Annotated in this window: 42 protein-coding genes and 2 pseudogenes; 20 read left to right on the forward strand and 24 right to left on the reverse strand. The window is 63.2% G+C overall.

Annotated features, from left to right (window positions below; translation table 11 throughout):
* Window positions 1–202 (reverse strand): annotated as a pseudogene (locus Q319_RS27005) (IS4 family transposase); the annotation flags it as partial.
* 879 nt (window positions 203–1,081) lie between these two features.
* On the reverse strand, window positions 1,082–1,750 hold the full coding sequence (locus tag Q319_RS0109895; RefSeq protein WP_029482238.1) for a GntR family transcriptional regulator: 669 nt from the start codon (window positions 1,748–1,750) through the stop codon (window positions 1,082–1,084).
* 96 nt (window positions 1,751–1,846) lie between these two features.
* Between Q319_RS0109895 and Q319_RS0109900 the strand changes: the two genes are divergently transcribed.
* The 6 genes from Q319_RS0109900 (at window position 1,847) to Q319_RS0109925 (ending at window position 7,373) form a co-directional block, all read left to right on the forward strand.
* Window positions 1,847–2,929, forward strand: coding sequence for a M20/M25/M40 family metallo-hydrolase (locus Q319_RS0109900; protein ID WP_245619095.1), 1,083 nt, complete (start codon window positions 1,847–1,849; stop codon window positions 2,927–2,929).
* A gap of 37 nt (window positions 2,930–2,966) precedes the next feature.
* On the forward strand, window positions 2,967–4,112 hold the full coding sequence (locus Q319_RS0109905) for a diaminopropionate ammonia-lyase (RefSeq protein WP_029482242.1): 1,146 nt from the start codon (window positions 2,967–2,969) through the stop codon (window positions 4,110–4,112).
* 158 nt (window positions 4,113–4,270) lie between these two features.
* A complete protein-coding gene (locus tag Q319_RS27015) occupies window positions 4,271–4,486 on the forward strand; it encodes a hypothetical protein (RefSeq protein ID WP_156039267.1) in 216 nt (71 codons plus the stop codon).
* A gap of 244 nt (window positions 4,487–4,730) precedes the next feature.
* Complete coding sequence (locus tag Q319_RS27020; RefSeq protein WP_156039268.1) at window positions 4,731–4,952, forward strand: hypothetical protein; 222 nt, start codon at window positions 4,731–4,733, stop codon at window positions 4,950–4,952.
* Between the two features lie 167 nt (window positions 4,953–5,119).
* On the forward strand, window positions 5,120–6,493 hold the full coding sequence (locus Q319_RS26180; RefSeq protein ID WP_081845976.1) for an FAD-binding domain-containing protein: 1,374 nt from the start codon (window positions 5,120–5,122) through the stop codon (window positions 6,491–6,493).
* Window positions 6,494–6,608: 115 nt separating this feature from the next.
* Window positions 6,609–7,373, forward strand: coding sequence for a peptidylprolyl isomerase (locus Q319_RS0109925; RefSeq protein WP_051655261.1), 765 nt, complete (start codon window positions 6,609–6,611; stop codon window positions 7,371–7,373).
* 144 nt (window positions 7,374–7,517) lie between these two features.
* Here Q319_RS0109925 and nikC read toward each other — a convergent pair whose 3' ends face one another.
* The 5 genes from nikC to Q319_RS28640 form a co-directional block, all read right to left on the reverse strand.
* The gene (gene nikC / locus Q319_RS0109930; RefSeq protein ID WP_051655262.1) at window positions 7,518–8,378 is read right to left on the reverse strand and encodes a nickel transporter permease; all 861 of its coding nucleotides are present in this window, start codon (window positions 8,376–8,378) and stop codon (window positions 7,518–7,520) included.
* Complete coding sequence (locus tag Q319_RS0109935; RefSeq protein WP_245619097.1) at window positions 8,375–9,379, reverse strand: ABC transporter permease; 1,005 nt, start codon at window positions 9,377–9,379, stop codon at window positions 8,375–8,377. The genes nikC and Q319_RS0109935 overlap by 4 nt, the downstream gene beginning before the upstream one ends.
* Before the next feature lie 70 nt (window positions 9,380–9,449).
* On the reverse strand, window positions 9,450–11,054 hold the full coding sequence (locus tag Q319_RS0109940; protein ID WP_051655263.1) for an ABC transporter substrate-binding protein: 1,605 nt from the start codon (window positions 11,052–11,054) through the stop codon (window positions 9,450–9,452).
* Between the two features lie 222 nt (window positions 11,055–11,276).
* A complete protein-coding gene (locus tag Q319_RS28635) occupies window positions 11,277–11,534 on the reverse strand; it encodes a DUF2726 domain-containing protein (protein WP_281173833.1) in 258 nt (85 codons plus the stop codon).
* Between the two features lie 21 nt (window positions 11,535–11,555).
* Window positions 11,556–12,059 (reverse strand): PDDEXK family nuclease, encoded by a 504-nt coding sequence (locus Q319_RS28640; protein WP_245619101.1) that lies wholly within the window; start codon window positions 12,057–12,059, stop codon window positions 11,556–11,558.
* A gap of 90 nt (window positions 12,060–12,149) precedes the next feature.
* On the opposite strand from Q319_RS28640, the gene Q319_RS0109950 reads away from it, so the two are divergent.
* Window positions 12,150–12,452 carry a type II toxin-antitoxin system Phd/YefM family antitoxin gene (locus Q319_RS0109950; RefSeq protein WP_156039269.1) on the forward strand — a complete coding sequence of 101 codons (303 nt, stop codon included), beginning with the start codon at window positions 12,150–12,152 and terminating at the stop codon, window positions 12,450–12,452.
* A 66-nt stretch (window positions 12,453–12,518) separates the two neighbouring features.
* Here the strand turns inward: Q319_RS0109950 and Q319_RS0109955 are convergent, their stop codons facing one another.
* The 12 genes and pseudogenes from Q319_RS0109955 to Q319_RS0110010 all read right to left on the reverse strand — a co-directional run bounded on the left by Q319_RS0109955 (window position 12,519) and on the right by Q319_RS0110010 (window position 26,496).
* Entirely contained in the window at window positions 12,519–12,917 is a 399-nt protein-coding gene (locus tag Q319_RS0109955; RefSeq protein WP_029482257.1) for a type II toxin-antitoxin system VapC family toxin, read from the reverse strand.
* The gene (locus Q319_RS0109960; protein ID WP_029482259.1) at window positions 12,914–13,165 is read right to left on the reverse strand and encodes an AbrB/MazE/SpoVT family DNA-binding domain-containing protein; all 252 of its coding nucleotides are present in this window, start codon (window positions 13,163–13,165) and stop codon (window positions 12,914–12,916) included. Before Q319_RS0109960 ends, Q319_RS0109955 begins: the two co-directional genes overlap by 4 nt.
* A gap of 180 nt (window positions 13,166–13,345) precedes the next feature.
* Window positions 13,346–15,727 (reverse strand): class I SAM-dependent DNA methyltransferase, encoded by a 2,382-nt coding sequence (locus Q319_RS24415; RefSeq protein WP_156039270.1) that lies wholly within the window; start codon window positions 15,725–15,727, stop codon window positions 13,346–13,348.
* A 253-nt stretch (window positions 15,728–15,980) separates the two neighbouring features.
* Window positions 15,981–16,133 (reverse strand): annotated as a pseudogene (locus Q319_RS29040) (type IIL restriction-modification enzyme MmeI); the annotation flags it as partial.
* A 118-nt stretch (window positions 16,134–16,251) separates the two neighbouring features.
* Window positions 16,252–16,962, reverse strand: a complete 711-nt coding sequence (locus tag Q319_RS0109970) for an IS6 family transposase (protein ID WP_029482261.1) — start codon at window positions 16,960–16,962, stop codon at window positions 16,252–16,254.
* A gap of 11 nt (window positions 16,963–16,973) precedes the next feature.
* Window positions 16,974–17,732 carry an alpha/beta fold hydrolase gene (locus Q319_RS0109975; RefSeq protein WP_156039272.1) on the reverse strand — a complete coding sequence of 253 codons (759 nt, stop codon included), beginning with the start codon at window positions 17,730–17,732 and terminating at the stop codon, window positions 16,974–16,976.
* A 137-nt stretch (window positions 17,733–17,869) separates the two neighbouring features.
* Complete coding sequence (locus tag Q319_RS0109980) at window positions 17,870–18,673, reverse strand: polyphosphate kinase 2 family protein (RefSeq protein ID WP_029482265.1); 804 nt, start codon at window positions 18,671–18,673, stop codon at window positions 17,870–17,872.
* Between the two features lie 375 nt (window positions 18,674–19,048).
* Window positions 19,049–21,049 carry a protein phosphatase 2C domain-containing protein gene (locus Q319_RS0109990; RefSeq protein WP_051655267.1) on the reverse strand — a complete coding sequence of 667 codons (2,001 nt, stop codon included), beginning with the start codon at window positions 21,047–21,049 and terminating at the stop codon, window positions 19,049–19,051.
* Window position 21,050: 1 nt separating this feature from the next.
* Window positions 21,051–21,848 (reverse strand): FHA domain-containing protein, encoded by a 798-nt coding sequence (locus tag Q319_RS26190; RefSeq protein ID WP_029482268.1) that lies wholly within the window; start codon window positions 21,846–21,848, stop codon window positions 21,051–21,053.
* An 18-nt stretch (window positions 21,849–21,866) separates the two neighbouring features.
* Complete coding sequence (locus Q319_RS0110000) at window positions 21,867–23,462, reverse strand: serine/threonine-protein kinase (protein ID WP_029482269.1); 1,596 nt, start codon at window positions 23,460–23,462, stop codon at window positions 21,867–21,869.
* 4 nt (window positions 23,463–23,466) lie between these two features.
* The gene (locus Q319_RS0110005; RefSeq protein ID WP_029482270.1) at window positions 23,467–24,855 is read right to left on the reverse strand and encodes a vWA domain-containing protein; all 1,389 of its coding nucleotides are present in this window, start codon (window positions 24,853–24,855) and stop codon (window positions 23,467–23,469) included.
* 357 nt (window positions 24,856–25,212) lie between these two features.
* Window positions 25,213–26,496, reverse strand: a complete 1,284-nt coding sequence (locus Q319_RS0110010; protein WP_029482271.1) for a glycoside hydrolase family 125 protein — start codon at window positions 26,494–26,496, stop codon at window positions 25,213–25,215.
* A 429-nt stretch (window positions 26,497–26,925) separates the two neighbouring features.
* Here Q319_RS0110010 and Q319_RS0110015 point away from each other — a divergent pair, with 429 nt between their 5' ends.
* The 11 genes from Q319_RS0110015 to Q319_RS0110065 all read left to right on the forward strand — a co-directional run bounded on the left by Q319_RS0110015 (window position 26,926) and on the right by Q319_RS0110065 (window position 39,396).
* The gene (locus Q319_RS0110015; protein WP_051655269.1) at window positions 26,926–27,933 is read left to right on the forward strand and encodes a LacI family DNA-binding transcriptional regulator; all 1,008 of its coding nucleotides are present in this window, start codon (window positions 26,926–26,928) and stop codon (window positions 27,931–27,933) included.
* Between the two features lie 113 nt (window positions 27,934–28,046).
* A complete protein-coding gene (locus tag Q319_RS0110020) occupies window positions 28,047–29,693 on the forward strand; it encodes an ABC transporter substrate-binding protein (RefSeq protein WP_029482274.1) in 1,647 nt (548 codons plus the stop codon).
* 131 nt (window positions 29,694–29,824) lie between these two features.
* Window positions 29,825–30,811 (forward strand): ABC transporter permease, encoded by a 987-nt coding sequence (locus Q319_RS0110025; protein WP_029482275.1) that lies wholly within the window; start codon window positions 29,825–29,827, stop codon window positions 30,809–30,811.
* Window positions 30,808–32,754 carry a dipeptide/oligopeptide/nickel ABC transporter permease/ATP-binding protein gene (locus Q319_RS0110030; protein WP_029482276.1) on the forward strand — a complete coding sequence of 649 codons (1,947 nt, stop codon included), beginning with the start codon at window positions 30,808–30,810 and terminating at the stop codon, window positions 32,752–32,754. The genes Q319_RS0110025 and Q319_RS0110030 overlap by 4 nt, the downstream gene beginning before the upstream one ends.
* Window positions 32,723–33,778, forward strand: a complete 1,056-nt coding sequence (locus Q319_RS0110035) for an ABC transporter ATP-binding protein (protein WP_245619103.1) — start codon at window positions 32,723–32,725, stop codon at window positions 33,776–33,778. The genes Q319_RS0110030 and Q319_RS0110035 overlap by 32 nt, the downstream gene beginning before the upstream one ends.
* 54 nt (window positions 33,779–33,832) lie before the next feature.
* Window positions 33,833–35,116 (forward strand): family 4 glycosyl hydrolase, encoded by a 1,284-nt coding sequence (locus Q319_RS0110040; protein WP_029482278.1) that lies wholly within the window; start codon window positions 33,833–33,835, stop codon window positions 35,114–35,116.
* Window positions 35,110–35,805 (forward strand): glucosamine-6-phosphate deaminase, encoded by a 696-nt coding sequence (locus Q319_RS0110045; protein ID WP_029482280.1) that lies wholly within the window; start codon window positions 35,110–35,112, stop codon window positions 35,803–35,805. The genes Q319_RS0110040 and Q319_RS0110045 overlap by 7 nt, the downstream gene beginning before the upstream one ends.
* On the forward strand, window positions 35,802–36,782 hold the full coding sequence (locus Q319_RS0110050; protein ID WP_081845977.1) for an N-acetylglucosamine kinase: 981 nt from the start codon (window positions 35,802–35,804) through the stop codon (window positions 36,780–36,782). Before Q319_RS0110045 ends, Q319_RS0110050 begins: the two co-directional genes overlap by 4 nt.
* A gap of 42 nt (window positions 36,783–36,824) precedes the next feature.
* The gene (locus tag Q319_RS0110055) at window positions 36,825–37,697 is read left to right on the forward strand and encodes an MOSC domain-containing protein (RefSeq protein ID WP_029482283.1); all 873 of its coding nucleotides are present in this window, start codon (window positions 36,825–36,827) and stop codon (window positions 37,695–37,697) included.
* Window positions 37,694–38,974, forward strand: a complete 1,281-nt coding sequence (locus Q319_RS0110060) for a beta-N-acetylglucosaminidase domain-containing protein (protein WP_029482285.1) — start codon at window positions 37,694–37,696, stop codon at window positions 38,972–38,974. The genes Q319_RS0110055 and Q319_RS0110060 overlap by 4 nt, the downstream gene beginning before the upstream one ends.
* Before the next feature lie 167 nt (window positions 38,975–39,141).
* On the forward strand, window positions 39,142–39,396 hold the full coding sequence (locus Q319_RS0110065; protein WP_029482286.1) for a hypothetical protein: 255 nt from the start codon (window positions 39,142–39,144) through the stop codon (window positions 39,394–39,396).
* A gap of 88 nt (window positions 39,397–39,484) precedes the next feature.
* Here the strand turns inward: Q319_RS0110065 and Q319_RS27025 are convergent, their stop codons facing one another.
* The 4 genes from Q319_RS27025 to Q319_RS27030 form a co-directional block, all read right to left on the reverse strand.
* Entirely contained in the window at window positions 39,485–39,664 is a 180-nt protein-coding gene (locus Q319_RS27025) for a PIN domain-containing protein (RefSeq protein WP_156039273.1), read from the reverse strand.
* Window positions 39,665–39,695: 31 nt separating this feature from the next.
* A complete protein-coding gene (mgtE, locus tag Q319_RS0110075; RefSeq protein ID WP_051655270.1) occupies window positions 39,696–41,042 on the reverse strand; it encodes a magnesium transporter in 1,347 nt (448 codons plus the stop codon).
* Window positions 41,043–41,225: 183 nt separating this feature from the next.
* Window positions 41,226–41,627 (reverse strand): MliC family protein, encoded by a 402-nt coding sequence (locus Q319_RS0110080; protein WP_029482290.1) that lies wholly within the window; start codon window positions 41,625–41,627, stop codon window positions 41,226–41,228.
* Between the two features lie 63 nt (window positions 41,628–41,690).
* Entirely contained in the window at window positions 41,691–41,864 is a 174-nt protein-coding gene (locus Q319_RS27030; RefSeq protein ID WP_156039274.1) for an adenine nucleotide alpha hydrolase family protein, read from the reverse strand.
* A gap of 301 nt (window positions 41,865–42,165) precedes the next feature.
* Here Q319_RS27030 and Q319_RS24420 point away from each other — a divergent pair, with 301 nt between their 5' ends.
* The gene (locus Q319_RS24420; RefSeq protein WP_051655271.1) at window positions 42,166–42,798 is read left to right on the forward strand and encodes an L-dopachrome tautomerase-related protein; all 633 of its coding nucleotides are present in this window, start codon (window positions 42,166–42,168) and stop codon (window positions 42,796–42,798) included.
* Between the two features lie 15 nt (window positions 42,799–42,813).
* Here Q319_RS24420 and Q319_RS25510 read toward each other — a convergent pair whose 3' ends face one another.
* On the reverse strand, window positions 42,814–43,302 hold the full coding sequence (locus Q319_RS25510) for a replication initiator protein A (protein ID WP_081845978.1): 489 nt from the start codon (window positions 43,300–43,302) through the stop codon (window positions 42,814–42,816).
* A gap of 396 nt (window positions 43,303–43,698) precedes the next feature.
* Between Q319_RS25510 and Q319_RS28645 the strand changes: the two genes are divergently transcribed.
* On the forward strand, window positions 43,699–43,927 hold a 229-nt coding region (locus Q319_RS28645), incomplete at its 3' end, for a DUF6444 domain-containing protein (RefSeq protein WP_425387986.1).

Below are 43,927 nucleotides of genomic sequence, written 5' to 3' on the forward strand. Positions count from 1 at the left end.
CGCTCCATTGGAGCGTATTCCACGGGAGGGCCTTTTGAAACCATCGGCGGAAGGTACGTTCGTGGAGTCCGCTGTAACGGCTGAGATTCAGGGCATTGATTCGGCCAGGAATGGCCTGCCACACCGGCATCAGGTGGAGGAAAAAACGCTGTTGGGCAGCGGGGAGATTGAGCAGGGTGAGCAGCACAGGTAAAATAGTCATTGGGTCTCCTTGGGTGTGGGCTTGAGAACCTCACCCTACCGGAGACCCGTTTTTTGGGCCACCCCTACTTTTCGTCAAAACTGTCCGAACCATTGATGACTAGGGCTTAGGGCGACGCAAGACTTGGAACCGAGACCTGCGCTAAGGACATGAGCAATCTGGATTCTTGCGGCTGGGAGAGTAGTTCCCGAAAGATTCAACTGAACCTTTCTCCGCGCCGATTGACTCCAGTCGGGCATTCGATGATTGGAGCTGAATCTCTCGGGAAACCTGTCCAGCACGCCTTCAATATAGTTTTGAGTGATTCGCCGGATCATTAATAGACACAAGGTTTTGCCCTTAGCGCAGGTTTCTGGAGGAAGTCTCAGCTCACCCCGTTTGGGGGGAATCTAAGGAGGCTGTCACCAAGCGCAAAGTGAAGCGATTTCACAGGCAGTGGGGAGAAAAGTACCGCTTCTAGACAGTGGCGGCACTTCCGATAGCCTTCCGCTTCCAAAACTGGCGTGGGGAAGGGGTAGAAATCTACCTCCTCCCAAAGTGCGAATGCCGTTTGCGTTATCGGTACTCTCGGAAAAATCTTTTTCACAGAGGAAATATGGCTGAGAGGGCAGAATTTCCACTTTGCGTTTTGTAGCAGCTTCCTTAAACCACCCCTAGTTCGTCTGGGATGTCCATTCCTTCTGCTCTCAACACAGATACCGCCTGCCCCAGATACACCGTGTTCCAGGTGGCGATGATCGCCACCAGCAGAGTGATGTCGCTGTTGCAGTGGTCCTTGGCCCGAGTTCTGCTCAGGCAAACACTTGCCGGATCTCACATTGCCCCTTACACGTACGCTATCGACGAAGCCTTCCTGCCCAAGCTATTCCACCATTCGAATTAGCTCCTCATTTGGACTCCAAGCCGCTGGAGACTCCCTTGCCAGTTTTGCCTCAGCGCCGATTCTGCCGCAGCCATCTGGCCTGCCTGCAACGCCTCAACCAAAGCGGCATGTTCGTGGATTGACGCCTGCGCTGAGGCCTGATGATCGAAATACGCCAGTTCGATCCGTTGCAATTTGCGTTTCAGTGTATGCAGCGTTCCCTGCAGCTCGGTATTGTCAGCCCGGGTGATCCAGACGGCATGGAAGTCGGTATCGGCCTGTACGGCTGAGCGGGCATCGCCCGCCAGGAGCGCCTGCCCCAGCCGCCCATTGATGGCTCCAAGCGTTTCAAATGCTTCTGGGCCAAGGTGGGGCAGTGCCAGATGCAGCGCCAGCGTTTCCAGGACCTCAATGACTGGATACAGCTCGGCGGCACGGGCGGGGTCCAGGGGCGAGATGCGCGTCCAGCGGTTCAGAGCCGTTTCCACCAGACCCTCGTCTTCCAGACGGCGCAGCGCCTCCCGAACTGGCGTGCGGCTCACGCCCATGCGCTCGGCGATGTCCTGATCGCGGAGCGGCTCGGCGGGCTGCAACACCCCCTCGATAATCCAGCGGCTGAGCTGGTCATACACGTCCTCACGGGCGAGTCGCCGGATCGGTCTGAGGGGCGCATCTGGAAGGGGCATACCAGATGCTACCAACTCCGCCGAGTAATATGTAATATATCAGTTATGACGGAATCTGTGGCTGAGCTCCTGGCCCAACTTATTCGGATCGACTCAGTGAATCCCTCCCTGGTGCCGGGCGCGGCAGGCGAGGCTGAACTGGCGCAATTTGTCCTCTCCTGGTTGCACGAGCGTGGGATCGAAGCAAAGCTGGATGAGGCTGCGCCCGGACGCCTCAGCGTGATTGCCCGTGTGCCCGGCAGTGGGGGTGGACGCTCACTGCTCCTCAACGCCCATCTCGACACTGTCGGCACTGACAACATGGCAACCCCCCTGGAACCAGTCATCCGGGAAGGCACAATGTCTGGCCGGGGCAGCTATGACATGAAGGGTGGTCTGGCCGCCTGTCTACTGGCGCTGCTTGATGCCAGCCGGGCCAAGCTGCGGGGCGACGTTATTCTGACCGCTGTGGCCGACGAGGAACATGCCAGCCTGGGTATGCAGTCCGTGCTGAGGCAGGTCCGTGCCGACGCCGCCATCGTCACCGAACCCACCAGCCTGCACCTGTGCGTGGCGCACAAGGGCTTTACCTGGCACGAGGTCACCACCCATGGACGGGCCGCACACGGGTCACGGCCAGACCTCGGCAACGACGCCATCGTGCAGATGGGCCGGGTGCTGGGCGGTCTGGAAGCCCTGCAACGCAACCTGGAATCCAGACCGGGCCACCCGCTGCTGGGCCAGGCCTCAGTGCATGCCTCGCTGATCCAGGGTGGTCAGGAACTGTCGAGCTACCCGGAGCGCTGCACCCTGCACGTCGAGCGCCGCACCCTGCCGGGCGAAACCCTGGCAGACATCGAGGCCGAGTGGCAGGCGCTGTTCTCACCCCTGCGCCACGACAGCAATTTTCAAGCTGAGCAGCGCGTTCTGATGGTGCGTGATGCGTTTGGAGTGTCCGCTGACGCCCCCATCGTGCAGACCATTTTGCAGCAGGCAAAGCAGGTTCTGGGACAGCCCCCCGCGCAGATTGGCCTGAGCTTCTGGATGGACTCGGCGCTGCTGGCCGGGGCAGGTATTCCCACCGTGGTCTTCGGGCCGCACGGCGCGGGCGCACACGCCGCCGAAGAATGGGTGGATCTCGCGTCTGTGCAGCAGTGCCGTGAGGTTCTGACGGCCACCCTGACCGCTTTCTGCGCCTGATCCGCCTTTCGCCCCTGCTGTTACCTCCGGAGCCATCATGACCCAGCAGTTTGAAATCAGCCCCCTGTACCTGAATCCTTCTGTGGAAACCTTTGCACCAAAGGACATGCCCGGACTGCTGGCATTCCACCGCTCCCTGCCTAGCTACGCGCCAACCCCACTGGTGCGCGCTCCCGCCCTGGCCGCCACACTGGGGGTCCAGATCGCCTGGGTCAAGGACGAATCCTCCCGCCTGGGCCTGCCCGCCTACAAGATTCTGGGGGCTTCCTGGGCCACCTTTCGTGAGTTGGAGACCCGTTACGGCCCATTTGCGCCGTGGAGGACGCTGGATGAACTGGCCGCGCAGCTCGCGGGCCACGGACCGATCACGCTGGTGGCCGCCACCGACGGCAACCACGGACGGGCCGTTGCGCGCATGGCCCGCTGGCTGAATCTGAACGCCCGGATTCTGGTGCCGCAGGATATGGTGGCCGCGCGCATCGACGCGATCCGTCAGGAAGGGGCAGCGGTGCAAGTTATCTCCGGCACTTACGACGAGGCTGTGGCGGCTGCCGCCCAGCTCGCCGACCGCGCCCACATCGTGATCAGCGACACCGCCTGGGACGGTTATACTCGCGTTCCTGGCTGGGTCATCGACGGCTACAGCACCATTTTTGAGGAAGTTGAGACGCAACTGACGGCCCAGAACGCCGCGCAACCGGACCTGGTTGCGGCGCAGATGGGCGTGGGTTCGCTGGCCGCCGCCGTTGTCCAGCACTACCGCAGTCCGCAGCGTCAGGCGCAGGTGGTCGGAGTGGAACCGCTGAGGGCGGCCTGCGTGCTGAGGTCGCTTCAGGCGGGCCACCTGACTGAAGTGCCTGGGCCACACGTCTCGATCATGGCGGGCCTGAACTGCGGCCAGACTTCGCCGCTGGCCTGGCCGCTGCTCCAGGGTGGCCTGAGTGCGTCTGTTGCCATTTCTGACGGGCGGGCGAAACAGGCGATGCGTTTGCTGGCCCAGGACGGCGTGGTTTCAGGCGAGAGCGGGGCTGCCGGGGCTGGGGGCCTGCTCGAACTGTTCGGCGATGATCATGTTACCCGGCAGGCACTGGGGGTTCATTCCGGCAGTAGCGTTCTCGTGATCTCTACTGAGGGGGCCACCGATCCCGGCGCGTATGACCGCATTGTTCAGGTAGGGAGCTGAGTGACTGGAGGCGAGAGAATCAAGGCTCTCAGCATTTCGCACATGAGGCATTCTGCGAACTTGCCAGATCACGCTTGCGGCCTTAACGGGGGTTTTCGGGCGATTGAGGCTACAACGCGCAGAATCTGCGTTTCTGGTACTGGCTGATCTGGCAAACGTTGCGTGCTCACGATCAGGGTCAGGACTGGAGTGACGATGTGGCGCACCTGATGGCCCGCGTGCTGCACGACATCAGACAGGACGAGCAGATCGGCAACCACAAGCAAAGCTGCCCTGCCCCGCTGGTAGTGAACGGGCTAAGAAACTGCGGGTTGCTGGACGCGTTGCGGCAGATCGCGCCGACACGGGTGGGAAAACGGCCTCGGGCGGTCTGAGTGATCCCATCACCGTGACGCAAGATGCAACGCCTGGGGACAGACCACCTGGTACGGTGAGGTGATGCCTTTCCAGCCGCTCGACCGGGACCAGCCAGACGTGATCATGATGTGCCGGAACTGTCAGGCAGAGTGGCTCATCTATGAACAGCAGATCGGGCTTTCCATGCCCTGTCCGGCCTGTCATCGCGTGGTCTACCCCCAATACCAAGGCAGGACGAAGGGGGAAGGGGATGGGTGTCAGTTGTCGTTCAGCACCTTTAAGCGACTGCTCAACACCCCGGACACTTCAGCAGATTTCATCCGGCTGGTCGAACACCTCCTTGACCTCCGGCATGAAGGTGACCTCCACTTCGTGGACGTCTCGGGCCATAAGCTGGGGGCAGAGGAAGTGCATTACCGCATCCAGAGCCAGGAGAAGGCGCAGGGCGCAATGTACAACCGGGCCATGAACATTATTCGCTGACACTGTCATGGCTGACAGTCTTCCCGTCGACAGCCAGAACGTCTTCATCTTTCTTGGCGTACAAAAATGTCGCCGCCGGATCTCCACTCCGAGTGGAGCCGTGAGAAGAGACCAAGCTGCGCTTCGGGACACCGTGGGTACCTTCGCGGGATGACACACTTCAGGAGATGCCCAAGTCGCCTGCCTCCCTGCCCACCAGCCTGCGGGATGTGCCGCCCGCCAAGCTGTTCCCGGACGTCTTCGCCCGTGATCCACAGCACCAGGGATTCGCGCGTGGCGGGCGGGACGCAGCACTCCAGGCATTGGCTGTCATTGACCCGGTGACCTATGGACGAGACCGCTCCCAATTGGACGGCCATGTCAGCCGCCTCTCACCCTACCTGCGCCACGGCGTCCTGACCCTGGCCGAGGTTCGGGACGCCGCCCTGACTCACGCGCCGGACACCGCCCCAAGCCGCGTGTGGAAATACGTCAACGAGTTGAGCTGGCGGGACTACTCCGTGCGCGTCTACGCCGAGGTGGGTGACCTGATCTGGCAGGATTTCGAGCCGTACAAGACGGGGCTACCTGCCTCTGATTACAGCCGTGAGTTTCCCGTTGATATCGCGAACGGCACGACCGGGGCGGTTTGCATCGATAGCTGGTCCCAGGATCTGCGCGAGACGGGCTACCTGCACAACCACATCCGGATGTGGTTGGCCAGTTACGTCGTTCACCACCGCCGGGTGTGGTGGCAGGGCGGGGCGTCGTGGTTCATCACCCACCTCCTAGACGGCGATCCGTCGTCAAACAATCTGGGCTGGCAGTGGGTCGCCAGCACCTGGCGTTCGTACCCGTACCTGTGGAACCGGGGGAACCTCATCAAATACGCCGGGGACCGTTACTGCGCCGCCTGTCCCCTGGCAGACGCGGGCTGTCCCTTTGATGCCACCTACGCCGCTCTTTCAGAGCGGCTGTTCGAGGGTAAAGAAGCTGCCCCCAGTGAGAGCGGTCAACTGGACCCTGCGAGGTTAAAGGCCGTTCCCTGGGAGCCGCCGCCCACCCCCAAGACCATCTCTGGTGCGGTGGTGTGGGTGCATGGTGATCGCCTCTCGCCGACAAATGAGGCGCTGGCCGCCTACCCCGAGGGACCTGCCGTGTTCGTCTGGGACGATCAACTCCTGGAGGATTGGACCATCAGCGCCAAACGCCAGACCTTTATTCACGAATGCGTCGAGGCTCTGCCTGTCCACGTTCTGCGTGGTGATGTGGCCGCCGAGGTGATCCGCTTCGCCCAAGCGCACGGGGCCGACACCGTGGCCACCACACCCAGTCCCAGCCCGCGTTTTGGGGCCATCGTCACAGCACTGGAGGCGGCGGGCTTGACGGTACAACTGTGGGCAGAACCTGTGTTTGGGGAGAGCCTGACGCCACTGGACCTACGCGTCCACGGCGACTACTGGCGGCAGATCAGTGCCAGCGCCTTCGGGAAAGACCCCGCGCCGCCTAAACCCAAGCGGCCCCGCGCAAAGAAAGCCAAGTCGGCCAAGGGTGAGAAGTAAAGCCAGCTCAACGTCGCATTGACGGGCCTTCCCCTAACCCCAATACTGGGTCATGAAAAAAGCTGCGTGGTGGCTGGGTCCGGTCCTGCTCGCGTCGTGTGCTCCAATGCAGTCCATGCAGACTCAGGCCCGCTGGGTGCCCATCGATCCGCAGAACCTGTTGGTGTTCGACACCACCAAAGGACGCATGATTGTCGAAATGCGCCCGGACCTGGCCCCCAAGGCCGTCGAGCGCATCAAGCTCCTGGCCCGCGAGAAGGTGTACGACGGCCTGCAGTTCCACCGGGTCATTGATCTCTTTGTCGTCCAGACAGGCAATCCCGACAACAAAGATGGGGGAACGTCCACCTATCCGAATCTCGAACCCGAGTTCTCAGCCAGGTTGCCTGCCAAAACAGTCTGGCGACAGGTCACCCAGACCAGCGACGGCAATGCCGGTTTCCTGGGGACCATGCCGATCTTGACCGTATCGGATGCCGAAACCCGGCGGCGCAACGTACCGGACTTTCAGGCGTGGGGCGCGTACTGCCCCGGCACGGCGGGGATGGGCCGGGGCGAGGCCCAGGACAGCGCCAACAGCGAGATCTTCTTTATGCGTGGGGCGTCTTCATTCCGGCTGGGCCTGCAGTACACCGCGTGGGGCAACGCAGTCATCGGGCGTGAGGTGGTGACCTCAGTGATCGCTGGGGAACCCCCCACGAACCCGGACATCATGCAGCGCGTTCAGGTGGCTGCCGATCTGCCGGAAGGCGAGCGGCCTGTCGTCGAGATGATGGACACGCAGGGTCCAGCTTTCGCGCAACTGGTGGATCGGGTGCGGCGAGAGAAGGGAGCAGATTTCAGCATCTGCGACATCCAGGTGCCCACGCGGTTGAAATAAGACTGCTGGGCTCATGCCGCGAGTGCAGATCAATTGCGTTCAGGACACCAAACGCCGTTCCGATTGAGACCTTCCATCTGAGGAAGCACTGAGATTCAGCATCAATACGCCGTCACCCAGTAACTTTTCCCGGGTCTCCGAACTTCACACCCCCTTTCTGGGATCGAAGACGTCGCGCAGGCCGTCGCCGAGCAGATTAAAGGCCAGGACCGTCACCAGGATGGCGAGCGCCGGGGCGCTGGAAGCCCACGGGGCCTGCGCGATGTAATTGCGGGTTTCAGAGACCATTGCGCCCCACTCCGGCGTGGGTGGTTGTGCGCCGAAGCCGATGAATCCCAGTCCTGCGGCGGTCAGAATAGCGTTGCCCACGTCGAAACTGCCCTGCACCAGCAGCGGGGCCAGTGAATTGGGCAGCAGATGCCGGAAGGCCACCCGACTTTGTGAACTGCCCAGCGCGCGGGCCGCCTCCACAAACTCGCGCTCACGCAGCGCCAGCACCTGGGCACGGATCAGGCGGGCGTAGGTGGGCCACGACACCACCGCCACGGCGATCATGACGTTGGTCAGGCTTGGCCCCAGTGCCGCCGAGATGGCCATGGCCAGGATTAGGCCTGGAAAAGCCAGAAAGATATCGGTGACGCGCATGATCACCTCGTCCCACCAGCCGCCCAGCAGTCCGGCAATCAGGCCCGCTGCCGAACCCACCAGCAGTGAGGCCAGCATGACGCTGACGCCGATGCCCAGCGAGATGCGCGCGCCGCTGAGAACCCGCGTCAGTACGTCGCGGCCCAGTTGGTCGGTCCCCAGCAGGTGTGCCGCAGACGGCGGGGCCAGTCGCACGGCCAGATCCTGCGTGCTGGGACTCCCCACCAGCAGCGGTCCCAGCACGGCCAACAGCACCAGCAAGACCAGCAGCATCAGCCCGATCATGGCTCCACTGTTGCGCCGGAAACGCCGCCAGACCGCGCTGCCCGTGCCCCTCTCTGCAACGAGGGCAGCCGTCACGAGAAGCTGATCCGGGGGTCGAAGAAGCCGTAGGCCAGATCCACCAGCAGGTTGACCACCGAGTACGCCAGTCCCGCGATCAGCGTGACGCCCATGACTGCCGGAAAGTCCAGACTGATGGCGGAGGTGGTGGCGTAGCCGCCGATGCCCGGCCATGAAAAGATCGTTTCAGTGAGAACTGCGCCTGTCAGTAGGCTGCCGAACAGGCTGCCCAGCACCGTCAGGACAGGCAAAGCAGCGTTGCGAACTGCGTGCTTGCCAATCACCCGTGCTGGGGTGAGTCCCTTGGAGCGTGCCGTGCGGATGTAGTCCTGAGACAGCACCTCCAGCAGCGCGCTGCGGGTCATGCGGGTGAGGAGCGCAGCCGAGTACGCCCCCAGCACCAGTGCGGGCAGGATCAGGTGCCGCAGTCCGTCCCAGAACACTGCCGGATCGCGGGCCAGCAGGCTGTCGATCAGGACCAGGCCAGTGTGGGTGGGCGGAGCCAGGCTGTAGACGTCCAGGCGGCCTGGTCCCGGGAGCCAGCCCAGGCGTTCATGGAACAGCGTCAGGGCCAGAATGGCCAGCCAGTACACCGGAGTCGCTCCCCCCAGCAGCGCGAAGGTCCGCGCCAGCAGGTCGGGTGGCCGCCCCTGATACAAAGCGGCGATCACCCCCAGCGGCAGACCGATCAGCACTGCAAAAACGACGGCCACCAGTGTCAGTTCCAGTGTCGCTGGGAAGAAAGCGCGCAGATCATTGACGATTCCGTTCTGGGTTCGCAGTGAGGTTCCCATGTCGCCGCGCAGCAACTGGCCCATGTAGATCACGTACTGCGTCGCCAGCGGTTTGTTCAAGCCATTGCGCTCGCGGAAGTCGGCCAGTTGTTCTTCGCGGGCGTTGTTGCCCATCGCCGCCGCCGCTGGATCGGAGGGCAGCGCGTGCGAGATCAGGAATGCGCCCAGCGTCACGCCCCACAGCACCAGAACCATCAGGGCGAGTCGGCGCAGAATGTAGGTCAACAATGGAGCCTCCTGAATGGGGAGGGGCGGCACGCCACCCTTTCGCGCGCCGCCTCCCGCAGTTGATGGGCTACTTCTTGCTGATTTTCTCGAACTGCACGTCGCCGTTGGCATTGCGGCTGAAGCCGGAGACACCTGCCTGAATCACCACGGGTTTGTAGGGCTGATACAGGATGGCGAAGGGGCCATCCTTGGCGAGCAGCGCCGTGAGTTGCCCGTACTGTGCCAGTCGTTTGGCCGCGTTGGTCTCGATGGCCGCCGTCTGCGCGAGTTTGCTGGCCTGCGGGTTGTTCCAACCGTTGCGCCAGGCCAGCGATTTGGCAGCGTAATCGCTCAGCGGGGTGCCGTTGCCGTCGGCGTCGGGATAATCGGGACTCCAGTCTGCCTGGATCAGCGGAGCTTTCTGGGCGCGGTAGGTGGTGTACAGCTCGGAGTTGACCATCTGCTTGATGTTGGCCTTGATGCCGATCTTGGCAAGGTCCGCCTGAATCTTGGCGGCTAGATCCTGGCACGGCACCCCGCCTGAGCACGAGCCAGTACTCACCAGGAAGTCCACACTGAAGCCGTCCGCCTTGCCTGCCGCTTTCATCAATTCCTTGGCCTTGGCGATGTTGCTGGGGTAGTAGATCTTGGGGTCCGATCCAGTCAGGCCAATCGGGACGATGGTCTGCGTCTTGCGGCCCAGGCCCTGAAGCAGGCTATCGATTATGCCGTCCTGATCGACGGCGTACCGGACCGCCTCGCGCACGCGGGCGTCTTCAAAGGGCATGCCCTTTGCTGAATTCATGCCCAGGTACGACAGCATGAAGGTGTCAGTCTTAAGCGCCTTGAATTTAGGGTTGCTCTGCGCGGCCTTGAAGGCGTCAGGCGTGTAATTCCAGGCCACGTCGATCTCGCCGGAATTCAGAGAGCTTTGCTGCGCGGCGGACTCGGTCATGTAGCGCAGGATTACGCGCTTGATGTTGGGCGACTTGCGAAAGGCATTGGGGTTGACATCCAGCGCCACCTGCGCGCTGCGGTCCCAGCGGTTGAGCACGAATGGCCCGCTGCCTGCCGAATGGTCCTTGAGCCAGGCCGTGCCAAAATCCCCCTTGACCTCATGCGCTTTGGCCTCGGTTGCATCTACCACGCCCGCCACGTTGAAAGTCAGCAGCGCCAGTACGATATTTGGGTTGGCGGTCTTGGGAATGTCCATGACCACCGTCTTGGCGTCGGGCGCGCTCAGTGACTTGGCAGTGATGTTCGCCACGTCGGTCAGGAGGAAGCTGGACGGCGTTTTCAACGCGATGACGCGGGTCAGGGAGTAAATCACGTCGGCGGCGGTGACAGGACGCCCGGTGCTGAATTTGGCGTCGCGCAGCTTGAAGGTGATCCGCGAGCCAGTAGCCGTGGGCGTGACCGTCCAACTCGATGCCAGGCGGGGCTTCAGGGTCTTGAGATCGTTGCCCTCATAAATGACCAGTGTGTCGTACAGGTTGCCCGCCACCAGAGAGCCACTGAACTCGTAGGACACGCCAGGATCGAGGGTGATCAGATCGGAAAAGTCTCCGCCGATGACCAGGGTGCTTTGCCGTGCGTTCTGGGCGCTGGCCAGGGACAGGCCCAGGGAGAGCGCCAGCGCGAGACCCCGAGAGAAGCTATGAATTTTCTGAGCGGACGCAGTCTGCTGGGACATAAGGTTCTCCATTTGAAACACGGTCGAGTTGTACGGAACAGCGTCTAGGCCACGCTTCCTAAACCAGTTTCCAGAGAGAAATCGGTGGCTGAACTGAACGTGAAGTGGTTGGCATCAACATACTCCTTATCTGCTAGCCATGAGGTCAGCACTGAGGGTCAGGCAAGCGATGCCGTGTCGAGGCAGTCGTGGCACCAGCCTTGACGGATTACCGTTTCAAATTCATGCCACCGTCTGCCGAGCGGTCTGCACGCTCCAGACGTGGCGCTTCAGAGCCACCTCCAGGCTCTGCTGGGTGTGTCGTTCCTCGGTCCGCAGCCGCAGCAAGGGCAGTCCGGCGCTGCGGAAGGCGGTGTCCTTCACCGCGTCCCGGTACTGTTGGGTGGCGTTGTCGTGGCTCGCGCCGTCCAGTTCGCTGGCAAAGGCTGGGCGGTGGTCCGGCAGCGACACCACCAGGAAATCCACATGCTTGTCCCGCAGCCGGGTGTAGGTCCCCTGCCGCTAGTGTGGGGCCGCCGTGATCAGGAACAGATCGTTCAGGCGCACGTTGGGAAACACGCGGTAGCCCGGCGGCAGCGCCTCTTCCAGCACCCGGAAGAACGCCTGCTCGCTGCGGCTGAAGAAGTAGCCCTTGACCTTGATGGGCAGGTGATCGGGGATCTCTGAGCGGACAGGGGGTGTGGGCTGATGCAGGCGAGTGGTGGCTGTCTGTTTCTGTGCCTTTGCCCAGGTGGACACTCCTCTGCCCTGTGTATCTGCCTGACGTACTGCAGCAGGGGTTGGCCGGGGAGATGACGCCTGCTGTGCCCGGACCCTAGCGAAGACCTCGCGGTCCAGATCGTCCACTGGGCGTGGCGGAGTGGGGGCGGTGTGGTGCGGTGGGCGAATGCCCAGAGGCAGTTTGCTGACGCGCTGAAACCAGCGGACAAACATGGCCAGCCCGTACACCGAACCGCCAGCGACAAGCAGGGCAAAGACCAGGGCGATCCACTCTCCTAGATTCATCCCCATCAGCTTGCCCGCTAGCGTCTGACACGGTTATTTCAAGACTTGATCATCACCACAACGTAAGCCCATAGCTTGAAGGAGGCTAGAATGGTGGCTACCATTCTAGCCAGAGGTAATGCCATGCGGAACGTTGGGATCAAGGAACTCAAGGACCAGGCCAGCGCCATTGTCGGTGCGGGCGAGGCCGTCATGATCGAGAAGTACGGGCGTCCCGTGGGCATGTACGTGCCGCTGCACGGCGGTCAGGGGAGCGACAAGGGCCAGGTGTACCAGTTGGCCGAGAATGTTCAGCGCCTGATGACCGAGTTGGCGACTCAAAACGGTCTGACCCCGGACGCCCTGGCTGACGAAATCGAGCGCCTGGCCACCGAGGACCAGAGGCCCCGTTAAAACCGATCAAGGACTGCGCCTCTCGGAGGCGCAACGGGAGTTGCCCTCTGCCGCCCGTCCCCGCCTTTAGCTCTTCAACACCTCTGTGCCCAATTTGCTCAGGTCACGGTCAAAGGTCACCACTGGAAAGGACAGACTCAGGCTCAGGGCATGCAGGTAGGCGTCGGCAAAATCGACATTCCTGGCCCCGAACACCCGCAGGGCCTCGCCCAGCACCCGGCCTTCCAGCGCCTCGACACCAGGGAGTGCCAGCACGTCCAGCAGGCCTGCCGCCAGGGCGGCCCGGTCCAGCTTGTAAAACGACTTCAGGGTGTAGACGCACTCTGCGAGAATGGCCGCCGGGATCAGCAACCGGATCTCCCCGGCGGCGGCCCGTTCAAACACGGCGGCGGCGCGGGGGGAGTGTTGCGGGTGGTCATCGAGCAAAAAGCGCAGGATCACGTTGGCGTCGGTCAGTACCTTCAAGGCGTGTGTTTCCCGGCCACCGCTCCCTCAAACGCATCCCGCTCTTGGGCGCGGGTGGTGCCGGGGCGGGCCGCATGCCGGAACCGTCCCCGCACCTCCGAGACTTTCGGCGCGCGTTCCACCACGGCGGTGAAGCCGTCTGCATTGACCTCCAGTCGCAGTCGATCCCCGGCTTGGAGATCCAGAGCGGTGCGGATTTCGGCGGGAATGGTGACTTGCCCTTTGCTACTCAAGGTGGTGTGCCGCATAGAGCCTCCTGCCTTACACTATATACTTGCCTTACTTATTTAAAAGTAAGTCGAAGAGTATCGCTATCCCCGTCAAGCACAGGTATAGTCGAAAATCATCTTCAGCGAAGGGCCGCGCCGTCAAGGCGCATTGATGGTCCGCAATGCCCGTGCCAGTGAATCGCAGATGGTGCCCTTAATCTATGCCACATAGCCCCCGACTTCCGGCACCTCGCGCACCTGGCCAACCCCTTCCATCAAGCCCAGAATATCTTCGATGCGACTCTCGCCCACGCCCGTGAAGCTCCCAGCGATCTGCCCTGGCGTCAGTGGGCGAGCGCTGTCTTTGAGCAACTGGCGCACCACCTGGGACTGTTCCCTGGTCTTCTTGGGAAAGGCTGGGAGCCGAGTTGCGGCAGCGCTGGTCTCCACGGCCTCCACCAGCAGTCCCTGTACAGAGCGGTCTGGATTCTGGTACTCGGGGCGCAGGTACTGCACGATGTCCTGGCGCTCCTCGGCGGCGCGCCGGGCGTTCAGGGCGGCCAGCTTTTCCAGCAGCTCCAGCGCACCCAGGTCAGCGGACCAGCCGTAAGCATCGGCCACCAGCGTATCCAGCTCGTCATGCAGGTCTTTCAGGGTTTTCACCAGACCGCGCGTGTTCACATCGCGCTCGGCGTCGGTCAGCGCCTCGCCTGCGCGCAACTTTTCCAGCACGTTGTAGAGGCCCGTCAGGGTCAGGTCTGGGTGTAGGTTCAGGCGCTGTTTGCGGTGGGCGTCCAGTTCCTCGGCTTTCTCGCGGATGGCCCCCTGCTGGGCAGGCGTGGCGGCGGGAAAGGGGAAGGTCTCAAAGCAGCGTGTCTTGTTGTAGCGCGGGCGATCTTCCAACGTACCGCCCTGAGCCAATGCCCAAACCACATGAATGCGGCTGCTCAGCACGCCCAGCACGTAGGCGTCGTCGTGTGCGACGGCCACGATCATGTTGTCCGGCAGGATGGCCGCGTCCAGAAATTGAAAGGTGCGGTGCTTGCTGGTTTCCACGGTGGCGATGTAGCGCGTTAAACCGTTAAGGGCCTTCCGCAACTCTGGGCGAGGCTTGCCGAACAGCCACCAGAGCTTCGCGTATCCTGCCCCATCTACGGACTGTGCCTTCGCGTCCCTTTCAGGCTTGACCGACTCTTTGAGATATTGATAGACCTCTGGGAACCTTGTCCGCACATCATTTTCAGTCAAACCGAACAGATCAATGACCATCACGCCACGCGAGGTCTGGTTCAGATCGCGCCCGTTGCGGTACTGGCGTATATGCTTCTCCAGACCCGGTATGCGGCCCAATCCCAGATCGGCGGCGTCGGTCCCCCTGAGTCCTGTCTTCGGATCAGGTTTGGACTGGCGAGGCACGATAAAGCCGTTTCCATGCAGCTTCACACCGGGATTGCTCAGGTCGCGCATTGCTTCTAACGCACCTGCCGCCGTCACGTCTGCCCCCACCGTCAAGTCCGGGTGAATCAGCCCCCTCCCTTCCTCCATCTCCACCTCGTACTCCCCGTTCTCACCCGCCGTTTCCTTCACCACGCGCTCGATCACGCCCTCACGCACGCCCCGGCCCACCACCGTCATGGCAATGCGGACCGCCGCGCCATCGGCCTCGTCCACCCACGGATGGTCCGGCACGGCGTACAGCAGGCTCAGGGGCCGGGTGGGGCTGTCCAGCGCGGCCTCGATCACGCGGCGGTTGAAGGTCTGTTTGATGCTGTTGGTGGTCACGAACCCGAAGCGGCGTAGGGTGCTGGCGTCCATCAGTTGTGCGGCCTTGAACCACCAGTACATCACGAAATCGGCGCTGTCCGGCACGCCGGGGTGGTGTTTGCCGATCTTGTAGACCGTTCGCAGCGCCTTGACGTAGCCGTCGCCCAATGTCTCGCGCATGGGGCCAGCGCCGATAAAGGGCGGGTTGCCCACGATGAAGTCCGCGATGGGCCAGGAGGGCGCGGTGGGCGAGAGGTACTGCACGTCTGGCACGCGGGCGTCGGGGTCTGGCACCATTTGCCCAGTCTGATTTTTCACCCGGCTCACGCCGTCCCAGCGGGTGGCCTCTGGGTTCACCTCCGTTTTCCGGTACTTCAGCACGGCGTCGGTCTGTCGGATGTTCTTGAACGCCTTCAGCACGGGTTCGGGGGGCGCAGGCCGCGCGTGTTTTCCACGGGCGTAGATCTGGAGGTAGCCGATCCACAGCACCAGACTGGCCACGCTGGCGGCGCGCGGGTTCAACTCTAGGCCCAGGAAGTTCTCGGGGCTGACCTCCAGCAGAGGCGCTTGCCCGCCCAGGCCCGTCAGGTAATCCAGGACCTCGGCCTCCAGCCCCTTGATCAGCTCCATGCTGACGTAGAGAAAATTCCCCGTGCCGCAGGCCGGGTCCAGCACCCGCAGCCCGCGCAAATCGGCCAGAAACGCCTCCACCTGGGCCACAGCTTTCTGCCGCGCTTTGCCCTGTTTCTCGGCGCTGCTCTCGGCGGTGACCTCGCTCAGATCCTTTTCCACGGCCACCAGCACGCCGCCCCAGTCCTGGCGCAGCGGCTCGATCACCACGCGCTACCAGCCGTTCTACATAGGCGCGCGGCGTGTAGTGCGCGCCCAGGCGGTGGCGCTCGGCGGGGTTCAGCGCCCGCTCCACCAGCGTCCCGAAGATGCTGGGTTCCACCTGACTCCAGTTGCACTCGGCGGCCTCGATTAGCAGTTGCAGTTGCTGGGCATTGACGGGCAGTACCTCCACACTCTCAAAGAGTCCGCCGTTGAAATGCAGGATGTTGGCCCGCAGGAAGGTGCTGTAGCCGCCCCTGGCCATGTGGCCCCACAGTTCCCCGATCAGCGGCACGAATCCGGCCAGATCGGGACCGCCCTCGGCGTCCCGCAACGAGCGCAGGCCCTGAGTGAATTTGCCCCTGGGGATCAGGTCCATGTCCTCGGCGAACATAGTGAAGATCATCCGCATCAGAAAGGCGCTGATCTGCCCGGCGTTAAAGGTGGGTTTGCCCTTCTCGTTACTCTCCCGGCGGTTGTGTTGCCTTAACTTGACCCACGGCAGACAGAGGGCAGGGGTGGCCTGAACTTCAGGCCACCCCTGCCGCGACGGTGAACCACGTCTGGAACGCTTGTTTCTGATTGCTTCTTCTCACTGCGGCGCAAACACTGGTGCGGGAATGATGGTGGAGATTGGTGATCCGGGCGTGCAAACTCAGGAATACTTGAGCGCGTTTCCGTCGTCTGAACCCCTGCTGACTCCGCTCCTGTCGTCGTGTGAAGCGATGTTCCTGCTCAATAACGTTGTTGCAGCGGGCCGTGGAGATCACCTCCTGGTGGTTGACGTCAGCCAGGCTCGGGATCTCTCGGATCGCGGCTCCATAACTCCAGAGCTGATCGGTGTGAATGACCTCTGGAACGTCGTATTCACCGAGCAGTCTGGTCAGGAAGGTCTTCGCGGCCTCGGTGTTGCGGTGGCGCTGAAGGAGAACATCGAGCACGAAACCGTGCTCGTCCACCGCGCGCCACAACCAATGGCGGACACCATCCACCGTCGTGCAGACCTCATCCAAGTACCACCGGGAACCCCGGCGGGGTTCCCGGTGACGCAACGCCTCAGCAAACAACGAGCCAAATTTCATACACCATTCGCGGAGGGTCTCGTGGCTGACTTGGATGCCGCGCTGGTGGAGTAATTCCTGAACGTCCCGGTAGCTCAGCGGAAAGCGGTGATAGAGCCAAATTGCATGCTGGATTATGGTCATCGGGAAACGGTGGCGGTAGGGCTTGGCGTCGGTCACGGACGGTCAGCCTATCCCACCTCGGTTAAGGCAACACAACCCTCAGCATCGGCGTCTGTCATGCCGTGCGGAGCGGCGGCCAACTCCACCACCTGAATATGGGGCCAATGCCTACTCACCTGGCGCAACGCACTCACACGCACCACCGGATCGCGAGCACCGCCGAGTAACAGCACCGGGCGTGGGACAAGCGCCAGATCCGGGAGCGCGCTCCGGTGTTCAATCGAGCGGGCAAGCTGATAGAAGCGCCAGATCCCGGTCCGGACGTACGCACTCAGGCAAAGCGGCCAGAAGCCCAGTCGTTCCCGGGGGATGTCCCGCAGCAACCGCCACACTTGCCTGGGTAGGCTGGGATTCTCGGGAAGACCCGTCGGTGCCACCGCGATCAATGGTCCGGTGAGCTGGGGATAACGCCCGGCAAGCTGAAGGACCACTTCTCCTCCGAGCGAGTGACCCACGAGGACCGGACGGCTGATCTGCTGCGTCTCCAACCACAGGGCCAGGTGATCGGTCAACTGCGCCACGCTGACCGCATCGTTCCAGCGCCCCTGAGAGAGACCCTGGCCTGGCGGGTCATAAAGCCAGACGGTGTAATGCTGGGCCAGCAGGTGGGCCAGCCGGAGGTACATCCATGAAGCGCAGCCCAGTCCTGGAACGATCACTGCCGTGATCGGGTGACCGCGCCCGTACACCCGGGCGTGGGTGCGCAGACCGCGCACCTCGCAGTACACCGCCTGGCCCCTTGGTTCTGCCTGAGTGCGCTTAGCCACGCAGCGGCCCTTGCCCGGCTTCAAGCGGAATGAGCTTCTGGACCCAAGAGCTGGAAGCAGGGCTTCCTGTATCCAAAAATCCTGCACGCGAAGATTTTTTCAAGCGAGAAGACTCCACCCAGCAGCTTCTGAACCCTTCATTCGATCACGATTTTCGTGGGATCGAAATCTATCTCAGGAAACTGCGGGTTCATGTCGTTCAGGGTCTCCAGCAGGATCTGCGTGATCAGGTCATTTCTGAACCACTTGTGGTCGGCGGGAATCATGTACCAGGGGGCCGTAGGCGTACTGGTGGCGCTGAGCGTGTCCTCGTAGGCCTTGGTGTAGTCGTCCCACAGGGCACGCTCACTCAGGTCATTTTCACTGAACTTCCACTGCTTTCTTGGCTTGTCCAGCCGGTCCTGGAAGCGGCGCTTTTGCTCGTCCTTGCTGATGCTCAGGTGGAATTTCAGAATCCGGGTGCCACGGTTTTGCAGGGAGACCTCAAAGGCACGAATCTCGTCGTACCGGCGTTGGATCTCCTGTTTGTCCACTTCACCGTGGACCCGTGTGACCAGCACATCTTCATAGTACGAACGGTTAAAGACCCCGATCATTCCAGCCGCTGGCGTATGCGCGTGAACCCGCCAGAGAAAGTCATGGCTCAGCTCCAGAGGAGTGGGTTCTTTGAACGCGGTCACGTTGACGCCCTGTGGGTTCAGGCCAGTGAACACGTGCTTGATGGTTCCGTCCTTGCCGCCAGCGTCCCGGGTCTGCAACACGACGAGCAGACTCTGCTGTTCTTCGGCATACAGCCGTTCCTGAAGCTTGACCAACTGAAGCTTCAGTTGAGGTCTGCGGACTTTGACTTCCTCCTTGCTGACGCCCTTGGTTCCGTCGGTGGTGTGGTCCTTGAGACTTAACTTCTTCCCTTCACGAACCTGATAGGCCTCAATCTTCATCGGCGCAGGGTAACACCAGCACTGGTCCAGCCTCCTAGCGGAAAAGTTCACGAAACGGCGGGATAGGGAGCCGGATGACGCCCTCGATACCGCTCCCTCCCTGGCCGCTCTCAGGGTTGTCGATGATCAGGGCGCTCTTGAAAGGGATTGACGGTTCAGAGGTCATGAAAATCGGTACAGCACAAGGTTTTGGCTTGATCCTTGGGGAACAGTTCAGGTCCAGGGGTCTCCTCATTGCGTTCCTGAACCAGAGAAGCTGAGAAGGGGGCTCCAGTCATTTTTTAGGCTGAGTCCGTATCTCTTCTTCGCTCTACGACGCAGCGTTGCAAGTCCACTTAGATTGAAAACCCCGTCTCACCAAATCAGCACTTCTGGTCACCTCACACGTTCAATGACCAGGGCCGTCGCATTGTCTGGTGCGCCCGACGCCAGACTCAGTTCGATCAGTCGGTCTACCACCCCTTGGAGCGAAGGTTCGTGGAGCAAAAGATCGTGCAGCACATCTGGCAGCACCTCACCCCACACCCCATCTGAAATCAAGAGGACACGGCTGCCCACAGGCACCTCCAGCGGCTCTGGAAAAACCTGAACATAATTGTCCTGTGCGGCCCGCAAACTGCCCAGTGAACGCAGCACCTTGTTGCGTTCCGGGCTGACCTGGGCTTCTTCCGGCGTCATCTGACCGCTAGCAACCATGGCCGCCACATAAGAATGATCTTTGCTGAGCTGCTGCACTGCGCCGCCCTGAGCCAGGTACGCACGGGTATCTCCTACATGCCCCAGTTGCAACTGCGTCCCGCAGATTTCTATCCCGGTGAGCGTACAGCCTCCGTCGCGGCCTTGCATATCTGCCAGGACCGCAGCATTGGCTTCCCAGACCTGGGCTTCCAACGTGGGTGCCTCTGAACCCAGAAAAGCGCGGACTGCTGCCTGACTGGCCACTTCACCTGCCGCCATGCCGCCCATCCCGTCGGAGACGACGGCCCGCAACGTCACTGCTCCGCCGCCGTGTTGCCCGGTCTGATGCCACACGAACCCGTAAGCATCCTCGTTGGTGGGCCGTTCGGGGTTCAGGCCGATGTCGGTGGCCGCTGCCAGTTGATAGACCGGCAGTCTGGCTGACGCCGCCCTGAGGGCGGCCAGCAATTCAGTGGGCGTCAGGCGCTGCGGCAAGGGAGCCAGCATCCCACTCAGGAGTTGCGGCACGCCCGAAGCATTGACGCCCGCCAGCACAATGGACGACGGCCCGTCGGTGGGCAGGGGACGCCCAGTCAGCCACTGGAAAAACAGTGCTCCCAGCAAATACACCCCGCTTTTTGCGTCTGCGAGTTGCCCCTCCTGGACCTCAGGCGGCGTAAAGTTGTCGCGCAAAGTGGGTTGAGCCGCTTCGCCCAGCCGGGCCACTTGCGGCGGCAGCCTCAATTTCACTCCCTCGCGGGTTAATTGAACGCTGAGCGGATCAAGGTCAATGACGGCGTAACCCTGTTTTTCCAGCGCAAAGAGCAAACGGGCCAGGTCAGTCAGGTACGCCCGCGCTGTGGCGGAATCAAGCGGCAGTGTCAGGGGCGTCCCCTCGGTGGGGGCCAGCACCCACAGATCGCCCACCTGGGTGACCCTGGGCAGTAGCCTGTGGGGACGCAACTCTGCCCACAGCGGCTGGGGGCGCACATAGACATCTACGCTGGGACCAGCGCCCAAGGCGTTGGCGCTAAACCAGCCACGTCCCAGGTCCTGATTGAGCTGATAGCCGCTGACCACCTCACCTGCCTGCGGACCTTGCAGGGCGACGGTTGGCGCGTAGGTTTCTTCTTCCAGCTCACCAGTCACAAAGCTGGAACGGTCCGAGAGACCATCTGTAGGCGCGACTTCGAACCCACGTTCCAGCCCACTGAGCGGTTCTGTAACGGCTGATTGTGCTTCGTCAATCAGGCTGTCTGTGGTGGATACAGGTGCTGTACCCACATCGCGGTCTAAAGACACTGAGCTGTTTGAAGGGGTTGAACTCTCTGGAGCCGCTGGCCCATCTTCACCGAGAGGATTTTCCAACCCGGCTGCGCTGTCTGAATCATCAGCGTCCGGGATATCAACTGGACCCTCCCCAGCGTCTGGGCTTTCCAGAACTTCGCTAGTGGTGGCCTCGAACGCCGCGCTGTCCACACCGCCTATATCCGGTGGAGAGGGAAAGGCGTAGTCCACATCCAGCAGATCGTCCGCGTGCTGCTTGTCAGTGAGATCATCCAGCGTTTTCGTTTCAAGCGGCAGTGCCGACTCTATGGGCGGCAGCAGTGCAACAAGCGGTTCGGGCGGCTGGGTTTCAGGCTGCCGAACCTGCTCGGCGGCGGCCAGATCGTGTGGCGCATCATCAGGCTGGGTCATGTCAACTCTGGTGGAAAATCAGCATCAGGTTGCCGAAGGCCAATTCGTCGCCGTCAGTCAGCGGAGTCGGTTCTTGCAGGCGCGGCGAGAATCCCGTTTCGCCTTTGTGCTTGATATACACGCCGTTGGTGGACCCAAGGTCACGCACGGTCCACCGGCCTTGTTCTCGGTACAGCTCGGCGTGGCGGCGCGAGATATGCTCCTGCCCACCCAGGCCGCTCAAGTCGATGTCCACGGGGCCGCTGGAGGCGTCGAAGCGCCCCACAACCAGACGCTCCCCTTGCAGCGGAATAAATTCGCCAGTCGGCGCACCAAATTTCTTGATGCCGAGTTTGGCTTCTCCAGTGGGGGCGTCCGGGGACGCTTCGGCCACAGGCGTGTCGGGGCCTGTGGCAGAGGCCCCAGAGATGGGGAAGGACTCCTCGGGGTTGGGGACTTCAGGCGCAGGCCCTTCAGACGCGGTTTCAACGGGTAACTCTGCTCCAGGCGCGGCTTCTTCAACTTCAGACTCCGTTGATGGGGCCGTCTCGGCGCCCGACTCTGCGTTGGACGGGGTGGCTACAACTTGCGACGTTGCGTCAACCACCTCAGAAACAGCTCCATCTTCACTTGTGGTGGAGGCTCCCTGGGACAAAATTTCTTCAGGAAGCGCTTCTTCGGGCAGGGCCTCTTGAACGAAGGTTTCAGGCGTCGCGGTGGAGGTGGGTACAGTGGCGGCGGACAACTCCACGCCGCACCCTTCACAGTAGGTGGTGCCTTCGAGATTGACGGTGCCGCAGACGGGGCAAAGAATGGTCATGGTGGTTCCTCCGGGGAATTAGAGAGAGATACGGCGAATGAGGATCAGAAAGATGATGGCGAGAACGGCCGACGCCACACTGGCGCTGACGACGGTGGGCCAGTGAAAGCCAGCCCCCTGGGTGTAGAGATACGCCGCCGCCCCCGCCCCCACAGGAAGAGCCAGCGGCAGGGCAAACCACAACAGCCCCCCTGCAAGCGCGCCTGCTCCTGCCCCCGCTGCGGCGGCCAGGACGTATTCGGTGGTCTGAATCGGCGCAGCCACGTATTCCCCCAGTGACCAGGCGGCAACCCCCGCACCCAGCACACTGCTCCATACGATGAAGACGATGCGCGTCACCGGAGCGGGAGATTTGGGAGCGGGTAAGTTCGGGGGGGGCGCAGGCGGAGCAGCCGTGGGCGCGGAAGGTGGAACAGGCGGCGTGGGAACAGGTTTCGGCATGGCCCGGGGCGGCGCTGGAACGGGGGTGGGCGCAGGTGCCGAGGGAAGGGGGGTGGGCGACGGAGGCGCGGCTCTGGGCGCAGATTTCGGTGGAATCACCACGGGCGGCACCGGAACGGGTCCCGGCCTGGGTGCAGTGGGCCGGGATGGTGGCGGCTGAGGGACTGGCGACCGGGGCGTGGAAGGTCTAGGCACAGGTATGGGGGGAACGGGTGAAGAGGGTGCAGCAGTCCTTGGCGTTGAAGTCGGCATTGCCAGGATCGCCAGCAGCGCTTGCGCGCTCTGCGGACGGTCTTCCACGCGCAGCGCCATCGCCTGAGTCACGGCGCGGCGCAGTCCCGGCAAGGTTGCCTCAGGCATCGGCGGTAAAGGCGTACCCAGCATCAGGTCTGTGGCAGGTGGCGGCATCTGCCCGGTCAGGGCATGCAACAACGTGGCTCCCAGCGCGTAAATATCGGTGTAGGGTCCGAATCGCCCCGAATTCCCGTACTGCTCCAGCGGCGCGTAACCGGGCGTGACCAGCCGGGTATGGCTCAGCGTTTTGCCCGTGACGAAGGCCCGCACCGAACCAAAGTCGATCAGCACGATGCGTCCGGTCTGATTGAAAAAGATGTTGTCGGGCTTGATGTCGCGGTGCAGCAGCCCACGCTGATGAATCAGCTCGAGCGTTTTCGCTACTGAACGGGCCACCTCGAACACCACGCCCGGGGGCATGGGGCCGCGTTTTTCGATCAAACCGCCCAGGGTGCTGCCCTCCAGGAATTCCATCACCAGGTAAGCGGTGCTGTTCTCCTCGAAATAGTTCATGACTTTCACGATGCCGGGATCGTTAAAGCTGGCCAGCACTTTTGCCTCGTCCAGGAAGCCTGTCTTGGTGGCCTGATACTGGACGCTGCTGATGTTACCCGGTGCAACCACCGTTTTGCTGCGCCGCGAAGACCCGTCCAGGAACAGCTCTTTGATGGCGACTTTGAGGCCCAGCCGGGTGTCTTGCCCGGCATAGGTAATCCCGAAGCCACCCTGTCCCAGCACCCGGCTCAGGGTGTACTGACCGTCCACCAGGGCGGTGCCAACGGGCAAGGCCACCAGTCCTGAGGAGGTCAGCGGCGCGCCGCAAGTGCGGCAGACCGTTTCGCCGGACTGAACAGCAGCGCCGCAGACGGGGCAGTTCACCGTCCTAAGCTCCGGTCAGCCTGCGAATTTCCTCATCGGTGGGCAGCCCGCTTGCACCGCTGTCCGCTTTGAGGGTCTGTGTTTTTGCGCCCAGCCGCATGGTCTTGGCAGTGCCGAGACTGATGGTCTTGCTGCTGCCCAGCTCACCGATGGCCCGGTCGAGCACCTGGGTCATTGCGCCGTTCCCGAGGCGCTGGGTCATGCTCCGGGCCTGCTCCAGGGTCCTGGCCGCCTGTTCAGGGTTGCTCTGCGCTTCCCGACTTGCCTGTGCGACCAGACCTTCAATGTTGCGCTGCTGAACCCACTGCATCACGTCCCCGTCCACCCGCGCCGCCATCGTTTCGTCACCAGTAAATTCCACGACCACGTCCAGCGGCGGCAACTCGCCCCGGTAATTCGCGCCGGGAACCTCGTAGGTCAGGCCCATCTGGGCCAGCCGCATTCGGGCGGTGGGGCGCTCGGGCAGTGTGAATTCCAGAATGTAGCTCGCGCCTGCTCCGGCTTCCACGTTGCCGAGGAGCAGTGGCCCACCCGTGTTGGTCACTTCGGTCTGGGTGGGCTGCACACGGGTCACCCGCTCCAGGACCACGTCTTTGACGGCGCGTACGGTCAGGGCCACATTGGTCACCACTTCGTTGGCCGCCTGCTGGAGATCGCCGAGCAGTGCGGCAGGCAGATCGGACGCCCGCACGGCAGGAGGCTGGGGGTTTTGGGTGTCAGGGACCACGTCGATGGGCTGGCCCTGCGTGCGGTCCGTGATCTCGGTGAGCAGCTCTGTGTTCACGTCGTCGCCCACGCCGATGGTGGTCACGGACACCTGCATTCCAGCGAGGACGCCCGCCTGCTCCTGCACCACGGCGGCGTCAAAGGCCTGCCCATCGGTGAGAAGGACCATCCGGCGGCTGCCCGATTCGGTTTCCAGGACTTTTGCTCCCGCTTTCATGCCTGCGCCCATCTGGGTCCCGCCCGAATACCAGTCCAGTTGATCGGTGGCCCCCAGCAGGGCGGCCCGGTTGCTCGCGTCAGTGAAGGGAACGAGGATTTCGGCCAGATCATCGAACTTGACCAGGGCCAGGCGGTCTTGCGGCTCAATCAGATCCGAGGTGATGATGCCGCGCAGCGCCTCGGTGACCAGTTGCAACTTATTTTTGCCGCCGCGCACGACCTCGTACCGCTGCCCATCGACCATGGTGGTCTGCCCAGTGTGTTCAGTCGGCTCAGTCACAACCTCGCGCATGGAGCCGGACGTATCAACCACGAACACCACCGATAGATTGGGCCTCGCCTGCGTGGCCTGTTGATTTGGCAAGAGACCGAGGAGCACAAACAACTTCTGACCTGCGGTGTGGGCCAGCAGAAATTCTCGGTGGGGCCGCATTGTGGCGTCAAGCATGAATTGCCTCCTGTCGTGATTTTGCCCGTTGTGGCAGTGCATGATAAGCAAGTTCAAACGTTGAGAACGTCATTGTTCGTTGGGAGTTCTGTTTGGCGTGGACTCCACTTGACCCGCAGCAAATGCACAGGCCAGATCAAGCGTTTCAGAGACTGTCTGGAAAGTTAACGATCACGCGGCGACCGCGATCTGGGCAGCAAAAGCGGCGAGTTGGCGAATCATACGACGGATGAACCTGACCCTGAGATACCAAGTTGGCAGAAGCGCATTCATGCCCCCTCAAGCCACTCTTAAAGTCGGCTGCTTGTCACGTCACCAGCGCATATCCCAGAGCCCGCTGGACAAGTGCCGCTCGGCTCAAATGATGGTTTTTCCGGCGTCGCGCATCTCCAGCAGCACCAGCTCGGCAAACAGCCCATTGGCCCAGCCGAACCACTCGCGCGTGAACATCTGCGGATCGTCGGGGTGAAAGCTCTCGTGCATCAGGCCCGTGCCTGCCGTGGTGCAGAGCAGCATGTCCAGCAGTTCCCGGCGCTCTGCTGCCGTCTCCGCCGTCAGTCCTGCCACCGCCAGACCGATGGGCCAGACGTGGCCGGGCGGCGTGTGCGGACTGCCCACCCCTCGCGCGAACGCCCCGCTCGCGTAGTACGGATTGGCCGCGCTCAGGACGAAGCGCCGGGTACTGACGTACGTGGGATCATCGGCGGCCACATAGCCCAGGTACGGTGCGGCCAGCAGGCTCGGCACGTTGGCATCGTCCATCAGAACGTGCTGGCCCAGCCCATCAGTCTCGTAGGCGTACATGCGCCCAAATTCGGGATGCTCCACGGTGCCGTAGCGCTCGATGCCAGTCCGGATCTCAGCTCGCAGGGCCAGCGCTTCCACGGCCAGTTCCGGCTCATCCAGCATGCCCGCCAGTTCGGCCAGGTGACCGAGTTCCACCACCGCCATCATGTTGCCCGGAATGTGGTAATTAAGCGCGCAGCCATCGTCGCTGGGCCGGAAGGCGCTCCAGACCATGCCCGTCACGGCCACTGGATAGCCGCGTCCCTGATTGGGCAAGTTGTCGGTGATGGGCACCGGGCCAGGGCGGTGAAACCCGTAGGCGCTGAGTTCGGCATGGCGCTGCTCGGTCCGCATTACCTGCACGGTGCGGTGCAGGGCGGCCCGGAAGTCGCCCCTGAACGGTTCAAGGTCGGCGGTCTGTTGCCAGTAGCCGTAGGCCAGCCGCAGCGGGTAACACAGAGAATCCAGTTCAAACTTGCGTTCCCAGACCAGTGGGTGGCGCTCTGGGAAGTCTCCAGCATGCCCGGCCCCACTGGGCAGGGCGTTGAAGGCATTGGCGTAGGGGTCGGTCAGCAGTTGGCGGGCCTGCACCCGGATCACCCCGGCGACGAGCGCCCGCACCCCAGCGTCCTCCCGGCACAGTGGCAGATACGGCCACAGTTGCGCGGCAGCGTCGCGCAGCCACATGGCGGGGATGTCGCCGGTCAGCACGAAGGGGAGGCCGTCCGATTCCCACTGAATAGCGGTTTCAAGGGTGTTGGGATAACAGCGGGCAAAGGTGTCAACCAGTAGCGGCTCGTCAGCAAATGCCTGGGCCACCTGCTGTACCACGGCGCGGACGGCTTCGCTTTTCATCTGTTTCCCCTGGAGGACAACCCCATGAAAGACAACAGGGAAACCTGGGCGGGCACCTGGCAACCAGAAGCAGGGCGAGAGGGAAAAACCTGATGGTCCATCTGGAGGGTGGGCATATGGACAGTATTAAAGAAGATCAGGGGGACCGATGCAGGAGCAGTTCGTCTGAAAAAATTGTCCGGCGCGGACGAGGGCGGTCAACGCTGACGCAACCTGATGTGACACGTCACTGAACGCTTTGGTAAACGGCATTTGTTCATCTCCACTTGACATTCGTACCCCAGCCGCTTAAGTTGGATCTGTCCACAATGTAACGTTTTCAGTTGCCAACGCCTGGTAAAGCCTAAAGACCGTTTTAACGTCTGGCACAGCGTTTCTGGCTTGTCACCATTCATACCGCACGTCGTTGACCGCAGGTCCAGAGGACCCATGCCTGAAGCCACGCACAATCCAGTCATCCCACTGCCGCGCGGCTCGGGTATCCGTGAAGTCGCGCGGATGGCAGGCGTGTCGATAGCGACGGTGTCCCGGGTCTTCAACGACGCCGCCTCGGTCAATCCAGACACCCGGCAGCGGGTGCTGGAGCGCGCTGCGGCACTGGGCTACGAGCCGAGTTCGCTGGGGCGCAACCTGGTGCGAGGCCGCAGTGAACTGCTGGGGCTGATCGTGCCCAACGTGTCTTTTCCACTGTATGGCCAGATGATCGGCGGCATCGAGGACGTGCTGGGCCACCGGGGCATGAGCATTCTGCTGGCGTCCAGTCACGACGACGCGGCCAGCGAACTCAAGGCGGCGCAGCACCTGCTCCGGCACACGGTGGACGGCGGTATCGTCATCAACTCGCAACTGAACGTGGCCCTGCCTGCGCCGCGCGGGATGAACTGGGTTCATATGTCTCCAGAGCACTCTGGACTGCCCTGCTGCGTGGAACTGGACAACGAGGCGGGAGGCCGTCTGGCCGCCCTTGAACTGCTGCGCGTGGAGCGGCGACACCTGGCTTACATCGGTGCTTCGGGCCGGGAAAGCGGTGAGCGCGAACGCGGTTTCGCGGGCGAGCTGCGCCGGGCGGGCCTGGATTACCGCCGCTCCCAGGGTGACTATTCCGAACTGTCGGGGACGCGGGCTGCCGACGAGTTGCTGGAGGAACTTCCTCTGCTGGACGCTGTTTTTGTGGCGGGCGACCTGATGGCGGCGGGGGTCCTGCGCACCCTGCATCTGCGCGGTCTGCGGGTGCCGGAAGACGTGGCCGTGATCGGCTTCGACGACGCCGCGCTCGCCTCGCTGCTGTACCCGCGCCTGACCAGCATCCGGCAGCCCGCCTACGCGATGGGCGCGGCGGCGGCTGAACTGTCCCTGCGGTTGATCGGAGGCCACAGCGCCGGGGCGGTCATCTTCCCGCCCGAACTGGTGCGGCGTGAATCCACTGGACCGCCCTGAGATCGCCCCTCTTCCCTGCCTTCCCCCGCTCCCCCTGTTCCAGATCACCTGCGTAGCCCTTCTCTGAAGCCGCCCGTTTTTCGCGCGCCCCCTCGTGTCCCTGGAGGAATTCCATGAACAACCCCATGACGAACAAGGTCAAGGCACTCGTTTCCCTCTCCCTGATCCTCACCGCCGCCCTGGGCAGCGCCGCACACGCGCAAAATCCCAAGTCCACCTTTACCATTGTGCGTTCGACGCAGTGGGGCGCGCAGAACTACAACCCCTACGTGCCCGGCGATCAGCACCTGCTGCCCACCAACTCGGCCATCTACGAAAGTCTGTTCTTCGTCAACTCGATCAACGGCAAGGTGACGCCCGTGTTGGGCACCAAGTACGCCTGGAGCAAGGACAACAAGACCCTGACGGTGACCACCAGAGGCGGGGTGAAGTGGACCGACGGCCAGGGCTTTGACGCGGGTGACGCGGCCTTCAGCTTCAATTACCTCAAGTCCTACCCGGCGCTGGACACCAGCGGGCTGTGGAAGAGCGGTCTGAGCGCCGTCAAGGCCACCAATGCCAGCACGCTGGTCTTTAGCTTCGCCACCCCGAATACCCCGATCTTTCAGTACATCGCGGCCACGCCCATCGTGCCGCAGCACCTGTGGAAGGACGTGAAAGACCCCAGCACCTTTACCAACGCAAAGCCGGTGGGCACCGGGCCGTTCGTGGCCGACAGTTACAGCCAGCAGGCGCTGCGGGTGCTGAAAAACCCCAATTACTGGATGGAGGGCAAGCCGTCCGTGGACGCGCTGGTGTGGATCGCCACCAGCACCAACGACGCGGCCCAGCTCAAGCTGCTGAGCGGCGAGGCCGATTTCGGCTACGTGGGCATCTCCGATCCCAAGACCTACGCGGCCAAGAGTCCCAATGCCAGCTACTGGTGGCCCACCAACAACATCAATTTCCTGTATTTCAACACCGTCAAAGCGCCATTCAATGACGCGGGCTTCCGCAAGGGTGTGGCCGCCGCCATCAACACCAAGGAGGTGGCCGACAAAGCCTACGCGGGCGCGGTGGCCGCTGCCAGTCCCGCCGCCGTGTTCCCCGGCCAGCAGAAGGAATGGCTGGCGAACGCCGCCAAGTCCACCTTCGACGTGACGGCAGCCGACAAGGCGCTGACCGCCGCCGGGTACAAGAAAGACGGCAGCGGCAACCGCCTGGGCAAGGACGGCAAGGCGCTGCCCAGCTTCAAGATCCTGGTGGGCGCGGGCTGGACCGACTTCATCACGATGGCGCAGGTGATCGGCAACAATCTCAAGAAGGTGGGCATCAACACCAGCATCGACCAGCAGGCGTGGGGCAGCTATTCCGGCGGCCTCCAGACCGGTAGCTACGATATGGGCATCAGTTGGGGCTGGGGCAACGGCTCGACGCCGTACTACACCTTCAACGCCGCCTTCAACCCGGACTTCTCCGCCCCGGTGGGCAAGACGGCCCCCAGCAACCTGTCGCGCTACACCAACCCGGCCATCACCAAGGCGCTGGACACCTTCAGCACCACCAGCAACGCGGCCACGCAGCAAAAGGCCATGACCACCATCGTCAGCACCGTGATGAAGGAACAGCCCTGGGTGCCGCTGACGGACCGCGTGAACTTCGGCCTGTTCAACACCAGCAAGTTCACCGGCTTTCCCAGCGCCGCAGATCCCTACAACGATTCCTCGCCCGACGACACCAACGGCGCGCGGCTGCTGTATCTGAACGTCAAGCCCAAGTAGGCAGCGTGGGGGTGGGTGGTGGGCTGCGGGGAATCATCCTGCCCGCGCCCGCTTCCCACCCTCTTTGTTGAACTTCAGACTGGCGTTCTGCCCGCCGCCCTTGACTACAGCTCGACTCTTGGAGGTCTTCTGTGTCCTATCTGCTCAGAAAGCTGGGCATCTTCGTGTTCACGCTGTGGGTGGCGGCCACCCTGAACTTCGTTCTGCCGCGCCTGGTGCCGGGCGATCCGGTGAGCGTGATGCTCGCCAAGTACCAGGGCCGACTGGATCCGGCGGCGGTGGACGCGCTGAAGATCGCCTACGGCCTGAACGATCTGGGCAGCCCGGTCTCGCAGTATTTCAGCTACCTGGGCAACCTGCTGCGCGGCGATTTCGGGCGCTCGATCAGCCTGTTTCCCACGCCCGTGATCGACGTGGTCCGCATGGCGCTGCCGTACACGCTGGGCTTGATCGGTGTGACCACCATCATCTCCTTCGTGCTGGGGAGTGCGCTGGGCCTGTACAGCGGCTGGCGGCGTGGGGGGGTGGTGGCGGACGGCCTGACCCCGGTGGCACTGTTCCTGAACGCCATGCCGTATTTCTGGTTCGGGCTGATCTTGCTGTACGTCTTCGCCTTTCAGCTCAAGTGGTTTCCGCTGAGCGGGGCGCTCGATCCCTTTCCCGGCGACACCTACAGCGCGGGGTGGTGGAGTTCGCTGCTGCGGCACGCGGCGCTGCCCGTGTTCACCATTCTGGTCACGTCGGTGGGCGGCTGGCTGATTACCATGCGCAACAACGTGATCAACGTGGCCGGGGAGGATTATCTGGCCTTTGCGCGGGCCAAGGGCCTGACCGAGCGCCGCATCATCAGCCGCTATGTGCTGCGCAACGCCCTGCTGCCCAGCTTCACCGCCTTCGGCATGGCGCTGGGCTTCGTGGTGGGCGGCTCGATCCTCACCGAGATCGTCTTCTCGTATCCAGGACTGGGCTTCTACCTGTACCAGTCGGTCACCAACCTGGATTACCCGCTGATGCAGGCCATCTTCTTCTTTATCGCGCTGGCCGTGCTGCTGGCGAACCTGCTGGTGGACTTCGTGAACGTGCTGCTCGATCCGCGCATCCGGGAGGGACAGGCGTGAGCGGCCTGCGGCAGTTCTTCGGGCAGCCACGCAGCCTCGTTGGTGCAGGCTTTCTGCTGATCTTGCTGGTGGCCAGTTTATGCGCGCCGCTGATCACACCTTACGATCCCAACTCGCTGGAATTTGGTCCCTTCATGCCCCTCTCGGCGCAGCACTGGCTGGGAACCACGGCGCTGGGACAGGACATCTTCGCGCAGTTCATCTACGGCGCTCGGCTGACCCTGCTGGTGGGTGCGGTGGCCGGGCTGATCGCCACGCTGCTGAGCGTCACTTTCGGTCTGGCCGCCGCCTATCTGGGCGGGCGGGTGGACGAGGCCATCAACACGCTGATCAACGTCTTCCTGGTCCTGCCGGGGCTGCCGCTGGTCATTGTCGCCAGCGCCTTTCTGCGCGGCGGGGGCGTGTGGCCGGTGATCCTGGTGATCAGTTTCACGGGCTGGGCCTTCGGGGCGCGGGTGCTGCGTGCCCAGGCGCTGGCACTGCGCGAGCGCGACTTCGTGCAGGCAGCGGTGGTGGCGGGCGAGGGGCCGGGCCGCATCATCTTCCGCGAGATGCTGCCCAACATGGCGGGATTGATCGCCGCCAACTTCTTCGGCGCGGCGCTGTACGCCGTGCTGAGCGAGGCCGCCCTGTCGTTTATAGGCGTGGGCGACGTGTCGCTGGTGACCTGGGGCACCATGCTGTACTGGGCGCAGGCCAAGGGTGCGCTGCTTCAGGGCGCGTGGTGGTGGGTGGCGCTGCCGGGGCTGGGAATCGCGCTGCTGGGCACATCCTTCGCGCTCCTGAACTTCGCCATTGACGAGATCAGCAACCCCAAGCTGGGGCGCAGCAACGTCAAGCTGCCCGCCCGCAAGAAGCCAGCTCCAGGCGCGGGAGTGGGCAACCCCGACGCCCTGCTGAGCATCCGCGATCTCAACGTGGGTTACCTGACCCCCGGTCCGACGGTGCGCGCGGTGCGGGACGTGTCGCTGGACGTGCAGCCGGGCGAGTTGCTGGGTCTGGCCGGGGAATCGGGCTGCGGCAAGAGTACGCTGGCCTTCGCCGTCACGCGTCTGCTCGATCCCCCTGGCGCAGTGCTGGGCGGCTCGGTGCGGCTGGCCGAACATGACCTGCTAAACCTGTCGCCCGAGGAGCTGCGGCGGGTGCGTTGGAAGGAATTCAGCATGGTGTTCCAGGCCTCCATGAACGTGCTGAATCCGGTGTTGAAAATCCGTGAACAGGTTTACGACGCGATGCAGGCGCACGGGGTCACCGACAAGCAGAAACTGGACGCCCGCGCCCGTGAACTCTTCGATCTGGTGGGCATTCAGGCTTCCTATCTGGACGCCTACCCGCACCAGCTCTCCGGCGGGATGAAACAGCGCGTGGTCATCGCCATCGCGCTGGCCCTGGAACCCAAATTGATCGTGATGGACGAGCCGACAACGGCGCTGGATGTGGTGGTGCAGCGGCAGATCTTGCAGGAAATCAACGACGTGCGCCGCCGCCTGGGCATCAGCATCATCTTCATCACGCATGACCTGTCGCTGCTGGTGGAGATGAGTGACCGCGTGGCGATCATGTATGCGGGCGAGGTGGTGGAGCTGGCTCCCGCGCACCAGCTTTACGCCCACCCGGCGCACCCCTACACCCAGCAACTGATGAATTCGTTTCCGCCGATGACCGGCCCCCGCACGCGCCGCAGCGGCATTCCTGGCAAGCCGCCGTCCCTGAGCGCAGAGATCGTCGGTTGTCCCTTCTTCGAGCGCTGCAATAAACGTATGCCCGGCGTGTGCGACGTGAAGCCTCTTCAGACTTTCCCTGTCGCGGAGGAGCAGACGGCGGCCTGCTTTCTGTACGATCCCACCGTCTCCCCCGCCCTCAAGGAAAATGCCATCCGAGACAGCCAGCATGTACAGATGGAGGTGAGCCGTGAGTCAGCCCACAGCGCCAATCTCAACTAACGCTTCCACGCCAACGAACACCATTCCCAACACGCTGGAAATCGTCAACCTCCGTAAAGTCTTCGGCACGCGCGGCAAGGCAGGCGGCGTGGTAGCGGTCAACGACGTGTCGTTCGCAATTGCGCGCGGCGAGGTGCTGGGGCTGGTGGGCGAATCGGGCAGCGGCAAAAGCACCATCGCCCGCCTGATTGCCCGTCTCTACACCCCCACCTCGGGCGAGATTCGCCTGAATGGGCAGCCAGTCCCGAGCAGGCTGGGCGGGCGGGCGCTGAGACATCTACGGAAGAACGTCCAGATGATCTTTCAAGACCCGTATGCCAGCCTGAACCCGGTGCATCCGGTGAGCTACACGCTGAAGCGGCCCCTCCAGATTCATGGTCTGGCACGCGGCGACACCGAGGAACAGGTCAATTCGCTGCTGGAACGGGTAGGCCTGTCGCCCGCCAGTACCTACGCGTCCAAGCGTCCTTTCGAGCTGTCGGGCGGCCAGCGCCAGCGCGTCGGCATTGCCCGCGCCCTGGCCGTCCGACCCGAACTGATCTTGGCCGACGAGCCGACTTCCGCGCTGGACGTGTCCATCCGCCTGGACGTGATGAACCTGATGCTGGACCTGAAAGACCAGGAAGGACTGAGCATGCTGTTCATCACGCATGATCTGGCCGGGGCACGTTATATGTCGGACCGCGTGGCCGTGCTGTACGCCGGAACGCTGGTGGAAATCGGCCCCGCCGTGGAAGTGATTGACCGCCCACAGCACCCGTACACCCAACTGCTGAAAAGCGCGGCCCCCAAACCTGACGCGGGACTGGTCCCGGAAACCATCGAGGCGCGCGGCGAGGTGCCCGATCTCAAAACCCTGCCGCCCGGCTGCCCCTTCGAGCCGCGCTGCCCCCACGCCCTGCCCGAATGCAAGGCTGGCCTGCCGAGGATGTACGACGTGGGGGAAGGCCATACGGCGCGCTGCATCCTGCACGACCCCGCCGTTCAGGCGCGGCGCGGTCAGGAGGTGGGTGTGAGCAGGTGAATGCCCGTCGCCTGCTCCCGTTTTGCTGTCTCTCCACCCCAAAAGGACGTCCATATGGCCCAGGTTAAACTCGCGTATATCGGCGGCGGCAGCACGCGTGCGCCCGGCACCATCGCCTCGTTCATTCGTCAGGCCGCCAATTTCGCGGGTTCGGAAATCGTCTTGCAGGATCTGGACGAAGACAGACTTGATCTGGTCTGCCGTCTGTCGCGCAAGATGGCCGCAGCCCAGGGCGCAGAGCTCAAGATCACCGCCACCACCGACAGAAAAGCCGCGCTGGACGGCTGCGACGGCGTGCTGTCCAGCTACCGTCCCGGCGGATTCGAGGCGCGGTACCAGGACGAGCGCATTCCCCTCAGTCACGGCGCAATCGGGCAGGAAACGCAGGGCGCGGGCGGCTTTTTCATGGCGCTGCGGGCGGTCCATGTGGCGCGCGGCCTGGTGGAAGATATGCAAGCGGTCTGTCCCGACGCCATCCTCTTCAATTACACCAATCCCGTCAATATCGTGGCGCAGGCGGTGGCCGATCACTCGCCCATTCGCGTGGTGTCCCTGTGCGAGGGGCCGATTGTTTTTCCGGGCGAGATTGCCGAACTGGTGGGCCTCGATCCCAGCAAGGTGCGCGCCGTGATGCTGGGCCTCAACCATGCCTGCTGGAGTGCGGAGGCCGAATACGGCGGCCAGCCGATGATCCCAGTGCTGGCGCAGAAGCTGGAAGAAGGAATTCGGGACGACTGGACGCGGCGCTGGGTAGATCTGGCCGTGACGATGGCCAGCCTCCCAGCCTCGTACATGAAGTATTACTACTTCGAGCAGGAGATGCTGGCCGAATTGACTGCAAAACCCACCACCCGCGCCCAGGACATCCTGGCCGACGTGCCGAGCTACTGGCAGCATTACCGCGAACAACTGGACGCGCCGAACCCCACGCTGGAGCCGGAGCTGTCACGCGGCGGCATCTTTGAGCTGGAGGTGGCGGTGGACGTGATGGACGCCGTGTTCAATGACAAAGGTGAAATCTGGCCGACGAACGTGGTGAATCACGGTGCGATTGCCGATTTCCCCGACTCACAGGTGGTGGAGGTGCCGTGTCTGGTCAACCGTCAGGGCGTGCGGCCCATTTCGGGCTACCGGGTGCCGCCGCCCGTACGTGGCCTGCTCTCGGCGCTGGGTGAATATCAGCAGCTCGCCGCCGACGCCGCCTGGGACGGCACACGCAGACAGGCCGTGCAGGCGCTGACCAGCAACCCTCTGGTGCGAACCCTGCCGCTGGCGCAGATACTGTATGAGGAACTGGCCCGCGCCCACTACAAGCATCTGCCGGAGCGGCTGTGGTAGGCGAGGGCACGCTCAGGATTCAGCCAGACCCTGCACAGCTCGCCCAGGCAGCCGCCGACTTCATTGCGGCACAGGCCAGAGCAAAACCCAATTTGAGCATCCTGGTGGCGACGGGCAATACACCGATGCCCACGTATATCGAACTGGCGCGGCGGGCAGAGGCTGGCGCGGTAGATTTCACCCGCGTGACTGCTGTGCAACTGGACGAATACCTGGGCGTGTCTGACGCTGATCCGCGCAGCTTATGGGGCTGGATGCGTCGCTCGTTCGTGGAACCGCTGGGCATCACACGCACGGTCCGGCTGGAAAATCCGGAGCAATTCAAGGTGGCCCTCGCTGAACTCGGTGGTCTCGATCTGGCCATTTTGGGGCTGGGGCCAAACGGCCATCTGGGCTTCAACGAGCCGCCGAGTCAGCCGGACGCGCCGACGCGTACGCTCACGCTGACGCCCGCAAGTCTGGCAAGCAACGCGGCTTACTGGGGCAAACTCGACGTGCCGACGGGGGCCATCACGGCAGGTATGGACGTCATTCTCGCCGCCCGTGCCTGCCTCCTGCTGGTCAGTGGGACGCACAAGCGGGACATCCTGCGCGCCGCCCTGGAGGGGCCAGAAACGCCCGCCGTCCCCGCCTCCTTCCTGAGACGCACGGCATTGACCGTGATCGCGGACGAGGCCGCCTGGGGATGAGCGAGCTGGTGTTGGGCATCGACGCCGGGAACACCAAGACCATCGCCCTGATCGCCGATCTGTCGGGTCAGGTGCTGGGCTGGGGGCGGGCCGGGCGCAGCAATATCTACGTGCAGCCTGCCCGCGCGCTGGCGGCATTGGCAACCGCTGTCGCGCGGGCCAGAGCGAGTGCGGGACTGAGAGACGCTCCTCTAAAAGCCCTGACCCTCAGTGCCGCCGGAGCAGACTGGCCCGAAGATTTTGGGGTACTGGAAGCTGAATTAAAGCGCTGGAACTGGGCCGAACAGGCGGCGGTGGTCAACGACGCGGTGGGGGCGCTGCGGGCCGGTTCGCTGGACGGGCAGGGCGTGACCGTGGTCTGCGGCACCAGCGCGGGCATCGCAGCCCGTCACCCCGGCGGCGCGGTCTGGCACACCAGTTACTGGCAGGAGCCGGAGGGGGCAGATGAACTGGCGGCCAGGACCCTGCGCGCCGTCTACCGGGCCGATCTGGGTCTTGACCCGCCCACGGGCCTGACTCTCCCTGTCCTGTCCCACTTCGGCTGCCTGGATGTGGAGGCGCTGCTGCACGCGTTGACCCGGCGCAACCGCCGCCCACCGAAGCGGATAGGCCGCCTGGCACGCATTTTACTCGATCAGGCCGCCGCTGGAGACACCACCAGCCTCCGCATCGTGCGGGCGCACGGCGTGTCCCTGGGCGACTACGCACTGACTGCCGCCCGAAAAGTCGGTCTGGACGATGATTATCTGCTTACCACTTCCGGCGGGGTGATGCGTCACCCGTCCCCCATCCTGCGTGACGCCCTGCTGGCACGGGTGCGTGAGGTGCATCCGCAGGTCCGGTGGCAGGCCAGCCACCACGAGCCGGTCTTCGGGGCGCTGCTGCTGGCGCTGGAGCGCGCAGGCGTGACCGCCGATGAAACCGTGTTCCGGCGGCTGGAAGAGACCTGCCCGGACGAGTCGCTGTTCCTGACCTGACCCGCTCCCGAATCCAACCCCCCCAAATCCAGAAAGGAGCCTATGCCTACCCCCGATCCCCTGCCCAGCACCCCCATCCTCAGCGCCCTCTACATCTACCCGATCAAATCTGCGGGCGGTGTCCCGCTCCAGCAGTCCGGGATCGGGCCACGCGGCCTGACGCATGACCGCCGCTGGATGGTCATTGACGCGGCGGGAAAGCCTGTGACCCAGCGCGAGTTCTCAAAGATGCGGCTGATTGAGCCAGCGCTTGCAGAGGACGGTCTGCGGGTCACGGCTCCCGGAATGCCCGCCCTGAAGGTGCCGTGGCAGCCGCAAGGCACCCGGCGCGCGGTGGACATGTGGGGCGATCCCCTGAGCAGTGTCACGGTATCGGTGGAGGCGACAGAGTGGATCAGTACCTGCCTGGGCGGCGACTTCGATCTGGTCTACCTGCCGGACGACGCGGAGCGCTGGCAACCCGCTGACAAGCCTTTCGGCTCCCTGCTGAGCTTCGTGGACGGCAATCCCTTCCACCTGATCGGCGAGGCGTCGCTGGCTGACTTTAACCGGCAACTGACCCGTCCGGTGGGCCACGCCGAGTTCCGCCCGAATCTGGTCATCAGCGGCGGCGAGGCGTATGCGGAGGACTTCTGGCGGCGCGTCGTGATCGGCCCGGTGGGATCAGATGGGGTGGCTTTCGAAGTCGTCGAGAGTTGCGCCCGTTGCGTCATCCTGAATGTGCTGCCCGACGGCACGCGCGGGGCCGAGACGCTGCGGACGCTGGCGCGCGTGCGCCGTCACGGGCAGGCCGCCGTCTTCGGGCAGCACCTGGTCCAAGACGCGCCGTATGACCAGCGAATGGGACAGCTCCGCGTGGGCGACGCCGTGCAGGTCAAAGTTCTGGCCGAAACGGTCAATCCGGTCTACCCATGAGCGCCGTGCCCATCCTGGGTGTCATCGAGGGCTTTTATGGCCGCCCCTGGACCCCGGCGCAGCGCGGGCGGCTGTTTGCGCGAATGGCCGCCTGGGGCATGAATACCTTCCTCTATGCCCCCAAGGATGACCGCTGGCACCGTCAGCTCTGGCGTGATCCCTACCCGGAGGCGGAAGCCGAAGCGCTGCGGGGTTTGGTTGAAGACGCCTGCCAGCACGGTCTCCAGTTCGTGTACGCGCTGGCTCCCGGTCTGGACCTCGACTGGGCCGATGACGGGGACCGCCGCGCCCTGGCAGAGAAGTTCGTGCATGTGCAGCGGCTGGGTGTGGAGCATTTTTCCCTGCTGTTCGACGATATCCCGTATGCCGTAGACCGCGCCGCACAGGCCCGTGAGCAGGTGTCAGCCACCCATCACGTCATGGATACCCTCTGGCCGGACGGGCAGGCGGGACTGCTGCTGCTCTGCCCCACCGAATACTGCGGCGAGCGGGCAGCGCCCAGCGTGGCGACGTCGCCTTACCTGAAAGCACTGGGGGAGGGCCTGCGCCCCGGCGTGGAGATTCTGTGGACTGGGCCGCAGGTGGTGTCCACTGAGATCAGCGTCCAGAGCGTGCGGGAAGTCAATGAAATTCTGCGCCGTCCGGTGATGATCTGGGACAACCTGCACGCCAATGACTTCACCCTGCACCGCGTCAACCTGGGACCCTACGCGGGCCGCCCGCTGGAGCTGCGCGGGCTGGTGGCGGGCCTGCTCAGCAATCCCAACAATCAACTGGAACTGAATACGCCGGGCCTGTTCAGTCTGACCGATTATGCGAGTGGCAAATCCGACTGGACACCGGAGGCTTCTCTGGACCGCGCCCTGGAAGTCTGGCTGCCCGCGTTCAATACCAGCTCCATCCACCGGGTTTCACTGGACGACCTGCGGCTGGTGTCCCATCTGCTGTATTTGCCCGGCGGTCTGGGACCACAGGCTGTCCGGGTGCTGGACGTGGCGCGGGCACTGGTCAACCCGCAGACGGGCGCGGAGGAGCGGGAAGCGCTGGTGCGTGAACTTCGCACGGTCCGCCATCGGGTCATAACGGTTCTGCGCGCACTGGAAGCCGGACCCAACCGCGACCTGCTGTTCGATCTGCACCCGTATCTGGTGGACGTGGCCGAGGAACTGCAGCGCCTGATCGTGTGGGCCAGCCACCGGGGCGAAGACGACCCGGAGGTCTTCAGTTATCGGGGCAGTCTCGCCGATCGTCTCATGACCCTGGGCTGGAAGACCTGAACAGTGGCAGCATCCAGAGGGTCAAAAACTAAAACCAACTCCACTCAAATTTCCAGGAGTTTCCAACACCCTTCAATCGGAGTCCGTATGACTCAGGCTGAATGGGCAGAAGAACTGCAACAGTGGGGGAGGCCCACGCTGACGGGGTGTTTTGGTAGCGTGGACGCATGACACAAGATGAGACCCGCCCTGATCCCGCAACCACTGCTGACGCGAACCAGGAGCCGACCAATGTGGAATTGCAGTTCATGGGCCGCGTTGACGCGCGCTCGGAACTGGCCGCCCGGGTCGAGGCCGAGAGCAGTAAAGCTGGAGCCTACAAGAAGCGCGGCATGGACGAGCACGATGTAGCCCTGAAAGGCACGATGGACGCCAGCGATCCCCCCAGCACCAACATGGGGGCGACGCCGACGGGGACCTGACGCCCTGAGCTGATCTATTCAGCAGCATGGATCGGTTCTGCGAACCCGGCACATCCACACCCTATTCACGGCATCACCTTGCCGCGGTTCAGGCCAATTCGGCGTCCATCCAGTCGGCCACCTGCAAGCCGGCCAATCGGCGGTACTCCCGGCCATTGGGGGTCACCAGGGTCAGCCCGTACGAGAATGCCATGCCCACGTTCAGTAGGTCATACGGCCCAATCGGCTGCCCCTGCGCCAGGAGCGTCGCCTGAATGCTGGCCATCACCCGCGCGTCGCCTTGGCTGCCGTGCGGACCATCACAACCCCAGCACGGCCCGGGCAATCAGGAAATAGATCACCAGTCCGGTGCCGTCCACCAGCGTCGTGATAAAGGGCGCGGACACCACCGTCGGGTCCAGGCGCAGCGCCCGCAGTCCCAGCGGCAGCAGCGCCGCCACCACCGATGACCAGACACTGATGGCGGCGATGGTCAGGGCCACCACCGTCCCCACGTCCGGGCCGACGCCCAGCAAGAAAGCCCGTCCGAAGGCGATGGCGGCCATCACCGCGCCGATCAGCAGTCCCACCGTAAGCTCCTTGCCGAGAATCCAGCGCAGGTCCCGCAGGCTCAGGTCGTCCACCGCCATCGCGCGGACCAATGTGGTGGTGATCTGGCTGCCAATGTTGCCCCCGGTCCCCAGCAGCAGGGGGATAAAGAAGGCCAGGGCCACAACCTGTTCCAGCGTGTCCTCGAAATACCGCATCACGTTGCCGGTGTAAGCCTCCGCGACGAACAGGGCCAGCAGCCACGGCAGGCGCTTGCGCAGCAGCAGCCCGGTGCTGGCGCGGCGGTATGGCGTTTCCAGCGGTTGCGAGCCGCCCAGACGCTCGAAGTCCTCGGTGGCCTCTTCTTCCAGCACGTCAGCCACGTCGTCCTCGGTCAGAATGCCGACCAGGCGGCCCCCCGCGTCCAGCACCGGCAGGGCCAGCAGATTGCCACCGGTGAGAAGTCTCGCCGCTTCCTCCTGATCGGTATCTACCCGGACACAGACCGGGCGCGGCAACATCAGCTCCCGCACAGGCGTTCCGGGCGGGGCCAGCACCAGGTCACGCAGGGAAAGGATGCCGAGAAACGCCCCGGCCCCGTCCACGACGAACACGGAATAGACCGTCTCCGCCTCGCGGGCCGCCCGCCGGATGGCTTCAATGGCCTGATCGGCGCTCAGGTCAGGGGACAGGGCCACGAACTGAGGCGTCATGCGCCCGCCAGCGGTGTCCGGCGGGTAGGTCAGGAGCTGCTGGAGGCGCTCGGTCAGCGCTGTGGGCAGCAGGCCAAGCAGCTTCTGGAGGGTTCCGGCATCCAGATAGGCCAGGAGGTCCGCCGCGTCGTCCGGGTCCAGCGTCCGCAGGAGGGCGGCCCCTTCTGGCAGCGGCAATTGTGCGATGAGGTCCGCTGCCGTGTCTGGCGGCAGCTCGGCCACCGTCTGGGCCAACTGCTCAGGGGGCAGACGCTGGGCGGCCCCCAGCAGCTCGCGGGGCGGCAAGCGCGTCAGCAGCCAGGCCCACTCGTCAGAACCCAGCGGGCCAGTCACTGTGACCAGGGAAGTGGCCTCCTCCCGCAGCGCCCGGCGCACCTCGTCCAGCCGCCTCTCCCGCGCGGTCATCCCCTCTCCATGATCCCACTATCACATGGGCGACGCGGGGCTAAGACAACCGGCTCAGCCCTGCTGCGGCAAAGCCGATAAGCAGCGGAACTGGGCGGCTTCAGGGCGGCGTCCCTTCTGCACTTTCTGGCCGGGGTCTACAGGCGGCCAGCGCCGCAGTCAGGCACGGCGACGCTCTTTGCTTCAGTCCGCCTTGCAGCCGGTCAGCAGCGCCTGGGTCTTCGTCGTATCGCCGTTCACGAACGTGCTGAGCGTCGCCTCGCCCTGGTGTTTCCACCACTCCAGACCGCCGCGTGCGTTGGCTGGACCATTCGGGCCCGCGTAACGTGCGCCGCTGGCGCTGATCGCCTCGGCCAGTCTGTACTGTGCGCCGTCCCACTTCAGGACTGCGAAGGTAGGGCCGTCTTTGCTGGCAGCGAGATACGTCACGCTGACCTTTTTCCCTGCATCGCAGGTGTAGGAAAAGTTTCGCTCGGTGGCGATGGGGGGCGCACCGGCTCCACCGGCGTTGGCGGAAACCAGGGAGGCTGCGGCGAGGCTGGCGGTCAGGGTCAGGAGGACGGCAGGACGGAAATGGCTTTTCATGCCCCCATGTTAGGCCAGGCATCTGTTGCACTTCTAATTGTGCAGGGCGACAAAAATTCCCCATCAGACCGTGAGAGGGTAACCACCATGCTCTCCCTGCTCCTGGCCGCCCTCGCCCCACACCACGGGCACCTGATCGCCGTTATCAGCAGAACGGGTATGGGGGGCGTGCTGTGCCACACTGCCCATCAGGGCGCGGCTCAGACCGCTGAGTCCCAGGGCGGTCATCACGATCATTCGTGAGCAGTGATACGCCGAAGACCCAGGGGCTGCTCACCGACTGCAAGGCGGACTGAGAATGAAGTGAAATTCAGAGCCGTCGCCGCACCTCATGAACCTTCTTTCGCCTGTTGTCTGCCTGAACCGGGTTAAACGCCCTCTTGAAAAATTCACCCCCCATGATCTCCCTCTGAAGAGTCTCGCAAGTTGCCCGTCCCACCACCAGAATCTTAAAAACGGAAACCATGCTGCAATGGGGCATGCGTAGAATCCAGTTCTCGGAAGCTCCCCGTCGTCCCAGCGGCGGCTAGAAGAAACCATGAGCCGGCCACAGCCGCCCGCCCGCCGCAGTGAGGTTTATGCCCGCAGTCCCCTGCCACTCGCCAACGGCACCTTTACGCCGGACGGGCGGCTGGTGGTCAGCCACCACCCGATGTACAAGACGGCGCAGCGCGTGTCGGTCTTTACCGGGCCAGATGCGCTGGAGCCTTTCCCCAGCGCGGCCTGGAATACCCCGCGCGAGAACGCCGACGATTGGCTCGACGCGGTGCAGGGTCTGCGTACCGATACGCAGGGGCGTGTGTGGCTACTGGACATGGGCAGCCGCAGCGGAATTACCCCGAAATTTGTGGTCTGGGACTGCGCCACGGATACGCTCGCGCAGATCATCCGGCTGCCGTCGTCGGTCCTCAACGAGGTTTCCGAGCCGAACGATTTCGTGATCGACGAGCGTCACGGCGCGGTGTATATCGCCGACGAGGGCGCGGGTAACGGCGGCGACGGCTCGCGTGGAGCGCTGATCGTGGTGGACCTCAAGACCGGGCGGGCACGCCGCCGTCTGGAAGGCCGCCCCGGCATCGTGGCAGAGGACCGCCCCATCGTCATGGAGGGCCGCGAGGTGACCAAAGATGTTGGGGGCGGTGAGCGGCGTGGGCTGCGCGTCGGCGTATAAAAGTGAATGGGTGTACTACGGACCGCTGACAGGAGAGTCCATCTGGCGTCTGCGGACACAGGACCTGCTGGACGAGAGTCTGGATGACGACGAGTTACAGCGGCGCGCCGTACCGCCCGGTTGATCGAGCCAGCCAGAAACTTTAAACAGCGTTCCTTCAAGGCGAATCAAACTGTCATGCAGAATGCGGTAATTCGCTTTACTGTCGCTCCGCCCAAGCATCTTGAGCAAGCTATACGCCGTGCAATGAAGGGCGCGGTCTTTGGGTTGACCCAGCTCCAGATAGAGGTTGGTCAGGATCATCATGGTGTCGTTATCCGGGCCGTGCGGGAAGCCATACATGTTCCCGAGGCAGGCGACATGCATTTCCCGCCCACCGATCATAAACGTGTGTTCCCAGGAGTTTTCGCCCTTTTTCAACCGCGTGAGGCAACTGATCAGGGAAGCCTCAGCCAGATTCAAGGCATCAAAACTTGATTTTAGAGTGAGAGATGAGGCGGACATCTAATTCCTAGAATAGCACGTTGTTGAAGAAGATCAAGATATTTAAAGGATAAAAGATAAAAGATAAAGAAGATCTTCTTCGGAGAGAGCATGTATATTCGGCTGCCACGGTATGGAACGCACCAAACGCCACAAACTGGACGGGCAAAACGCCACAAACTGGACGGGCATTTTCAGGGTGTATTCCACAAACTGGACGGTAATATACAAAATAAACGCCACAAACTGGACGGGCGGAACGCCACAAACTGGACGGGCAACAGTAGGGTTTTGGTAACTACTCAGCAGGGGGACTTGCGAAGCGGGCGAGTGTAGAGTAGGCGCATTCAAAACGACTGCGCCAACTGCAAACGACTGGGAGCTGAACTGGCACAGCTTCAACTCGCGTTTGCTGCCTTGCTCGCCCGTGTTCAAGATCTGGAAGCCCAGCTCGCGCAAACCAGCAAAACCTCTAGCCAGCCTCCCAGCCAGGACAAACCGTGGCTTCCCAAGAGTGAGCGCCAGAAGAGCGGTTGCTCTTCTGGCGGACAGCGCGGCCACCCTGGCAAGACGCTGAAAATGAGTGAGCATCCTGATGAAATCAGGACGCTCCCAGTCACTGGGCAGTGCGGCTGTGGAGAGCCCT

This window comes from Deinococcus marmoris DSM 12784, assembly GCF_000701405.1.
Classification (GTDB): domain Bacteria; phylum Deinococcota; class Deinococci; order Deinococcales; family Deinococcaceae; genus Deinococcus; species Deinococcus marmoris.

Excerpts from the sequence above, each read along its gene's own strand:
- Q319_RS0109940 (WP_051655263.1), bottom strand. The coding sequence starts at position 11,054 with ATGTCCCAGCAGACTGCGTCCGCTCAGAAAATTCATAGCTTCTCTCGG.
- Q319_RS0110010 (WP_029482271.1), bottom strand. The coding sequence starts at position 26,496 with ATGAAAAGCGAAGCCGTCCGCGCCGTGGTACAGCAGGTGGCCCAGGCA.
- Q319_RS0110005 (WP_029482270.1), bottom strand. The coding sequence starts at position 24,855 with ATGCTTGACGCCACAATGCGGCCCCACCGAGAATTTCTGCTGGCCCAC.
- Q319_RS0110065 (WP_029482286.1), top strand. The coding sequence starts at position 39,142 with ATGACACAAGATGAGACCCGCCCTGATCCCGCAACCACTGCTGACGCG.
- Q319_RS0109960 (WP_029482259.1), bottom strand. The coding sequence starts at position 13,165 with ATGCGGCACACCACCTTGAGTAGCAAAGGGCAAGTCACCATTCCCGCC.
- Q319_RS26180 (WP_081845976.1), top strand. The coding sequence starts at position 5,120 with ATGCCCAAGTCGCCTGCCTCCCTGCCCACCAGCCTGCGGGATGTGCCG.
- Q319_RS28640 (WP_245619101.1), bottom strand. The coding sequence starts at position 12,059 with ATGAATCTAGGAGAGTGGATCGCCCTGGTCTTTGCCCTGCTTGTCGCT.
- mgtE (WP_051655270.1), bottom strand. The coding sequence starts at position 41,042 with ATGACCGCGCGGGAGAGGCGGCTGGACGAGGTGCGCCGGGCGCTGCGG.
- Q319_RS0109950 (WP_156039269.1), top strand. The coding sequence starts at position 12,150 with ATGGTGGCTACCATTCTAGCCAGAGGTAATGCCATGCGGAACGTTGGG.
- Q319_RS0110080 (WP_029482290.1), bottom strand. The coding sequence starts at position 41,627 with ATGAAAAGCCATTTCCGTCCTGCCGTCCTCCTGACCCTGACCGCCAGC.
- Q319_RS0110020 (WP_029482274.1), top strand. The coding sequence starts at position 28,047 with ATGAACAACCCCATGACGAACAAGGTCAAGGCACTCGTTTCCCTCTCC.
- Q319_RS0109980 (WP_029482265.1), bottom strand. The coding sequence starts at position 18,673 with ATGAAGATTGAGGCCTATCAGGTTCGTGAAGGGAAGAAGTTAAGTCTC.
- Q319_RS25510 (WP_081845978.1), bottom strand. The coding sequence starts at position 43,302 with ATGTCCGCCTCATCTCTCACTCTAAAATCAAGTTTTGATGCCTTGAAT.
- Q319_RS26190 (WP_029482268.1), bottom strand. The coding sequence starts at position 21,848 with ATGACCATTCTTTGCCCCGTCTGCGGCACCGTCAATCTCGAAGGCACC.
- Q319_RS0109925 (WP_051655261.1), top strand. The coding sequence starts at position 6,609 with ATGCAGACTCAGGCCCGCTGGGTGCCCATCGATCCGCAGAACCTGTTG.
- Q319_RS0109990 (WP_051655267.1), bottom strand. The coding sequence starts at position 21,049 with ATGACCCAGCCTGATGATGCGCCACACGATCTGGCCGCCGCCGAGCAG.
- Q319_RS0110015 (WP_051655269.1), top strand. The coding sequence starts at position 26,926 with ATGCCTGAAGCCACGCACAATCCAGTCATCCCACTGCCGCGCGGCTCG.
- Q319_RS0109895 (WP_029482238.1), bottom strand. The coding sequence starts at position 1,750 with ATGCCCCTTCCAGATGCGCCCCTCAGACCGATCCGGCGACTCGCCCGT.
- Q319_RS27030 (WP_156039274.1), bottom strand. The coding sequence starts at position 41,864 with ATGATCGTGATGACCGCCCTGGGACTCAGCGGTCTGAGCCGCGCCCTG.
- Q319_RS0110050 (WP_081845977.1), top strand. The coding sequence starts at position 35,802 with ATGAGCGAGCTGGTGTTGGGCATCGACGCCGGGAACACCAAGACCATC.
- Q319_RS24420 (WP_051655271.1), top strand. The coding sequence starts at position 42,166 with ATGAGCCGGCCACAGCCGCCCGCCCGCCGCAGTGAGGTTTATGCCCGC.
- Q319_RS0110060 (WP_029482285.1), top strand. The coding sequence starts at position 37,694 with ATGAGCGCCGTGCCCATCCTGGGTGTCATCGAGGGCTTTTATGGCCGC.
- Q319_RS0110040 (WP_029482278.1), top strand. The coding sequence starts at position 33,833 with ATGGCCCAGGTTAAACTCGCGTATATCGGCGGCGGCAGCACGCGTGCG.
- Q319_RS0110055 (WP_029482283.1), top strand. The coding sequence starts at position 36,825 with ATGCCTACCCCCGATCCCCTGCCCAGCACCCCCATCCTCAGCGCCCTC.
- Q319_RS0109905 (WP_029482242.1), top strand. The coding sequence starts at position 2,967 with ATGACCCAGCAGTTTGAAATCAGCCCCCTGTACCTGAATCCTTCTGTG.